Annotated in this window: 43 protein-coding genes and 1 pseudogene (1 of these 44 running past the window's edge); 18 read left to right on the top strand and 26 right to left on the bottom strand. The window is 42.6% G+C overall.

From position 1 onward, the window contains the following. The 4 genes from H5125_RS13985 to phhA all read right to left on the bottom strand — a co-directional run. Window positions 1-142, bottom strand: the beginning of a protein-coding gene (locus H5125_RS13985) for a fumarylacetoacetate hydrolase family protein (protein ID WP_182744535.1). Its footprint begins 845 nt before the window's first position; only the first 142 of its 987 coding nucleotides appear in the window; the start codon lies at window positions 140-142; the stop codon falls past the left edge of the window. Window positions 143-379: 237 nt separating this feature from the next. Further along, a complete protein-coding gene (gene tyrR / locus H5125_RS13980) occupies window positions 380-1,918 on the bottom strand; it encodes a transcriptional regulator TyrR (RefSeq protein WP_101086681.1) in 1,539 nt (512 codons plus the stop codon). 164 nt (window positions 1,919-2,082) lie between these two features. Further along, the gene (locus H5125_RS13975) at window positions 2,083-2,421 is read right to left on the bottom strand and encodes a 4a-hydroxytetrahydrobiopterin dehydratase (protein ID WP_059747329.1); all 339 of its coding nucleotides are present in this window, start codon (window positions 2,419-2,421) and stop codon (window positions 2,083-2,085) included. A gap of 82 nt (window positions 2,422-2,503) precedes the next feature. Then, window positions 2,504-3,301, bottom strand: coding sequence for a phenylalanine 4-monooxygenase (gene phhA, locus H5125_RS13970; protein WP_101086680.1), 798 nt, complete (start codon window positions 3,299-3,301; stop codon window positions 2,504-2,506). A 353-nt stretch (window positions 3,302-3,654) separates the two neighbouring features. Here phhA and galE point away from each other — a divergent pair, with 353 nt between their 5' ends. The 3 genes from galE (at window position 3,655) to H5125_RS13955 (ending at window position 6,078) form a co-directional block, all read left to right on the top strand. Further along, window positions 3,655-4,680 (top strand): UDP-glucose 4-epimerase GalE, encoded by a 1,026-nt coding sequence (gene galE, locus H5125_RS13965; RefSeq protein ID WP_182744534.1) that lies wholly within the window; start codon window positions 3,655-3,657, stop codon window positions 4,678-4,680. 441 nt (window positions 4,681-5,121) lie between these two features. Then, window positions 5,122-5,607, top strand: a complete 486-nt coding sequence (napF, locus tag H5125_RS13960) for a ferredoxin-type protein NapF (RefSeq protein ID WP_182744533.1) — start codon at window positions 5,122-5,124, stop codon at window positions 5,605-5,607. 111 nt (window positions 5,608-5,718) lie between these two features. After that, window positions 5,719-6,078: a polymer-forming cytoskeletal protein gene (locus H5125_RS13955; RefSeq protein ID WP_182744532.1), complete on the top strand. Its 360-nt coding sequence runs from the start codon at window positions 5,719-5,721 to the stop codon at window positions 6,076-6,078. On the opposite strand, the gene H5125_RS13950 is transcribed toward H5125_RS13955, so the two are convergent. The 8 genes from H5125_RS13950 to fucP all read right to left on the bottom strand — a co-directional run bounded on the left by H5125_RS13950 (window position 6,075) and on the right by fucP (window position 15,547). After that, window positions 6,075-6,488: a GFA family protein gene (locus H5125_RS13950; protein ID WP_182744531.1), complete on the bottom strand. Its 414-nt coding sequence runs from the start codon at window positions 6,486-6,488 to the stop codon at window positions 6,075-6,077. The genes H5125_RS13955 and H5125_RS13950 overlap by 4 nt on opposite strands. Window positions 6,489-6,519: 31 nt before the next feature. Next, window positions 6,520-7,227: a DUF2982 domain-containing protein gene (locus H5125_RS13945; protein WP_162023471.1), complete on the bottom strand. Its 708-nt coding sequence runs from the start codon at window positions 7,225-7,227 to the stop codon at window positions 6,520-6,522. 70 nt (window positions 7,228-7,297) lie between these two features. Then, window positions 7,298-8,056, bottom strand: a complete 759-nt coding sequence (locus H5125_RS13940) for an ElyC/SanA/YdcF family protein (protein ID WP_162023472.1) — start codon at window positions 8,054-8,056, stop codon at window positions 7,298-7,300. Window positions 8,057-8,198: 142 nt separating this feature from the next. Continuing rightward, window positions 8,199-9,104: a fructokinase gene (mak, locus tag H5125_RS13935; RefSeq protein WP_101086673.1), complete on the bottom strand. Its 906-nt coding sequence runs from the start codon at window positions 9,102-9,104 to the stop codon at window positions 8,199-8,201. Between the two features lie 73 nt (window positions 9,105-9,177). After that, window positions 9,178-9,978, bottom strand: coding sequence for a 3'(2'),5'-bisphosphate nucleotidase CysQ (gene cysQ / locus H5125_RS13930; protein ID WP_182744530.1), 801 nt, complete (start codon window positions 9,976-9,978; stop codon window positions 9,178-9,180). Window positions 9,979-10,359: 381 nt separating this feature from the next. Continuing rightward, window positions 10,360-11,451 (bottom strand): family 16 glycosylhydrolase, encoded by a 1,092-nt coding sequence (locus H5125_RS13925; RefSeq protein ID WP_101086671.1) that lies wholly within the window; start codon window positions 11,449-11,451, stop codon window positions 10,360-10,362. A gap of 136 nt (window positions 11,452-11,587) precedes the next feature. After that, on the bottom strand, window positions 11,588-14,230 hold the full coding sequence (locus H5125_RS13920; protein ID WP_182744529.1) for an exo 1,3/1,4-beta-D-glucan glucohydrolase: 2,643 nt from the start codon (window positions 14,228-14,230) through the stop codon (window positions 11,588-11,590). A gap of 9 nt (window positions 14,231-14,239) precedes the next feature. Next, a complete protein-coding gene (gene fucP, locus H5125_RS13915) occupies window positions 14,240-15,547 on the bottom strand; it encodes an L-fucose:H+ symporter permease (RefSeq protein ID WP_101086669.1) in 1,308 nt (435 codons plus the stop codon). A gap of 382 nt (window positions 15,548-15,929) precedes the next feature. On the opposite strand from fucP, the gene H5125_RS13910 reads away from it, so the two are divergent. The 10 genes from H5125_RS13910 (at window position 15,930) to H5125_RS13865 (ending at window position 32,295) form a co-directional block, all read left to right on the top strand. Continuing rightward, window positions 15,930-17,261 carry a GH1 family beta-glucosidase gene (locus H5125_RS13910; protein ID WP_182744528.1) on the top strand — a complete coding sequence of 444 codons (1,332 nt, stop codon included), beginning with the start codon at window positions 15,930-15,932 and terminating at the stop codon, window positions 17,259-17,261. A 91-nt stretch (window positions 17,262-17,352) separates the two neighbouring features. After that, on the top strand, window positions 17,353-18,681 hold the full coding sequence (locus H5125_RS13905) for a glycoside-pentoside-hexuronide (GPH):cation symporter (RefSeq protein WP_162023476.1): 1,329 nt from the start codon (window positions 17,353-17,355) through the stop codon (window positions 18,679-18,681). Window positions 18,682-18,736: 55 nt separating this feature from the next. Further along, window positions 18,737-19,750: a LacI family DNA-binding transcriptional regulator gene (locus H5125_RS13900; RefSeq protein ID WP_101086666.1), complete on the top strand. Its 1,014-nt coding sequence runs from the start codon at window positions 18,737-18,739 to the stop codon at window positions 19,748-19,750. An 874-nt stretch (window positions 19,751-20,624) separates the two neighbouring features. Further along, entirely contained in the window at window positions 20,625-23,561 is a 2,937-nt protein-coding gene (locus H5125_RS13895) for a TonB-dependent receptor (RefSeq protein WP_182744527.1), read from the top strand. A gap of 318 nt (window positions 23,562-23,879) precedes the next feature. Further along, on the top strand, window positions 23,880-25,454 hold the full coding sequence (locus H5125_RS13890; protein WP_409085823.1) for a tryptophan halogenase family protein: 1,575 nt from the start codon (window positions 23,880-23,882) through the stop codon (window positions 25,452-25,454). Window positions 25,455-25,564: 110 nt separating this feature from the next. Next, window positions 25,565-26,287: a SapC family protein gene (locus tag H5125_RS13885; protein WP_101086663.1), complete on the top strand. Its 723-nt coding sequence runs from the start codon at window positions 25,565-25,567 to the stop codon at window positions 26,285-26,287. A 5-nt stretch (window positions 26,288-26,292) separates the two neighbouring features. Then, a complete protein-coding gene (locus H5125_RS13880) occupies window positions 26,293-27,315 on the top strand; it encodes a cupin-like domain-containing protein (RefSeq protein ID WP_182744525.1) in 1,023 nt (340 codons plus the stop codon). 42 nt (window positions 27,316-27,357) lie between these two features. After that, window positions 27,358-28,845: a tryptophan halogenase family protein gene (locus tag H5125_RS13875; protein WP_182744524.1), complete on the top strand. Its 1,488-nt coding sequence runs from the start codon at window positions 27,358-27,360 to the stop codon at window positions 28,843-28,845. Between the two features lie 9 nt (window positions 28,846-28,854). Next, window positions 28,855-29,616 carry a DUF6445 family protein gene (locus tag H5125_RS13870; RefSeq protein ID WP_182744523.1) on the top strand — a complete coding sequence of 254 codons (762 nt, stop codon included), beginning with the start codon at window positions 28,855-28,857 and terminating at the stop codon, window positions 29,614-29,616. 15 nt (window positions 29,617-29,631) lie between these two features. Continuing rightward, window positions 29,632-32,295 carry a glycoside hydrolase family 3 C-terminal domain-containing protein gene (locus H5125_RS13865; RefSeq protein WP_182744522.1) on the top strand — a complete coding sequence of 888 codons (2,664 nt, stop codon included), beginning with the start codon at window positions 29,632-29,634 and terminating at the stop codon, window positions 32,293-32,295. 75 nt (window positions 32,296-32,370) lie between these two features. Here H5125_RS13865 and H5125_RS13860 read toward each other — a convergent pair whose 3' ends face one another. Next, window positions 32,371-32,841, bottom strand: a complete 471-nt coding sequence (locus H5125_RS13860) for a tRNA-uridine aminocarboxypropyltransferase (protein WP_182744521.1) — start codon at window positions 32,839-32,841, stop codon at window positions 32,371-32,373. 244 nt (window positions 32,842-33,085) lie between these two features. On the opposite strand from H5125_RS13860, the gene H5125_RS13855 reads away from it, so the two are divergent. Both H5125_RS13855 and H5125_RS13850 read left to right on the top strand, forming a co-directional pair. Further along, on the top strand, window positions 33,086-33,700 hold the full coding sequence (locus H5125_RS13855) for a LysE family translocator (RefSeq protein ID WP_123776995.1): 615 nt from the start codon (window positions 33,086-33,088) through the stop codon (window positions 33,698-33,700). 9 nt (window positions 33,701-33,709) lie between these two features. Next, a complete protein-coding gene (locus tag H5125_RS13850) occupies window positions 33,710-34,714 on the top strand; it encodes an NADH:flavin oxidoreductase (protein ID WP_182744520.1) in 1,005 nt (334 codons plus the stop codon). A gap of 150 nt (window positions 34,715-34,864) precedes the next feature. Here the strand turns inward: H5125_RS13850 and mdoH are convergent, their stop codons facing one another. The 11 genes from mdoH to H5125_RS13795 form a co-directional block, all read right to left on the bottom strand. After that, window positions 34,865-36,985, bottom strand: coding sequence for a glucans biosynthesis glucosyltransferase MdoH (mdoH, locus tag H5125_RS13845; protein WP_182744519.1), 2,121 nt, complete (start codon window positions 36,983-36,985; stop codon window positions 34,865-34,867). Continuing rightward, window positions 36,982-38,529, bottom strand: a complete 1,548-nt coding sequence (locus H5125_RS13840) for a glucan biosynthesis protein G (RefSeq protein WP_409085824.1) — start codon at window positions 38,527-38,529, stop codon at window positions 36,982-36,984. Before H5125_RS13840 ends, mdoH begins: the two co-directional genes overlap by 4 nt. A 795-nt stretch (window positions 38,530-39,324) precedes the next feature. Then, on the bottom strand, window positions 39,325-39,672 hold the full coding sequence (locus H5125_RS13835) for a hypothetical protein (RefSeq protein WP_174839643.1): 348 nt from the start codon (window positions 39,670-39,672) through the stop codon (window positions 39,325-39,327). A 223-nt stretch (window positions 39,673-39,895) separates the two neighbouring features. After that, window positions 39,896-43,108: a DEAD/DEAH box helicase gene (locus H5125_RS13830; protein WP_182744517.1), complete on the bottom strand. Its 3,213-nt coding sequence runs from the start codon at window positions 43,106-43,108 to the stop codon at window positions 39,896-39,898. Window positions 43,109-43,587: 479 nt separating this feature from the next. Next, a complete protein-coding gene (locus H5125_RS13825; protein WP_310734195.1) occupies window positions 43,588-44,712 on the bottom strand; it encodes a HupE/UreJ family protein in 1,125 nt (374 codons plus the stop codon). Window positions 44,713-44,722: 10 nt separating this feature from the next. After that, window positions 44,723-45,889, bottom strand: coding sequence for a lipopolysaccharide assembly protein LapB (locus H5125_RS13820; protein WP_182744516.1), 1,167 nt, complete (start codon window positions 45,887-45,889; stop codon window positions 44,723-44,725). A 144-nt stretch (window positions 45,890-46,033) separates the two neighbouring features. Then, on the bottom strand, window positions 46,034-46,576 hold the full coding sequence (locus tag H5125_RS13815) for an Ig-like domain-containing protein (protein ID WP_182744515.1): 543 nt from the start codon (window positions 46,574-46,576) through the stop codon (window positions 46,034-46,036). Window positions 46,577-46,586: 10 nt separating this feature from the next. Then, window positions 46,587-48,173, bottom strand: coding sequence for a DUF4331 domain-containing protein (locus tag H5125_RS13810; protein WP_011636770.1), 1,587 nt, complete (start codon window positions 48,171-48,173; stop codon window positions 46,587-46,589). Between the two features lie 419 nt (window positions 48,174-48,592). After that, entirely contained in the window at window positions 48,593-49,306 is a 714-nt protein-coding gene (locus H5125_RS13805; protein ID WP_101086650.1) for an anti-sigma factor domain-containing protein, read from the bottom strand. Continuing rightward, window positions 49,303-49,839 carry a sigma-70 family RNA polymerase sigma factor gene (locus tag H5125_RS13800; RefSeq protein WP_011636768.1) on the bottom strand — a complete coding sequence of 179 codons (537 nt, stop codon included), beginning with the start codon at window positions 49,837-49,839 and terminating at the stop codon, window positions 49,303-49,305. The genes H5125_RS13805 and H5125_RS13800 overlap by 4 nt, the downstream gene beginning before the upstream one ends. A gap of 188 nt (window positions 49,840-50,027) precedes the next feature. Beyond that, on the bottom strand, window positions 50,028-51,980 hold the full coding sequence (locus tag H5125_RS13795) for a monovalent cation:proton antiporter family protein (RefSeq protein WP_101086649.1): 1,953 nt from the start codon (window positions 51,978-51,980) through the stop codon (window positions 50,028-50,030). 162 nt (window positions 51,981-52,142) lie between these two features. On the opposite strand from H5125_RS13795, the gene H5125_RS13790 reads away from it, so the two are divergent. Continuing rightward, window positions 52,143-53,024, top strand: a complete 882-nt coding sequence (locus tag H5125_RS13790; protein WP_101086648.1) for a GGDEF domain-containing protein — start codon at window positions 52,143-52,145, stop codon at window positions 53,022-53,024. A gap of 86 nt (window positions 53,025-53,110) precedes the next feature. Here H5125_RS13790 and H5125_RS13785 read toward each other — a convergent pair whose 3' ends face one another. Then, window positions 53,111-54,562: a RimK family protein gene (locus tag H5125_RS13785; RefSeq protein ID WP_101086647.1), complete on the bottom strand. Its 1,452-nt coding sequence runs from the start codon at window positions 54,560-54,562 to the stop codon at window positions 53,111-53,113. Between the two features lie 75 nt (window positions 54,563-54,637). Between H5125_RS13785 and H5125_RS13780 the strand changes: the two genes are divergently transcribed. Continuing rightward, entirely contained in the window at window positions 54,638-55,732 is a 1,095-nt protein-coding gene (locus H5125_RS13780) for a GNAT family N-acetyltransferase/peptidase C39 family protein (protein WP_182744514.1), read from the top strand. 453 nt (window positions 55,733-56,185) lie between these two features. Here H5125_RS13780 and H5125_RS13775 read toward each other — a convergent pair whose 3' ends face one another. Further along, the gene (locus H5125_RS13775) at window positions 56,186-57,049 is read right to left on the bottom strand and encodes a cell division protein (RefSeq protein WP_259395465.1); all 864 of its coding nucleotides are present in this window, start codon (window positions 57,047-57,049) and stop codon (window positions 56,186-56,188) included. Between the two features lie 192 nt (window positions 57,050-57,241). Here H5125_RS13775 and H5125_RS13770 point away from each other — a divergent pair. Beyond that, a pseudogene (locus H5125_RS13770) lies at window positions 57,242-57,547 on the top strand (transposase); the annotation flags it as partial. Window positions 57,548-57,671: the final 124 nt, after the last annotated feature.

The following is a 57,671-nucleotide window of genomic DNA, read 5'->3' as shown; positions in this document are numbered from 1 at the left end:
GTGGATATAGCAAATCCCAAGCATCTAATAATTGCTGCATAGTATGGGCAATAGCGGGTACCGCGACTGTTTTGGTCAAATCTTTACTGACTAACATCAATTGGCCGTCGCGACGTCCATTGTGATAACTTGCAAGTTTCATTACTGCTCCTAAATTCTGGGTGAGATCTGCGTCCTACTCGATACAAGACTCTCAATCTAACCATAGAAATAACCGATCGTGACGGAAAATCCTATAGTAGGTACTAAATCACATTTTTGCGGTGCTAATCGTGATTTGTAAATTATTCGTTACAAAACATAAAAGGCCACGTCAACACTGATTGTTAGCGTTAAAATGACCAAAATGCCAGCACTTGGCTGGCATTAAATCGTTACATTACTTTTTCTTACTAATACTGTAATCACGCAACTTGTTAGCAATAGCGGTATGAGACACACCTAACTTTTTGGCTAATTGGCGTGTACTTGGGTACGCGGGATATAACCGACGTAATAAACTGGCTTCATATTCTTTCATCGCCTCGTCTAACGTGCCTTCGAACTCTTCATCGAAGTAGCCAAAGCCTTCAGCATATGAAGGTAATTTAAGTTGTTCAACGGTCAATTCTGTTGAGCCATCCCACATTGATACCGCTCTAAAAATCGCATTTTTCAATTGGCGCACATTACCCGGCCATGCGTAGGTAAATAGGTAATCGCGACAACTTGCCGATATACGTCTTAAGGGACTCGATAACTGCTGACTATAATGCTCTAAAAACATCTCAGTTAATGGAATCACATCTACACGACGCTCCCGTAGTGATGGCATGTGATAACTTAAGACATGGATTCGATAGTACAAATCTTCTCTAAACTCACCGGATTGGCAAAGTTCAGCCAAATGTTTTTGGGTTGAACAAATAATCCGCACATCGGCGCGTACTTCTTCATCGCCACCAATCCGTCTAAAAGTTCCGTCTTGTAATAAACGCAATAATTTAACTTGTGCGGTTTTAGACATCTCGGCAATTTCATCAAGAAACACCGTACCGCCTTTTGCTTCTTCAAATAGACCGCGTTTAACGACGGTGCCATTACTAACAAAGCCAAACAACTCTTCCTCTGCGACACTATCGGGCAAAGCCGCACAGTTTATCGCGATAAAAGGATGTTCACGGCGCATGCTGGCATCATGACTCGCACGGGCCATCAACTCTTTACCCGTTCCCGTTTCACCGGTGATAAGTAACGGTGCATCAAGTTGTGCCATACGCTTGGCTTGCTTGAGTATGTCTTTCATTTTGTCGCTGATAGCCAATACATTATCAAAACCAGTGGTTTGATTTTGCAGAGCATTAAACTGTTTACCCACTCTAGCGGGTGATTTCAGCGAGATAACCGCACCCGCCAAAATAGTTTTTTCATCGTCATCGGGTAAGTAAATTGGCAGCATTTCAGCCAAATACTCGCTCGAGTTAATTTGAACTCGTGTGGCTTGCGCCAACACCGGTATTTCACTCATCCAACGAGCAAAGTTAAACCCTTGTACCCAATGATTAAGTGACTCGCCCACCACTTCATGTTCAGCCATACCAAGCGTCAATAATGCCGACTCATTGGCTATGCGGATCCGCCCTTTCGCGTCTGTTGAAAACACCGAATCGGGTAAGGTTTTAAGTAAGGTTTTTAGGGCGTAATGTTCTTGCTCTGACGGCATAAAAGATACGGTACGGACATCATGCACACTTTCGACTTTACGAATTTGTGGCATTAGCTCACGCAGGGTTTCGAAACTGATTTCTGCAAACTGCAAAAACAGGAAACCTTTATTACTGGCATCAATGGCAATTAAGTTAATACCATGTTTTTCAAGCACGACGAGGATGTCTTTCGCTAAACCCACGCGATCGATACAACTGACTTCCAAACGCATAATGTAACGATTCCCTATTTATTAATGTTTTATTGCGGAAATTTGGCATAACGTTAGAGGGATATGGCTTCAGTGGCAAGTGAAGTTTACAGCAGAATTGTAACAGAGAAACTATTTCAGCTCATTACGTTAACGTAACATGCTGAAATGGATGACGATAGTAACTAGTCTAACAACTGGTCTGTCTTGGCAGCCATAATGAAATCGTTTTTGTGTAAGCCTTTAATTGAGTGTGACCACCACGTCACTGTGACTTTGCCCCATTCGGTTAAGATACCTGGGTGATGGAACTCTGCTTCAGCTAAATCGGCCAACTTATTGGTAAAGGCCATCGCTAACTTAAAGTTTTTAAATTTATATACCCGCTCTAACTGCATAATGCCGTCACGAACTTCAACGCCCCAATCAGGGATCATACCGACAAGCTCTGCTAACTCTGCATCCGTTACTTTTGGTGCATCTGCTTGGCATGCTTCACATTTCATCTCGGTTAATGCGTTCATTTGTACTCCTTGGCTTAATTAAATAGTGTCTCACTTGCAGATTGTTGAGCTATCTTATTGGTTGCTCTGCTGCAATAAATCGTTAACTGGCTTTGACTTTTAGAGCAAATTTAGGCTCAAACATGCCTAAATGACGTGCTTTTGTCACCATGCTCATAATGTCCATACGAGCAATTTCATCTAAATAGTCAATATGATCGATAACATAATAAATAGGTTGCATGATATCAATACGATACGGTGTGCGCAGTACGTCGAGTAAATCAAACGGCTTACGTTCAGGGCTGTCACTTAATGCATACATGGTTTCACCCGGTGAACTTAAAATGCCGCCGCCGTATATTTGCAGTGATTCATTTTTCGCCTGAACCAAACCGAACTCAATAGTAAACCAATATAATCGCGCCAGAAACACGCGCTCTTCTTTTGATGCCGCCAGCCCTAACTGGCCATACATATGTGAAAAATGCCCAAATGATGGATTGGTTAATAACGGACAATGGCCAAATATCTCATGAAAAATGTCAGGTTCTTGCAGGTAATCAAACTCTTCTTTGCTGCGAATAAACGTCGCGACTGGAAACTCTTTATTGGCCAGTAACTCAAAGAAACGCCCAAATGAAATCAGTGCAGGCACTGCAGCAGTTTTCCAACCCGTTGCATCAAGTAACACTTTATCGATTTCAGGCAATTGTGGAATGCGATCAACTGACATGCCTAATGCATCTAAGCCTTGTAAATAGGCTTGGCATGCGCGGCCCGGCATATTCGTCACTTGGCGCTGATACAATTGTTGCCATAATTGATTCTCATGCTCTGAGTAATCAATGTAACCTTGGGCATCAGGTTGGTGTGCAATATACTTTGTTGCTGTACTCATAGGTTCCACTTTACGTCAACTTCACTCCCTACATAGTGTGCTAAGGGTGATGTTTTGTTAACTCCTTCACAGTTTATTGTCTTGCCATAATGTAGTGCTAATCGTAAACAAATAAATACAACTACTGATTTAGCTCTCACTCAGCGCCCATTTTTATAACTACTATTGACTCACTTTATAGGAAAGCTGACCGGTATTAATTTGAACGTGCCATCAATAATTTAAATGGCAATTGAACTGTGATAATTTACAATACATGAGAGGCTATTTATCTAACTGATCGGATAAAAGTTGATCGCCAAAAATCAACCAGCCCTATAACTTGACTCATTAATTCACAGGACGATTAAACTATGACAATTTTGGTAACCGGCGGCGCAGGCTATATTGGTACACATACCGTAGTAGAGCTATTAAAGGCCGGACAGAAAGTGGTCATCGTAGACAATCTATCAAACTCAAGTGTTGAAGCGTTGGCTCGAGTTAGAACCATTACCGGTAAAGATGTCACATTTTATCAAGGCGACATTCTAAACAAAGCCTTACTGCAAAAAGTTTTTGCAGATCACAGCATCGAATCCGTCATTCATTTTGCAGGATTAAAAGCGGTCGGTGAATCGGTCGAAAAACCATTGAAATATTACGAAAACAACGTCACCGGTTCCATCATTTTATGCCAAGTCATGGCTGAAAATAACGTCAAAAACTTAGTTTTTAGCTCATCTGCCACGGTTTACGGCGATCCCGCTAGCTTACCCATTAAAGAAGATTTTCCTACGGGCGCAACCAACCCTTATGGCCAGTCAAAATTGATGGTTGAGAATATTTTAGCTGACTTGCATAACTCGGATAACAGCTGGAATATAGCTCGTTTACGTTACTTTAATCCAGTCGGCGCTCACGAAAGTGGCTTGATTGGCGAAGACCCTAACGATATTCCTAATAACTTGATGCCATTTATTGCCCAAGTTGCTGTTGGTAAACGCCAACAATTAAGCGTTTTTGGTGATGATTACAACACACCAGATGGCACAGGCGTACGTGATTATATTCATGTTGTTGATTTAGCTATGGGTCACTTGCAAGCACTTAAAAAGCTGCAAACTAAACCTGGGCTGGTGACTTATAACCTCGGTACGGGCATAGGCTACAGCGTATTAGACATGGTCAAGGCATTTGAAAAAGCTTGTGGCAAAACCATTGCTTATCAAATTAGTCCTCGCCGCCCTGGTGATATTGCAGCCTGTTATTCCGACCCAAGCTTTGCCGCTACAGAATTGGATTGGCGTGCAACCCATACCGTTGAAGATATGGCAAATAGCAGTTGGAAATGGCAATCAAATAATCCTGATGGTTACAATACCAACGCCATTAATTAGGTGATCTATCAGAGTCACTCAGGTTTTTCAGTTTGAGGCGCATTGTTGAAAGAATGGTTATTCCCTTATGAAACAATGCAACAAAAAATGGAAAGCCTGAGTGGCTCCCGCAGGACGAGTTTATGCATCTACTATGCTGCTTAATAGTATTTTGACGTACGACTGCATGGTCTATTTTTTTCTATAAAAATAAGACATTGCCACCATCCATGGCGGCAAGATGCACGAGATGGAGCAACGTAGGAGCTGTTGCCGAGAGCAACTATGCCTACAATCCTATTGCTTGCCTAGAAGAATTACTTGCCTAGAAGATGCCTATTCTCTTGAATGACCAGATAATTATTGGAATTGGTATGAATTGCCAAGCGCTTAACAATTTTGTGCTGCAGTTAATGCTAATATTGATTGCAGCAAATATATTTAAGCTCTATTGGAACCGAAATGAACCAAGGTATTAATCAAAGTCGCCGTAATCTATTTAGTCGCAGAAAATCCAATGTTACCCGCCCGCCGTGGAGCAAAACGGATCAAGAGTTTACTGACAATTGCACACGCTGTGACAAGTGTATTACCGCCTGCGAAACCCAAATAATTAAACGCGGTGAAGGTGGTTTTCCTGAAATAGATTTTACTAAAGACGAATGTACCTTCTGTAAGCAATGCGTTGATGTGTGCCCAGAGCCTGTATTTGATCGCGACCAATCCTTACCTTGGTCAATTACAGCAGCGATAAAAGACAACTGTTTAACCCATGAAGGTGTTTGGTGTCAGAGCTGCAAAGATGCCTGCGACCCTCGCGCAATTAGCTTTATTATGGCAATAGGACAAGTGCCTAAACCCATGATAGATACTGAGGCCTGTACTGGTTGTGGTGCTTGTGTGTCTCCTTGCCCCGCGGATGCGATACTCATTGGCAATTCAAACTGATTTATCCTCCAAAATGTAGAAAGATGTTATAAATACAGTCAGCGATTTTAGTGTTGTTTATCAACCTATCACGTTATATTACCGACATAATACCAACTTAAGAGCACTAAGATGTTTCGTCAAAAGCAACCGGCTAATCCACTCAGTTTTATCGCCCAAGAATGCCATTTAACCGGTAAACTCATTTTTAGTGGTGATGTCCTAATTGCAGGTCATGTGAGTGGTGACATCAAAGCGCAGGGCAATGTAACCATTGAAACTAGTGGCACTGTCGATGGTGATGTTTTATGTCGCGAGTTAATGATTGCTGGCCAATTAGCAGGTAAAGCGCGTTGTAAAAAAATCACCCTCCATGAGCAAGGGATTTTTGAAGGCGATGCTTATTGTGAAAATATTGAAATTTTAGATGGTGGCCAGTTTTTAGGTTATCGTCACAGAGAGCCTCTTACGAGTACTTCCTCAGAAAGTTAATCTGGTTTTTTAGCTGCTGTTTTACCTGCCTTATAGCGCGGGCAAGAATCATCTATCTTTAACCAACTAACCTGCTCGTCAGTGTGTATATGATAAGTCGGTGGTACTAGGTTTGGTTGGTCTAAAGAGGCTATCGACAATGAAGTGTATTGTGGATAATCTAAATGTCGGTAAGTCAATGAACAGCCACAGCGCTGACAAAAACCACGTCGAATGTTATCTGAAGAGGCAAATTCAGTCACCTGTCCTTGTAACCACTGCACTTTGTCTGTATGAAAATCCATCCAGCTCATGACTACCGCACCAACGCTTTTACGACATTGATTACAATGGCAATGATCGGCTTCAAATGGCATACCGATAACTTGATAACGTATCGCCCCACATAAACAACCGCCTTGTAATGCCATTTGAACACCTGCTACATGATTGTTAGTCGTGTCATTCGATATCTGTCGCAGATGTTGTGTGCTGCTGAGTTTGTAGTTGGGCTTGCTGTTGCCATTGACGCAACAAAGTCACAAACTCTTTCGGTTCTCGATCTAAATTATCAATCGATAAATACACATGGTAACCCAATTGTTCGTTTAACGTTTGACAGCGATGACCAAACATTGCCAATACCCCACGGTAACGTTCACCATTGACCACTAGCGGCGTAAACTCAGCCCCCAAATAACCTTCTAAACTTTGTAAATCTTCATCTTGGGTGGCCGCAGTCATGAGTAATGGCCGCTGTTCGGTCAGTAAACCAGTGGCAAGACGGGGTGAAATACAGTCTAAAATGGGATTAATCTGTTTAAGCTTAACGCCAATATAAGGTAGCTCAATCAACTGCAAGTTTTGATTTACTCGGGCACAATCGACTCGTTGAATATTATGCCATTCAATAAACACTTGGCCGCGGCGATGAAAAAATGCCACACCTGCAGCAGTTAGCTTAAAACTAACCGCCGGCTGATGCACTTTAGCGACACCTAAAATGAGTGCCACTGAGCCTAATGCAAAGCACAACATTCCTACGGCAAAAAAACCGTTAAGGCCGATAAAAATAATCAAGCTAGCCGTTAAACTGATGGCACCAACCACCGTTAAGGTTATGCCATTTCGTTTGGCAAAAGGGCTAATTAGTAACTCATCATTGACCACGGTTTGTCCTTTAAACTAAATATAATAAATAAGGTTTTTAATATCGCTTTACGTCTTTTAGCTAATACATTTAATCAGCAGTCATACCTTTAATATTAAGCCACAGCATGCCAACATATTCATGGATAGATTTTTGCGAAGCTAGCAGTTGATCTGCATCTAAACGCCACCAGAAACCTTGATGTGCAATAAAATCACTCGGTGCAGGCTGGGGTTGCATCCCTAATGAGGTGAATATCATCATCGCCCGCGGCATATGAGTTGCTGAAGTGACTAATCGAAATGGCTGCTGACCAATTCGCTGTTGTAAAGCATAGGCCTCTTCAATGGTGTCTTTGGGTTCATTAAAAGCCACAATACTGGCTTTGGGGATCCCTAACTCTTCTGCAGCTTGAGCCATAATGGTCGCATGAGCTGTCTTCAGATATCCGCCACTCCAACCACTCACAATTAAAGTGCATTGCTGTCCCAACCTAAACTGACGAACGCCTTCGGTTAAACGAGCCAGTGCTGTTGATGATAGTTGCTGCACTGCAGTATGGCCTTGTTGCTCACGATTGCCTGAACCTAATACCATCACAACACAAGAACCAGTAATCGGTTGATGATTAACGTTATGCTGTGATTCTAATGAATCTGCTAAAAAATAGCTCACTTGCGATTGGCTTGTTAATGTTAGCACCACGATAGCGGTAACCAAGAGCACTCGGCCAAATTGCAGTAACGTTACACGATTCGTTCGCCATAAAATGGCAGCCAGAACGAACAACATTATGCTAAAAGGAATTGGCATCACCAATTGTGACAACAGTTTTTTAAGCCAAAACATTAATTATTCACTTCGTTTATCATTATTGCGGCTAGTTTATCGTTATCGAGCACTAAAACAAACTCAAAACAAAAACGGCACCTTTAAGTGCCGTTTAATCTACTGTAATACTTAATGTATTTGCATATCGCGTAAGAAGTGATTACTTCTCGTCTTTGCCCCACAACCATGCTGCACCGCGAACACCAGATGATGCACCAAACTTATTTTTAACCACTTGGGTACCACATTCACGGCCAACAACATATTTCGGTAACACTTTAGGTAATTCAGTATAAATAGCTTCAATATTAGAGACGCCGCCGCCAAGTACAATCATGTCTGGGTCCATCATATTAATCACGTGTGCGAGTGAACGCGCTAAGCGATCGATATAACGTTCAAATGCGGCTGTGGCTAACGGATCGCCTTGTTGCATCATCTCAGAAATTTGAATACCGCTAGTGGCATCACCACCCGCTTCACGAAAATCACGAACAAAGCCTGTGCCAGAAATAAAGGTTTCAATACAGTCACGATTACCACAAAAACAAGTAGTGGTATTAAACTCATCTGCTGTCATCCACGGTAATGGGTTATGTCCCCACTCTCCGCCAATGCCATTACCGCCGCCATGGACACGACCGTTAATCGCAACACCTGCACCACAACCGGTACCAATAATGCCGCCAAATACAACCCCTTTACCAGCAGCTGCGCCATCAACGGCTTCTGATACTGCAAAACAGTTCGCATCATTAGCTACACGTACTTCACGGCTTAATACTTCACTTAAATCTTTATCCAGCGGATGACCGTTAATCCAGGTTGAATTAGAGTTTTTTACCAAGCCAGTAAACGGTGACACAACACCTGGAATGCCAACCCCAACAGAGCCGGTTTGGCCCGTTGCTGATTCTGCATCAGCCACTAAGCTGACAATGGCTTCAATGGTACCAGGATAGTTTTTTGGCGTTGGAATGCGCTTTCTGAAAATTTCAGATCCATCATCGGCTAAAGCCACTATTTCAATTTTTGTACCACCGAGATCGACGCCCATGCGCATCATAACTTGTCACTCCATTTGCTTATTATTAATTGGGGTTCCATATTGGGCTTGCAAGAGCTGATAACGATTAGCGCTATTTGCGTGCAAACCATGCCGATGAAGCAGCAATAAAATACGGATTTAAAATATTTTCTTTTTGGTTGTATTGCAGCGGTGTAAGCGCTGGATATTCAACCACCTGACCACCAGCACTTTCTAATACTGCTTGCGCTGCGGCGGTATCCCATTCACTGGTTAGGCCTAATCTTGGATACACATCTGCTTGCCCTTCGGCCACCATACAAAATTTTAATGAACTACCGACGCTTAACATTTGGTGTTCGCCAATAGTCTGTAAATAAGCGGCAACATCAGGGCTAACGTGAGAGCGGCTTCCGACTACAATAGGTGGCGATTGCAATGCTCTGTCACGAATATCTAATAACGATATTTGTCCGTTATATTCAAGCCATGCCCCTTGATCAACAATGCCGCTATAACATTTGTCTAATACTGGTGCATATACCACACCGGCAATGGCTTTGCCTTGGTGAATAAGGGCGATGTTGACGGTAAATTCGCCATTGCGTTTAATAAATTCTTTGGTGCCATCTAGCGGATCGATCAACCAATACGTTTGCCACGTTTGTCGCTCTGCCCAGCTGATATCAGCCGCTTCTTCACTCATTACAGCAATATCAGCAAAATGCTGTTTAAGGCCAGCGACAATCACATTATGGCTGGCAATATCGGCTGCAGTAACAGGGCTATCGTCTTGTTTAACCTCAATCTGCAAATCAGTTTGAGCATAAACCTGCATAATCGCAGTACCTGCATCTTTAGCAATGGCGACTACCTGTTCTAGCTCAGCTAGAGAAAATGTAATGTTCGACAAATCAATTCCTTAAAATCTATAACGGCTTCAATACCATTAAGGTGCATTTGCTCCATTATGCCATTGTTGACATCATAAATTTATATAATCATTTGATCGCACTTAAACCAAAACACTCTGATCATGCCATTACATGCTTACAACATACTGACAACACCTCTAAACTTGCTCGATACTAAGCTAAACCACTCACCTCTAAACTTGCTCGATACTAAGCTAAACCACTCACCACTCAAAGCAAACAGTGCATCTTTGCATTCGTATTCAGTTAAAAATCAACATCATAAAATGACACTATTTAGCTGGGATATCACAGTAAAAAACCATCGTCACTCACAGTGCTAGTTGATGATTATTGACTACATAAAACAAAATCCACTGTTAAAGCGCTGAGTCTAGTGACATAATTTCTGGTGCTATTTTGCCTAAGGTAACGTCAACACTGCCATCAATTGTTTCGCATCCGGCACCTGTTTTAGGTGATTTAGCACATTCATATACACGCACGTAATCCACTAACATCGACTGCGGAAAAATCGACTCATCGATACCGGTTTTATTCACATTCGCGGCCCATGCGCCACCCACAGCAAGATTAAGTAACATGTGAAATGGCTGATTAAACGGTGCATCATCAGGTGCGTTGACCACATCACCATTATCATCGACATACTGGCTAAACCAACCCGATGCTCGTTGAGTGGCAAAATGAACATCATCGACATACCAACGGATTTCACCTTGTTGCCATTCAACAGCATAAACATGGAAGTCGTCTGCAGGATTGAGGTCATGTGGTAAACGATATTCTGTGCCCGTATAAACATTGTTGGGCCATTGTTTACCGTAATGTAATGTGCCATGTACTGCAGACTCTGGCGCCTTATCGTCGGTAACAACCTTAAGGTTTACGGCCTCCATAATGTCTATTTCACCTGATCCAGCCCAAGGACCGTATACCCAATCTGTCGGTAACATCCATATCGCCGGCCAAGTCCCCTGACCTTGCGGTAATTTGGCCCGAATTTCAAAACGGCCGTATTTCCAATCACCTTTGTTTTTCGATACTAAACGAGCAGAGGTGTAATCTAATGTTTTCGATGTATCGTTTACGTCATAGCTTGGATCAGAATCATTTACTGCAGGCCCGGAAAAGGTTTCTCTTAATGCCGTAATCGCTAACAAACCATCACTAACTGCAGTATTTTCAGGCCGTGCGGTATAACACTGAGCCTCATCATTGCCACCACCATAACAATCAACGGCAAAGCTCCACCTAGCAGTGTCTATTTGGTTACCCTCAAACTCATCTTGCCAAACCAGTTGCCAACCTGATCCTGCGGTATTGGGTATCACTGTATCTGTTGCTTGTTCTGTTACATCATCAGCATTACAGCCAGACAGAAATATGACCGACAAAGTTAACGCAGTTAAGCAGGATACAAATGAATGATGCTTATTGAGCTTGTTCATTTTTGGCCTTATCCATTTATCGTTCTCTGTTTGCCGCACGCAGTAGTAAAACAACAAGCGTCGCCAACCATTACTATTTAAAATTGAGTTTAACTAGCCCTATCTAATGACTCAGATAGGGCTAATTCGCTTTTAATTAGTTACATTGTATGGTGTTTTCTGCTGATGCAGCTTGAATGACCACATCACTGAAACGAATTTCCACTGCCGCGTCGGTGGCAAGGTAAAATGGCATCACAATTTTAGCAAAATCCATTGGTTCATCAGCAAAACATGCCAATGAAAAGCTTAAACGTTGCCATTCACTTAATTGAGTATTCACCTGCTTGGCAATATCGATTTGCTTACGACAATCACCTTCACATGCCATACCTAGCCATAACGGCTTTTGCAGTGCTTGTGTTGCATTAATACTCACTGATAACGTGGCATCACTATTACTGTAAGCCCTTAAATCACGAGGGAAATTACTAATTAACCCTACAGTGCCCAGCTCATTACCATTAAAAGATACTAAGCGCGCATCTTCTTGAACCACACGATCCATAGTACGAATGGTTAATGCGCTATTTTGCGCTACGCTACTGGTTAACCCTTGGCGCTCAGAAGCGTTAGCGATGAACATTGACCAAGGCGATTTTACTGCGCGCTCAAATAAAGGTAAATCTTCTAGTGTTTGAGTTGCAGCTAAATTGTCTTCCGACAAATTGTCTAACACAACCGCATCACTGGCAGTAGATTGGTAAGTTAAGCCATAGCCATAAGGTATAAGCGGCTGATAATCAGCTTGTGCTTGTTTAGTGTTGTATTGGGCTAATGGCACATTAATCTGAGTTTGCTGAGGTGTCGCAGGCCATGAGAATGACAATTTACCGACAAAATCATGAGCAACTTTGCCATCAGCCTGAGTAAATAACACATCTGCAACGCCTTGCCCTTCAGAACCCGGTAACCAGGCTGCGACAAATGCATCAGAGCTGTTGAACTCAGCATTAACCCACATAGGACGGCCACTAATAAACACAGATACCACTGGAATACCTTGCGCTGTTAACTTCTGCAATAAAGCAAGATCACGCTTGTCTCCACGTTGATATTCTAAGTTATCAATGTCGCCGTTACCTTCTGCATACGGCTCTTCACCAAACACAACAATCGCAACATCTGGCTTTTGCTGTGGTTCAAATTCACCCGCAACACTTAATGTTGTTGTACCACCAGCTTGAGTGACTAATTTATCAATACCAGCGTAAATTGACGTAGCACCAGGAAAATCACTATTTTGGTTATCAGTACCCTGCCACGTAATGGTCCAGCCACCCGATTGTTTACCGATATTATCCGCAGCATCACCTGCAACCAACACCTTTGAATTAGGCGCTAAAGGCAATAAACCTTGATTGTTTTTAAGCAGTACTAAAGATTCACGAACGGCTTGACGTGCCACCTCACGGTGACTTGCTTGGCCAATTAATTCAGTTTTACCCGATAACGGCCGATTGGCAGGGCTAGGTTTGTCAAACAAACCTGCACGGAACTTAACCCGTAAAATACGTTTAACCGCATCATCAATACGCGCTTGGCTTATTTCACCATTATTCACCTGTGCAATGGTGTTTTCATATAACGGTTTCCAAGCGGCAGTTGGCACCATAAAGATATCTAAACCGGCATTGACGGCTTGCGCACACGACTCATTAGTACAATTTTCGATTTGTCCGTGACCGTTCCAATCACCTACAACAAAACCATCGAAATTTAATTTATCTTTAAGTACATCGGTTAACAGATATTTATTGCCATGATTTTTAACCCCATGCCAGCTATTAAATGATGCCATAACACTTTGTGCCCCAGCATTGAGTCCCCCCACATAGCCTTGTGCATGTATGTCATATAAGTCTTGTTCGCTGGCAATATTATCGCCTTGATCGATGCCATTTTCAGTGCCGCCATCGCCTAAAAAGTGCTTAACGGTTGAAATCACATGTTGATCAGATAAAAAGTCACCATTAACTGAGCCTTGTAGACCTTCAACGATGGCGTAAGAATAGGCTTTGACGATTTGTGGGTCTTCTGAATAACCTTCATAAGTTCGACCCCAGCGATCGTCTCTCACTACGGCAACTGTGGGTGCAAATACCCAATCGATACCGGTCACCATCACTTCTTTTGCAGTTATAGCGGCTATCTTTTCAATTAACTTAGGGTTATTAGCCGCCCCTAAACCAATGTTATGCGGGAACAAAGTCGCGCCGATAACATTGTTATGACCGTGTACGGCATCGGTGCCCCACATGGTTGGAATATTAATCCCATCAACACTGTCATCGACCGATGCTTGATACAAAGATTCCGCCAGTGCAATCCAATCTGCAGGCGTAGCATGTTTGTCATTGTTAGGGTATGCACCACCACCATTGAGATACGAGCCAAAACCATATTTACGCATATCTTCAACGCTAATATCGCGAATTTCAGGTTGGATCATTTGCGCGACTTTTTGATCTATAGTCATTTTAGCCACTAACGCATCAATTTTGGCTTCTAAAGCATCATCTTTGGCGATAGCAGGCTTAAGATCCGGCCAAATGGCTAATGACGACTTAGCTGCTGTATCACCAACCATGACAGGGGTAACTGCTGTTTTTTTATCTTGTTGAGTGGCGTTATTGTTCTCGCCGCACCCACTTAAGCCGAGCAGTACGCCTAAGGCTATCAAGCTTGTTTTTGTCGGTGTGCTGACTTTATGCATGCACTGTAATTGAGTTAATCTCATGGTCTTCCCTTATACCTTATCTGCGAATACTGGACGTTTTGCAGCACATCCAATCAAACCGTAATAACCAATAAATACATAACATAACAAAGGTAGAATAAAGGCTAATTGAATGCCTAAACTGTCAGCTAACATGCCTTGTAATAATGGTAAAACAGCACCTCCGACAATGGCTAAGCATAAAATACCCGAACCTTGACTGGTGTGCTGTTTTAAATCTTGTAGCGCTAAACTGAAAATGGTTGGGAACATGATTGAATTACACAAGCCGACTAGCAACAATGCCCACATGGCAACGGTACCGGCACTCAACATGGCTGCTGCCACTAAAACACACGCACACAGCGCATTAAACGCGAGTACTTTGCCTGCGTTAATTTTTTGCATGACTGCAGCACCAATAAAGCGCCCAACCATCGCGCCACCAAAGTAGTAAGCAATGTAATGCGCAGCCTCCGATTCAGACACCCCGCCAATATCATCTTGAGTTAAAAAACTAATTAAAAAGCTGCCAATCCCGACTTCAGCGCCCACATAAACAAAAATACCCACGGCACCCAGCACCAAATGTGGGTATTGCCATGCGCTACCTTTTACAGCGGCATTAGACTGAGTGTCTCGTTTGCCCAGTAAAGGCAGTTTTAACAACATAAAAATGAATGCTAATACAAACAACGCACCCGCTAAAATAAGGTAAGGAGTTTGTACTGCAGAGGCTTGTTGCTGAATCGATAGCTGGCCAATCACTTCGCCAACCTCAGTGACTTTGCTGTCATGTTCAACGGTCGATAAAATTAACCAACTACCAAAAAATGGCGCCACCGTGGTGCCTAATGAATTAAATGCTTGGGTTAAGGTTAAACGAGACGATGCGGTTTCGGCTGGGCCTAATACGCTCACATATGGATTTGCTGATACTTGCAAGATGGTAATGCCCGAAGCCAGTACAAAAAAAGCAAATAAAAACATATTGTAAGAGCCATAACTGGCCGATGGATAGAACAGTAAACACCCTACACAAGCAATAACCAATCCGGTAATAATACCTTTTTGATAACCAATTTTACCGACTAGGGCTCCTGCCGGAATAGACACAATAAAATAGGCTCCGAAAAAGCAGAACTGTACCAGCATTGCTTGGGTGTAATTAAGGTCGAACATGTTTTTTAAATAAGGGATTAAAATATCATTTAAACAGGTTAAAAAGCCCCACATAAAAAATAACGAGGTTAACGCTATCAAAGCAAAACGAAAGTTGCCTTGCTGGTGAGTCGAATCGGCATTTGCCAACTCAGGTTGAAGCGGTGAAGTCGCCATGACATTCCCTTATTGTTGTTAATAGTTATCTTGGGTTGCAGTACATAACGCCATTGAATGGATACCAATAATCTCACGCCAAGAGTTAATTCCCCGTAAACCCTAGACATTTGACTGGTGATCATTTCCACACTTGAGCAAGCAGATAAGCATTCAATAATTAACCAAATCAATTATTGACCTTTGGATAATTAATCACTAATCTCAATGTAAGCGCTTTCATTTTTAACATATCGATAACTGATGTCAACGATTTTTAAACGCGAGAGCTTATTTTTTACTGCGTATCTATCACGGCGCAAGGCCTTTTATCAGGGTATTTCAACGTAATAAGTTAGTCATAAAAATAGACACAATTAAATAATACTAAGTGAATTTAAATATGAAAATTATGTTACCAGCCGATTCTAAAATGCATTCAAAAGCGTTCACCTTTGGTGTGGCGACTGCTTCTTTTCAAATTGAAGGCGCAGTGGATTCTCGTCTTCCTTGTATATGGGATACCTTTTGTGCGACTCCAGGCAAAATTCGTGATGGTTCTGACGGTTCGCAAGCATGCGAGCATGTAAAGTTATGGCGTGAAGATGTCGATCTAATTGAATCGCTAGGCGTTGACGCCTACCGTTTATCGATTTCATGGCCACGCGTAATGCATAAAGATGGCAGCCTCAATCCGCAAGGTGTGACGTTTTATACCGACTTACTCGATGAATTAAATCGTCGTGGTATTAAAACCTTTGTGACCTTATACCATTGGGATTTACCACAACATATTGAAGATAATGGTGGTTGGTTAAATCGCGAAACGGCCTATTTATTTGCAGACTACGCCGACAAAATCACTCAGGCATTCGGTGACAGAGTCTATTCATATGCAACCTTTAACGAACCATTTTGCAGTTCTTACTTAGGTTACGAAATTGGCGTTCATGCGCCTGGATTAGCAACCAAAGCGTTCGGTCGTCAATCTGCACACCATTTATTATTGGCTCATGGTTTAGCCATGAAAGTATTGCAAAAAAACAGTCCTAATAGCCAAAATGGTATCGTACTTAACTTCACGCCTTGCTATAGCGCGACAGACTCTGCAGCAGATGTTAACGCCGCAAGTAAAGCCGATCAGTACTTTAATCAATGGTACATCAAACCACTGTTTGACCGTTGCTACCCTGACATTATTAATGACTTCGCCGCTGAAGATAAGCCCGTTATTGAACAAGGCGACTTTGATATTATTGCTCAACCTATCGACTTCTTAGGCATTAACTTTTACACCCGTGCGGTCTATAAAGCAGACCCAGTAAATGGCTTTAGCCAAATCGATATGGTCGACAAACCTAAAACAGATATAGGCTGGGAAATATACCCACAATCCTTCACCGACTTATTAACCTCTTTGCATGCACTTTATCCTTTACCGCCGATCTACATTACCGAAAACGGTGCGGCAATGGATGATAAATTGCAAGACGGTAAAGTGGATGATCAAGACAGACTCGAATACTATAACGCTCACTTAAATGCAGTAAATAATGCCATTGAACAAGGCGTTAATGTTGTAGGATATTTTGCGTGGAGTTTAATGGATAATTTTGAATGGGCTGAAGGCTATTTAAAACGTTTTGGGATTGTTTATGTTGATTATACAACTCAACAACGCACCCTGAAAGCCAGCGCCTATGCGTATCGAGAATTTATAAACTTAAGAAAATAATATGTTAACCAGATAAAGCCGTTGTATAAAACGGCTTTGTTCTATTCAAACAGTTGCATCATTTTAACAAATAACAACAATTGAGGCATGTATGATAAGCACCAGAGAAAAAATAGCTTACGGGCTCGGGGACACTGCCAGTAATATTGTTTTCCAAACTGTTATGCTGTTTTTAACCTTTTTCTATACCGACATTTTCGGTATTTCGCCAGCATTTGTCGGCACCATGTTTCTAGCTGTACGCTTAATTGATGCGGTCACCGACCCATTGATGGGCGCGTTGGCAGATAGAACCAATACCCGTTGGGGTAAGTTTAGACCCTACCTATTATGGTTTGCCCTACCCTTTGGTTTTATCAGTGTTTTAGCCTTTACTACTCCTGATTTAACTGAAGACGGCAAAATGATTTATGCCTTCGTTACTTATACCGCACTCATGATGGTCTACACCGCCATTAATATCCCATATTGTGCATTAGGCGGCGTATTAACAGCCGACCCAAAAGAGCGAGTGTCAGTACAATCTTACCGTTTTGTATTTGCAATGCTCGGTGGTTTATTGGTGTCAGGTTTAACCTTACCCCTAGTCGAATTTTTAGGTGAAGGCGATCAAGCCAAAGGTTACCAGCTGACTATTGCCGCCATGAGCGTTTTGGGTGTTGCGATGTTTCTTGCCTGTTTTTGGGGTACTAAAGAGCGTTTACACCCGCCAGCGGATCAACAGTCTAGCTTTAAGAAAGACTTTACCGATATGCTCAAAAATGACCAATGGCGTGTGTTAGCTATTGCGGCAGTGTGTTTATTATCAGGTATGGTGTTACGCACTAGCTTAGCGATTTACTACGTTAAATATTTCCTTAACATGCCGGACTCCATCACCCTATTTATCACTCTGGGTATGGTTGGTAATATATTTGGTTGTATTTTAGCTGAGCCTTTGGCTAAACGCTTTTGTAAGGTCAAAGCTTATATCACTTTGCAACTGCTTGCGGCAGCGATGTGTGTAGTGAGCTACTTTGTACCTAGCGATCAAGTCGTACTCGCCTTTGGAATGTTTATTATCTGGGGCTTTACGTTCAACATGGCCACCCCATTACTTTGGGCAAAAATGGCTGATGTTGTCGATTATGGCCAATATAAAAATGGCGTACGCATTACCGGGATGATTTATTCTTCAGTGATTTTCTTTATCAAACTGGGTGTTGCCATTGGTGGTGCTTCTGCGGGGTGGTTATTAGCAGGTTATGGTTATCAGCCTGATACCATGCAAACGGAGCATACTCAGCAAGGTATATTATTATCATTCACTATTTACCCTGCGATTGGATCTTTAGTCGTGGCTTTTGTAATGCGCTGGTACACTTTAGATAATCAAAAAGTGGACCAAATTCACTTAGAATTAAATAGAGAAGCAAAATAAAAGCATGTTAATCTTGGAGCCATGTGCTCCAAGACGGCTTTTTAATACTCATTATATGGCAACTATTTACGATGTATCAGTGATGGCTGGTGTGTCTCTGGCGACTGTGTCCCGAGTCATGAACAACAACACCAAAGTAAGCGATAAAACCAAACAAAAAGTACTCGATGCAATGAAAGCGTTAGGTTACCGGCCTAATACGATTGCACAGTCACTCGCCTCGAACTGTTCAAACAGTGTCGGGGTTTTGGTGTCTCAGCTTGACGGTCCTTTTTACGGTCCCATGATGACCGAAATTGAAACAGCCCTTAGAACAGCTAACAAGCACGTGATTATTGCTGCTGGTCATAGTGACGAGAAACAAGAGAAAGAAGGGGTTGAGTTTTTAATGAGTCGCGGCTGTGATGCCCTTATTTTGGATATTGAGGCTGTATCAGACGATTACCTAATCGAGCTCAGTAAAGGTTCAACGCCGGTGGTATTTATTAACCGCTATATCGACGCTATCAAAGAACGCTGTGTTTATCTTGAAAATGAACAAGGTGGCTTCATGGCTACCGAGCACATTTTATCACTTGGCCATAAAGATATCGCATACATTTCAGGGCCATTGTTTAAGCTCGATGTGAGAGATCGCCTAAAAGGACATAAACGAGCATTGCAACAATACAATATCGATTTTGATGACACCCTTTGCGTTGAAAGTGACTTTAAAGAAGCTGGCGGTTGTGAAGCGATGGAACGTTTATTGTCGATGAACAAACCGATCACAGCTGTAGTGTGTGCTAATGATCAGATGGCCTCAGGCGCTATTGCAGTGTGTTTGGAGCATGGATTGCGTGTTCCGGAAGATATTTCATTTATCGGTTACGATAATATCCCTTTCCCACAATATATTTCACCTAAATTATCTACCGTCAGTAACCCCATTAACGAGATGGGTAAAATGGCCGCTCGCTGGGTACTTCGACAAGTTTATAACAATAAAGACGTGGTAATTGAACGCTCATTTCAGCCAGAATTATTTATTCGTGATTCAGCCAAAGCGGTTAACCTAAAAAGTCAATAACCTGAATTTACAAGACAGATAACATGAGCATATATCATTAATTGTTCATGTTATTTAGCAACGGTATTGGCTCATAATGCAGTAGCTATTAGCTAATACAGCAACTATCAACGAGTGTAATAACTATTAACATTTGATTTTTGATACGACCCACTAATAACAAGTAAGCCTCTCACATATTCACCGCTAACATAACACTTAGTATTTAAGTGAAACTCCAATTCCTGCTCACGACTGACATTATTACGATTACCTGAGCTAGGTGATTACTGGCATGTTCAAGTCACTTATCAGCTCCCCTTTTCACCAGACAATATAATAGTTCAACGTATCTAACATTCAATGTAACACCTTCACCACCATTGTTGCTTTAATAAGGTATCTATATTGAACGAGCCAGCGCTGATGATAGTAATAGGATGAAGTTAAAGGCGTGAGTGTTAACCCTATTGATTGACAACCATGCCACCCAAATACATGACTACATCTTAGCTTATGCCTCTGAGCACACCTTATTCGAGCCCAATAATAAGATAAGTCATAAATATAATTGGTAACAATCTAACCCACAAAAGAAAGCGCTTACATTTTAGTGCGGAAATAAACATTAAATTAAAAATGTTTAAAAACAATGGATAACAATATTTAGTATAAAAAAATCTACATCTGAGTTAATGAAATGTAATAATTCGAACTTGTTTTTGTTGACTGCGGTCACATTTTACACTAGTTTTATGTAAGCGCTTACATTAGATGTTTTATAACCCTACAATTATAAATAATGATTACTGCGTGGATAGAGAATTAAAAAAACGATTTGCGCCTAACCCGCAATATTGAGAGAAGTAAAATCTAGTCAATGGGGATTTCCTAGATGAAAACAACAAAATTTACAAAAACTAAGCTTGCGACCAGTTTATCGCTAGTGCTTGGTGTGAGCAGTATGTTACCAGCCTATGCTGCTGATGAAGCAAGTGAAGAAAATATCGAAGTAATATCGGTTACTGGTATTCGTGGCAGTTTAATTAAATCAATGGATGTGAAACGTTCATCAAGTGGAGTCGTTGACTCTATTTCAGCTGAAGACATTGGTAAGTTTCCTGATACCAACCTAGCGGAATCGTTACAGCGTATTACTGGTGTATCGATTGACCGTTCTAACGGTGAAGGCAGTAAAGTATCCGTGCGTGGTTTTGGTCCAGACTACAACTTGATCACCCTCAATGGTCGTCAAATGCCTGTGACTACAGGTTCGCGCTCATTTGATTTTGCTAACATCGCTTCTGAAAGTATCAGTGGTGTTGAAGTACACAAAACTAGCCAAGCTTCAGATTCAACCGGTGGTATTGGTTCTACTATTGATATTTTAACGCATAAGCCATTCAGCTCTCCGGGCTTAAAAGCCACATTTGGTGTAAAAGCAGTTGATGATCAATCAACCGATAATGGCTCAGTTACCCCTGAGTTATCTGGTTTATACTCAAACACGTTTGCTGATGATAAATTTGGTATTTCACTCTCGGCCAGTTATCAAGAGCGTGAAAGTGGCAACCAACAAGCACAGGTCGGCACCGGCTGGCGTAGCTTCCCAGGTTCTGCTGACAACAGTGATTGGGGCGGCGTTGCTAAAGACAGCACCCAAGTTAATCGTCCTGGTGATAGCGATATTTATTCAGTTCCGCAAACCACTGTTTATCGTTTTGAAGAACAACAACGTACCCGTACTAACGGCCAGTTAGTATTGCAGTACAGCCCGGTTGATAGCGTAGTCGCAAGCTTAGATTATACCTACATGCGTAACGATATCGACACTCAATCGAATGACGTATCAGCATGGTTTAACTTCGTTCCGTCTGAAAACGTATGGTCTGATGGCCCTATCGCCTCACCACTTATTTACTCTGAAACTTATGATTCACCTGCTGATTTATCTATGGCTGCTGGTGACTATGGCGTACGTAACGAAAGTGGTTCTTTAGGTTTTAACCTTGAGTGGCAAGCAACAGATAACTTAAAGCTGACATTTGATGCGCACAACTCGGTTGCGGAAAACAAACCAAACAACCTTTATGGTTCAAACAACAATTTAAGTACTGCAGCGTTTGTGCGTACCAGCGCGGCAACTGACTTTAGCGGTGACTTACCAGTGCTTGCTGTTGGTGGTGGTAATGCAGTGACACCTGCAGACATGATGCTTACCGGTTCTGTTTTTGGTAACGCACGTAATAAGTCTGAAATTGATCAATACCAATTTGACGGTGAATACTTATTTGAAGATGCTGGCAGCATTGACTTTGGTGTTGCGTTAACGAACGTAAACAATCACTCACAAAGCGTCAACGTTCAGCGTAACGATTGGGGTGGAGTAGGCTCTGCAGGTGACTTTGAAGACGCATGGTTCCCAGCTGACACCATTCATGACAAATTTGACGCCAATGGCGGTGACTTCTCACTTTCAGACGGTAACTTCGATGTTTTAGATACCATTTTCATGTGGGACTTTGCGTCAGTACGTGATTTTGCAGCAGCAAACTATGCTTCTGCAGTAAGCGGTGATTGTGGTAATGGCTTCTGCCCTTCAACAAACTATGCCGCTGAAACAGACCGTTACACTGAAGAAGAATCACAAGCCGTTTATGTACAGTACAACTACGATAATGAAATTGCCGGCATGCCATATGACGTGCATTTTGGACTTCGTTATGAGCAAACTGATGTCACCTCGACCGCAGCCGTTGCTGGTTATGATGGCGCAAATTGGATTGCTGAAACTGAAATTGCATTAGTGGGTACTGGTGAGCAAGTTTTTGAAACCAAAACCGGTGATTACGACTATTTACTTCCAAGCTTCAACTTTAATATTGAAGTGGTAGAAGATGTCATGCTTCGTGCAGCATACAGCGAAACTATTGGTCGTCCTAGCTACACAGATATTCAAGGCGGTACGGTATTAGCGACCCTTGCCAATCGTAGTAATGGTGGTGGTTCTGCTGGTAACCCTACATTATTGCCGCTCGAGTCTGAAAATATCGACTTCTCGGCAGAGTGGTATTACGCGCCATCGAGCTACGTGTCGGTAGGATACTTCCGTAAAGACACTAAGAACTTTATCAGTTCTGAAACAGTTAAAACCACTAACGGCATTTATAACCCAGCATCTGGGGATTTATATAAAGCTGCTGTGGCCGCAACGGGGACAACTGAAGCTGGCGCTGTTCGTGATTATATTTTCGCAAATTATGCTGATAATGCTGCTGTAGATGCCACCAATCAAATTATTAGCGGCAGTGCAGCTAATAATGATGAATTGTTGAACTTTAATATTTCAACGCCATCAAATAGCTCTAATAACTCAGTCATTGATGGTTGGGAGTTTGCGGCTCAACACTTCTTCGGCGAAAGCGGATTTGGTGTAATAGCCAACTACACCTTGGTTGATAGTGATCAGGCTTACGACAACTTCTCATTTGATGCACAGTCAGCATTAATCGGTATCAGTGACACTGCTAATGCGGTATTGGTGTACGAGAATTATGGTTTCCAAGCTCGTATCGCATACAACTGGCGTGATGAGTTCTTAAACTCTACAGGTCAAGGTACTGGCGCTAACCCACAGTACACAGAAGCTTACTCGCAAATCGATTTGTCTGTTAGTTATGATGTCGAATCTGTTGAAGGCTTAACCGTGTTTTTCGAAGGACTTAACATTACTGAAGAGTACATCCGTGTTCACGGTCGTGCAGAAGAGCAAGTGTTAAACCTAACCGAAACCGGCGCTCGTTATAGTTTAGGTGCTCGCTACACTTTCTAGCCTATAGCGTAATGCAATAGTCATTGAGTGATATTTCGGCTAATACCCCAGTGTTAGACGGAATTCACTCAAGTTCCCTTTCAGGTCGTTGAGGTGCCAGCATTTGTCACCTCCTTTTATTGCAACATATTGAGTAACAAGGACGTTACTATTTTTTACGCCTAGTTGTTTGAAACCATACACGCAAAACATAAAAAAACTATTACTTGAATGTGCTGACATTTTATTGAATGCTAGTTAATGTGTTCTTTAAGCAATCAGATTTTTAGATTCATCAGAATAAAAATAATAATCACGCCAAAAGCGTAGGTAAAGATGATGCAAAAACCAATAACCGAAATAGTCATCGTTGGAGGCGGTACCGCTGGTTGGATAACTGCCGGTTTGTTGGCCGCTGAACATAATGTTGATAACGGTGTTTTAGCTCACTCTCCCAAACTCAATATTACTTTAATCGAATCACCAGATGTGGCCACTATTGGCGTAGGTGAAGGCACTTGGCCTTCAATGCGCTCAACCCTGAGCAAAATTGGTATCGATGAGAACGACTTTATTCGCCAATGTGATGCTAGCTTTAAACAGGGCTCTCGGTTTATCAATTGGTGTGCAGACCCACAAAGCAAGGTCACTGACAGCTATTTACATCCATTTAGTTTGCCCCACGGTCACCAAGAACTCGACTTATGCCAATATTGGCTGCCTCATGCCGAACAAGTCAGCTTTGCCGAAGCCGTTTGTAGCCAGCAAGTATTAACTCAGCTTGGTTTAGCCCCTAAAAGCATTGCCACTGCTCAGTATCATTTTCAAAATAACTACGGCTACCACCTTAATGCCGCTAAGTTTAGTCAGTTACTCACAGAGCATTGCACTCAAAAACTCGGCGTCACCCATATTCGCGACCATGTCAGTCAAATTATTAATAACGATCATGGCGACATCGACAAGCTGATCACTAAACAACATGGCGAAATCAGTGGCCAGTTATTTATCGACTGCACCGGCGCAAAATCTCTACTGTTAGGTGAACACTTGCAAGTGCCTTTTTTATGTCAAAAATCGGTGCTTTTTAATGATCGCGCACTAGCGATACAAGTCCCCCACACTGATGCAAATAGCCCTATTGCGTCTTGCACCCACTCAACTGCACAGTCAAACGGTTGGATTTGGGATATAGGCCTACCAACGCGTAAAGGTGTCGGCTATGTTTATTCATCAAGCCACACCAATGATGCTGATGCACAGCAAACGCTGTTTAATTATCTCGGTGTTGATGGCGCTGCAGCTGACAAATTGGAACCGAGACAACTGACGATTAACCCTGGGTATCGTGCTAAATGCTGGCAAAATAACTGTATTGCTATCGGGATGGCAGCAGGCTTTATCGAACCACTAGAAGCGTCGGCTTTGGCATTAATCGAATGGACTGCATCGACCTTAGCCCAACAATTACCACCCAATCGTATGGTGATGGACACGATTGCTACGCGTGTTAACGAGCGCTATCAACTACACTGGCAACAAATTATCGACTTTTTAAAGCTGCATTATGTGATAAGCCGACGTGAAGCTGATGGTTATTGGCGTGACCATCGTGAGTCAAACTCAATCCCCGACAGCTTACAAGCCATGCTCGAATTATGGCGTTATCAAACACCGAGCCAACAAGATATTAGTTATAAAGAAGCCTTATTTCCGGCAGCCAGTTTTCAATATGTACTTTATGGCATGGGCTATAACACCCAATTGCCCAATCATGTGAAACCGTCAATGCAACAATTGGCACAGCGACTGTTTAATGACAATCAACAGCGCACCCAAGCGCTTGCTAAAAACCTGCCGAGTAATCGCGAGTTACTCGATAAAGTTGCGCAATATGGTTTCCCTAAGCTTTAAGACATGACATAAATAATCACGATAATAACGCAAATAAGATTACAGACAAAATTCACGTACAATAATCATAAAAATACGACGTATTTGAACGAACAAGATAGGACATCAAAATGAGCCAACATGTATTACTAAACAGCATTGAACATAAAGACGTAAAAGTGATGACTCATCGCTCTGCTGCACTAGGCGATAACCTTTGGTATAGCGTGACATTTCCGCAAGAGTTTCGCAGCGTGCAAGCCCACTACCCGATCTTTTTTCATAAAGATACTGCCACAGGCCAGTTTTACGCGGTGGCACTATTTGGTTTTCAGCAAAATGATAACGTGTTTTTAAGTGAACAAGGCTGGAGCGCATCATACGTGCCGCTTACTGTGCGTCGCCAACCTTTTTTAATCGGTCAACAAACCGTACTTGAAGACGGTGTAGAACGTCAGCAACGCGTTATTCATGTGGACTTAGACCACCCTAGAGTCAGCGAGACCGAAGGTGAAGCTTTATTTTTACCTTACGGCGGTAACACGCCATTACTCGATGAAGTCGGCGAAATTCTTGAGGTCATACATCATGGTTTACAAGATGGTCAACGCTTTGTCGATGCCTTGATTGAACATCAATTGCTGGAATCATTCACTTTAGATATTGAGTTAGACAACGGTCAAAAAAATCAGATGATCGGTTTTTATACCATCAATGAAGAAACCTTAGCCGGATTGTCTGCTGACGCATTAGCAAAGCTGCACCAGCAAGGTTACTTGCAAGCTATTTACATGACATTAGCCTCGCAAAGCAATGTAAGAGACTTACTTAACCTCAAGAATGCGCAAGGTTAATAGTGATGACAACGGTCAAGACACTGCAGCAAGTCGAACGTATCAATGAATGTACATTAGAGAACGTCATAGACTTAATCCGCGATGCCGACAAACCCATGGTATTTAAAGGGCTGTGTCGCCATTGGCCGTTGGTCCAGGCAGGATTAGAGTCGGCACAAAGTGCGATGACTTACCTGCGCCAGTTTTATCAAGGCATGCCAGTAACAGCGTATTATTTACCGCCAGAGCAACAAGGTAGAGTGTTTTACAATGAAAAACTTGATGGTTTTAATTATCAAGCCGGCCGATTGGACTTTAATCAGCTGCTAGACCGATTAAGCCAAGAAATAATTAAAGACATGCCTGCGGGAATGTACATGGGCTCGACCGATATCCACCAATGTTTACCCGGTTTAGGGGCTCAAAACAGTTTAGATTTAGCGCCCATGCAACCGTTAACCAGCATCTGGCTGGGTAACCAAACCAAGGTGGCTGCTCATTATGACTTTCCGCTAAATCTGGCGTGTAACGTGGTTGGTAAGCGTACCTTTACCCTATTCCCACCCGAGCAAATTAGTAATTTGTATGTTGGTCCCATGGAACTGGCTCCCGGTGGCCAAGACATCAGTCTCGTTGATATGGCGAACCCCGACTTTGAACGTTTCCCGCGTTTTCAGCAGGCATTAGACGCCAGCCTAACAGCAGAGCTAAGCCCTGGTGATGTGTTATTTATTCCCAGCATGTGGTGGCACCATGTTCGTGGCGTCGATGACTTTAACGTACTCATTACCCACTGGTGGCGCGATACTCCTGGCTTTTTAGGCCGCCCTAACAATGCCTTATTGCACAGTATATTAAGCTTACGCTCTCTGCCTAAAGCTCAGCGCCAAGCATGGAAATCGATATTCGAACACTACATTTTCGATCATGACGATGTTGATGACAGTCATATTCCCGACAATGTGAAAGGCATGCAAACTAAGCCATTAGACGAATTAACGGCCCGCAAAATACGTGCAGACTTAATCAATAAATTAAAACGATAATGCTGAACACAGCAAGATATCAAGCCAAACAGGATGCCCAAGATGAATAAATCAATCAAAAAAGTTGTCATTGCCGGTGGTGGAACCGCAGGTTGGATGGCCGCAGCCGCCTTTAGCAAACTGTTGGGCAAAAATCTTGAAATTGTATTAGTAGAATCTGACGAAATTGGTACTGTTGGTGTCGGTGAAGCCACTATTCCAACCTTGCATATTTTCCATCGTTTACTTGGGTTAAAAGAGCAAGACGTTATGGCAGCCACTAATGCCACCTTCAAACTCGGTATCCAGTTTGAAAACTGGCATGACGTCAACAAAGACTACCTGCATTCATTTGGCTTTTTAGGTAAAGACTGCTGGGCTTGTGGCTTTCAGCACTTTTGGCTTAAGGGCAAGCAACAAGGCCTGGTTAGTGACATTGGCGACTATTGCACCGAGCATTTAGCTGCTCGCCAAGGCCGATTTGCCGTATTACCCAATCAAGACTACAACCATGCTTACCATATGGATGCGAGCCTTTACGCTAAATTTTTACGTAAATTTGCCGAACACCATGGCATGACCCGCATCGAAGGTAAAATCGCCGACGTATTACAACACGACGACACGGGTAATATCCGCGCGTTAAAGCTTGAAAATGGTGAGTTAATTGAAGGCGATTTATTTATCGACTGCACCGGATTTAAAGCGTTGCTTATTGAGCAAACCTTAAACACTGGCTTTGAAGATTGGAGCCACTGGTTACCGTGTGACAGTGCGATAGCAGTACAAACTGAAGCGGTTCAAAAACCAATTCCATATACTCGCTCGATTGCCCGAGAGTCTGGTTGGCAATGGCGTATTCCGTTGCAAACCCGCACCGGCAATGGTTTAGTGTTTTGCAGTAAATACATTTCTGATGCTGATGCGACTGAATTATTGCTTAATAACATTGAAGGCGCGCCGATCAATCAACCTCGGGTGATTAAGTTTAAAACGGGTACTCGTCGTCAACATTGGAACAAAAACTGTGTAGCAATAGGGTTAGCTGCCGGCTTTTTAGAGCCATTAGAGTCCACCAGCATTCATATGATCCAACGCAGCATAGTGCGCCTATTACAGCTGTTCCCATCACAAGGCATTATAGATACCGATATTGCTGAATTCAATCAACAAACGAAAGTTGAAATGGATAACATTCGCGACTTTATTATTTTGCATTACAAGGTCACTGATCGCGAAGACAGTCGCTTTTGGCGTTACTGTAAAAACATGCCAATTCCAGCCTCATTACAACATCGTATCGACATGTTCAGCCAATCAGGCAAAGTCTATAAATACGGCAATGAATTGTTTGGTGAAAGCTCGTGGATCCAAGTGATGATGGGCCAAGGCTTAATGCCGAAAGAATATCATCCTATTGTCGACATGATGGACGAAGCGGAATTAACCAGCTTTTTAAACAGCATTAAAGCAACGGTAAAACGTAAAGTTGATACCTTGCCAGCGCACCATGATTTTGTGCAGCATTACTGTAAATCAGCCAGCATGTAAGGTTGTAACATGACAACCGACTCATCGAACAACCAAACGATATCAAGCAAGAATACTCTATCAAGCAAGAGTATTATCAAGGTGGGGCCATTTACGCCCCACATTGAGTTTATTGGCCTACAGCAAACGCCGGTGATTATCATTGATGACTTTGGCGCTGATCTGTCGCCGCTAATCGATATTGCGATAGATGATAGTCAATTTAATCAAGACCAAGGTTCATACTATCCAGGGCAGCGCGCACCGCTGCCCAAGCAATATGTAATCGACGTGATTAATGCGGTATACCAGTTAATATATGATACCTACAAGGTGTCACACTCGTTACGCATAAAGCCCCAACAATGCGTGTTTTCGGTTATCGACAAGCCTGCAAAACGTTTATTGCCGCTGCAATGCATGCCACACTTTGACACCCCAGACCCCCACTATTTTGCGATTCTGCACTATCTCAATGATGGTGCTCATGGGGATACTGGATTTTTTCGCCATAACGCCACGCAATATGAACAGATAACACCACACAACATTGGCCATTACTTTAATCAGGCACAGCCGGTTGTCGATGCACAACAAGCGCTGACGCCTGATTATGTGGTCGATAGTAATGATCACTACACCCTTTATCATCAGGTTCAATATCGGCCAAATCGTTTAGTCATATATCCCGGCAACCTACTCCACTCGACGTTAGTAAACCCAGCTACCGACATCGATAGCAGCCCTAAAACAGGACGATTAACCGCGAATATCTTTATCAATTTCAAATAACACAGGGACCTCGTTATGGCTAAGCCACAGCACGGCAACATCTCGTCAAATCATAAAAAGAAAGCGCTTACAGCATGTGTTTCATCACTTATATGCTTAGGTGTCAGCCATGCTGCATTAGCAGCACACCCAACGATTACCCCACAAACCTTACATGCATTAACGGTGTTACCAGATAATGAAAAACTGCGTATTGGCGAGCGTATCAGCCAAGTCGAAGATGACATTAACCGCTTATTGCCTCAGTTAACCTTAGAGGAAAAAGTGTCTTTAGTGCATGCTGCGGGCAAGTTTCACATACCTGCTATTGAGCGCTTAGGCATACATGAAATGTGGATGTCAGACGGCCCACACGGTGTGCGCTATGAGATCGATCGCAACTCATGGGCACCCGCAGGATGGACTAACGATTACTCAACTTATTTACCGCCATTAACTGCCATCGCCGCCAGTTGGGATCTCAACATGGCCACGCTGCACGGCAATGTGCTTGGCGCCGAAGCACGTCATCGCAATAAAGATCTTATTTTGGGCCCTGGTGTAAACCTCGCGCGCCTACCGTTATATGGGCGTAACTTTGAATACATGGGTGAAGACCCATTTTTAGCAGCTAGCTTAGTAGTGCCCGAAATTAAAGCGATTCAGGCCAATGATGTCGGCGCCACCGTAAAGCATTATGCCCTTAATACCCAAGAGCTAAACCGCACAAAAGTAAATGCCACACCTGATGAGCGCACCTTGCGTGAAGTGTATTTACCAGCGTTTGAAGCGGCGGTAAAACAAGCCAACGTACATGCCATTATGGGCGCCTATAACGAATTTAGAGGCACTAACGCCAATCAGAGCGAGCACTTAGTCAATACTATCTTAAAAGGCGAATGGGGCTTTCAAGGGGTGCTACTTACCGACTGGAACGTCGACATCAACACTTATGATGCCGCCATGAACGGCCTTGATATCGAAATGGGCACAGATGTCGCTAATTTTGACGATTACTTTATGGCAAAACCGCTACTCGAAATGCTTAACGCTGGCAAAGTACCAGTATCGGTACTTGATGATAAAGTCCGCCGTATTTTACGGGTGCAACTCAGCATCGGCATGATGGATAAACACCGTTTATCCGGCGAGCGTAACACTCAAGCTCACCGTGATGATGCTCGCACACTTGCCGCCAATGGCATTGTATTACTTAAAAACGATAACAAGGTATTACCGCTTCACGCTGACAAACTTAAACATGTCTTGGTACTTGGTCCCAATGCCGATAAACGCCATGGATTTGGTGGCGGCTCATCAGAAGTTAAAGCACTCTACGAAATCAGCCCATTAGCCGGTTTAACAGCCAAACTGGGTGACAAGGTCGACATTCAACTAATGCGTCCAGCCAGCAGCCAGTTTATGCCGATACCCAATGACTATCTCACCACACGTCATTGGACAGGCACGCCATCGTGGCAAATTAATTATTACAATGACAACAAAATGACCCAGCTCGCCAGTGAATCATGGATAGCCGATCCGCAATTTAATGCCAAAGGCCAAAAACAGTTTGTCGATATTAAAGCCAACATCAAACCTATCGAAACTGGCAGTCACAGTTTTAACATAAAAGCTGACGGCCAAGTGGCATTGTACATTAACGATAAACAACTGATCGCCAGCACCCAAGCAAACCAAGGACATGTTATCAGTAAAGCCATGACCTTAACTGCTGGTGAAACTTACGCGGTGAGCTTACGTTACCAAGGCGACAAGCAAGCAACCTTAGGCTGGGAAACACCCAACAGTTTGTACAATACCGAACAAGAGTATTTAGCGGCAGCTAAAAAAGCCGATGCGGTGATCTACTTTGGCGGCTTAAGTCATGCTGATGACCGCGAGTCTATCGACAGACCTGACATGGTATTGCCTGGCCAACAAGATGAGGTCATCGCCAAACTGCTCAAAGTGAATCCAAATACTGTGGTGTTTATGATTGGCGGTTCTGCGGTAGAAATGCCGTGGGCAGATAACGCTAAAGCGGTTGTGTGGGGCTGGTATGGCGGTATGGAAGCCGGTAATGCTTACGCGGATATGTTATTGGGCAATCAAAACCCTAGCGGTAAAATGCCAATTACCTTACCGAAAAAGCTCACCGACACTGCGCCAATAGCGTTAAACGATTACAACGCCACTGAATCACTTTATAGCGAAGGGGTATTTATTGGTTATCGCTGGTTTGAACAGCAAAATATTGCGCCGTTATTTGCCTTTGGCCATGGCTTGTCTTACAGCCAATTTGATTACAGCAACATCCGTCTTTCAAGCGCTGACATTGCAAATAATGACATGACAAATGATGACATTGCAGGCAATGACACTATCACCGTTACTGTCGATGTCACTAACACCAGTAAAGTCGATGGTGCCGAGGTAGTGCAATTGTATTTGCACGACGTTAAAGCCAGCGTACCGCGTCCCGCAAAAGAGCTAAAAGGCTTTGATAAGTTATGGTTAAAAGCAGGTGAAAGCAAAACAGCTAGCTTTACGCTAACCCAACGCGACTTATCGTTTTGGGACGTTAACACTAATAATTGGTTAGCCGAATCAGGCCAGTTTGAAGTGATGATTGGCGCATCGGTTGCCGACATTCGTTTGCGTAAACGCTTTGACTATCAACATAAAGCCAAACCTTAGCGGTTCAACTTAGTCTCTTATAACCCAACAACTGCCTGCGTCACATTATTCTGTTGGCGCAGGCAGCTCCAAACGTTAACGCTCAATAAATGTCATCAGTTGCTCGGTTAACCTTGTCGATAATGCGCTTTCACCCGCATGATTAAGCAGTAATGCCACACATTCTGCTGTGCATAAACCACCTTCAATTTGATTGCGCCTAAGTGGGTATATCGATTTAGGTGGATTCACTAAAGACACTTTAGGCAATTCCTTTAGATAAGGGCTCTGATTAAACATTTTGCGCGCTTCTTGCCAAGTGGCATCGATAATCACTAAATATTCAGGCGACGCTAATGACATACCAGCCTCTTGCGTAGTGTCATCACTTGGAAACACTAAGCCTACTTTACCCGCGTCAATCGCAGCCAATAATTCAGCATCGGGCTGTTTGCGGTGCCACTCAACCACCCGCGCGCTATCGCCTAAAACGTGTTTGACTAATTGGCCGGTATTATTAGCACGATCCATTTCTCGTGAATGCGTTAGTAAAATAATTTTCAACATAATTTTAAAAATAACACCTATAAAATGAACCGCTTAACGCCGTAATGACATACCGCAATACCAAAGTAATAAAAACATAACGTCGATAAAACAGTATTCAACCAACGGAAACGACTGCTTACGATAGACCGATACATTAACGCTATGAAAATACGATATACTCTCGAAAAAATCGATTTAGTGTCGCGACCTAATCGATTATAACCACCGTATTCTACCCATAAATCCAAGTTCAGGTTATTTAATGATACTACAGCAAGTTATTGCATTATTTTTCACTATGTTAATTTTGGCGATACTGCCGGGACCGGCAGTGTTTGCCGTGGTATCAAGAGCATTTTCAAATGGGTTCAAGCATGGCGCTTTTATTACCCTTGGCGTGCTGATGGGCGACTTTGTTTACATCCTATTAGCCTTGTTTGGTTTGGCTGCCATTGCCAATGCGATGGGGCCAGCGTTTGAAATAATAAAGTACGCCAGTGCGCTTTATTTATGCTGGTTAGGTTTCAGTATGTTGCGTGCAACCGCCAAAGGCGTTCAATTAGCAACCATACCGAAAGTGAGCCAATTTAAAAATTTAATCACAGGCCTGCTTATTGCCCTTGGCAACCCTAAAGCATTGATATTTTACGTCAGCTTTTTTCCTGCTTTTGTGCCTATGGTCCATGTTGACCTTATCGATGTGATGATTATACTCGCCACTGCAACCTTGGCTTTTGGTTCAGTTAACCTCACTTATGCATATTTGGCATCAAGTGCAAAACAGGTATTTACCTCCCCTAAAGCGGCAACGATAATGAATCGTACTGCAGGCAGTATTATGTTGATTGCTGGCATATTGATAGCCATAAATATATAGGATGTTGCAATGACCGCGTTACGCTTTACCCCACTCACACTCACAAACGGACTGACCTTTAAAAACCGTTTAGTGGTGCCGCCAATGGCGTCACAAACCGCAGACCTAAATGGCTTAGCAACTGAAACGACCATCAATCATTACCATCATTTAGCCCAGTCGGGTGCAGGGTTGGTGATGGTAGAATACAGCCATATCAACTTAGCAGGACGAAGTGAGTCTCATCAGCTTGGGGCGCATGATGATGCTTGCTTACCCGGTTTAAGCCAAATTGCCGCGACGTTACATAATGCAGGGGTAAAAACAGGCTTACAAATTACCCATTGCGGCGGCAAAGACAGTGCAGGTATTAGCGCTGATATTATGGGGCCGTCAGGCATTACCGTGCCAGCATATGATCGTGTATTACCAACCCCTAGAGCCATGACATTGGATGATATCAATCAATGGCAGCAGGATTTTGTTAGTGCTGCCATTCGTGCTGACAAAGCCGGATTTGATTTAGTCGAGCTGCACTGCGCCCACGGTTACGGCATTAATCAATGGTTATCTCCACTGACGAATCAACGCCAAGACCAATACGGTGGCAGCCTTGAAAATCACGCCAGAATATTGATCGAAATAGTCAGTAAAATAAAACAAGCGGCGCCAAGATTAGCAGTAATGACCCGCATTCCTGGGCAAGACGGTTACCCTGGTGGTTTGTCTCATGACGATATGGGCCACGTTAGCCAATGGCTAGTTGATGCTGGGGTTGAAATACTTAATGTTTCATCAGGCATTGGGGGCTGGAATCGCCCTAAAGACAAACGCGGCGAGGGCTTTTTAGTTGAAGATGCAGCGCCGCTGACAGGTACAACGAAAGCGGCCGTGATTGGTGTTGGCGGTATTGAAAGCATTGATTACATCGAAACCATTTTAGCGACTAAGCAAGTCGATTTAGTGGCAGTAGGCCGGGCTATTTTGGCGGGACCAAGTGATTTTGCAACCCGAGTGATGGCTCAACATAAATAATGCTCTAACGTCAGCAATGGCTCAGCCTAAATAATGATCTAGAGCCTAAATCTAATCTTAATTGCTGAGTATTAAGTACTAAAAAAGCCGCTCAATAACGCGTTATTGAGCGGCTTTTTTAGTACTTGTTACAAAGACCAGTGATAGAAATTAGTTACCGATTGTTTTCAATTTATGTAGATAATCCGCATTGCTTAATAATGCTATCACCTCTGCGGGTTCCAACCATGATTCTAATTGCGATAAGCTTTCAGCATGGTTTAATTTCCATTCCGCAATAATTCTCGGGGCATAAAACGTCGGTTTTTGTTCACCTACGTCTGGTAACTGAGCAAGGTGCCATTTGAGTAATAAAGGATTATTAACCAACCGACTGAACGGATGCATGTGTCGTAGATGGGGCAAATTAGCCTCGTTTTCCTTCACTTTAACCAAAATGTTAATTGGTTTTTTTTCTTCAGGCGCTCGCAATAATCCGACGGTTTTAATCCATTTAGTTCGCCTCGCGCCGCCGCTTAACCAGGACAAAGGGATCGATAGCATCAACCCTATTGTAATCGGTAATAACCAGTAAAAGAGTTCTGTACTGAGCGATAGTGCGGTCAAAGCAAGCGCAACCCCAAACACGGTATGGCCAAGATGAGCACGCATCACTGACATCCAGCTCAATGCACCATCGTCTCGAGATTGCGGCATCCAACCACTGTCTTTGCCTCGAAATATAGACAACACCACGCCAAACTGCGACACCATCAGAATGGGTGCATACAGAGCAGACATGATCATTTCCAACAAGGTACTCAAGGTTAACAATATTGGCCCGCCAAATCGTAAACACCGCGGAATATTAATCAAGGCAGCAAACCAGCCAAATGCTTTAGGTGCCAGCACAATGGCCATTGACACCACAAACAGGCTTAATGCGCGCTCAGAATCAAACACTGGCCAGGTTGGAAACAGCGATGGATTGGCAAAGTACTCTGGACGTATAAATGCCGCCTGAACCGCAATCGCAAGCCCGACCATAATCAGGGCTAACCAAAAAATGGCGCTCAGGTAAGACATCACCCCAGACAAAAGATGCAACCGCGTCGGCAATGAGAAACCGCGAGCAAACATAAATGCTGAATGCTGTAAATTACCCTGACACCAGCGTCGGTCACGGATCATCACATCAATTAACGACGGTGGAGCTTCTTCAAATGAAGCCTCAATATCGGTATCAAAACGTACTCCCCAACCTGCACGACGCAGCAACGCCGCTTCGATAAAGTCATGACTTAATACATGGCCGCCAAAAGGTGCTTTACCGGACAGAATAGGCAGATGACATGACTCAGCAAATGCTTTAGTGCGAATAATGGCATTGTGGCCCCAAAAATTTGAGGACAAACCATGCCAAGCCGACAAACCCTCGGCATAAATAGGACCGAAGCATTGATTGGCAAACTGTTGCAAACGGCTGTAAAGCGTATTGGCAAACACCAGTGTCGGTAAGGTTTGAATAAGACCGACGCCAGGTGCGCCAGCTAAACGACGTGATAATGTCACCATCGATTTTGCGCTCATGATACTGTCAGCATCAAGCACTATCATTGCCTCATAATCACCGCCCCAACGCTGAACCCAGTCGCCGATATTACCGGCTTTACGTTCACTGTTTTGGTGACGACGACGGTAATAAACCGGACACTGTGGTTGGCTGTTATTGATAAGATCCACAAAAGTCTGTTCCTCAGCAATCCATGCATCAGCTCGATTAGTGTCACTGAGAATAAAGAAAGCATATTTACCCGGTGCGGTAGCGATTAAATCTGCACTCATCGCCTCTATTGTGGCCCGAATACGCAGCGGATCTTCATTATAAATAGGCAGCAATACCGCCGTTTTGAACTCTGGTTCTGTCTCATTCTCTTTAATTAGGCGCGGTTTGAGATGCAACAGAAAACCCAATAGTGCCTGTGAAAAAGCAAAAGTAACCCACAGAAAGTTAATGCTAAACAACACCAAAAAAACCATTTGCAAACTGGTAATGGCATTGGTGTTAAGCACCAAATACATTTCTCTTATGCCATAAGTCGATAAGCCTGCTGTAACCATAAACACAAATAACTGTGCAACAAATGTGCGCAGCGTAAACCACACGGTTTGTTGACTCGGAGTTAATCTATGACCTGGTTCAGAAACCTCATGACGAGACATCAGCAGTGACGATTCCTCTGGCAACGCACGTGCATCATGATCAGTAATTTTAGCATCATTTGCTATCATAAAGGCCAGTCCTCTGCAGTAAAGCGATACAGCCATGTCATACCAAGCGGTTTATCTTTGTTACTTAGCTGTACACGTAACTCTGCAACCTCAGCATCTTGCGGATCGAACGTGATAAAAACTCTGGCACCATCAACACTGGGATTAGACTCAATACGTGATTCTAAAATAGCGCCACTGCTGATACTGGCATCGACACGAATATGACTGACATCGTTGGCATTAATGTGACTGTAATCGATAACAATCTCATTTTTATCCGTCGATAACTTGCGACCACCAGCAGTTCGAACCACTTTTACTTTGCCTTCGGTTTTAGGGATCTGATCCACCCAGGTCAATTGATATGAATAGGCGAATGGCTGGCCTTTTTTCAAACCTTGTTCTGGCTTCCAATAGGCAACAATATTGTCATTGGCTTCAGAATCAGATGGAATTTCAACCAGTTCAACTCTACCTTTACCCCAATCACCCGTTGGTTCAACCCACGCCGATGGACGAAGATGATAATTTGCTTCAAGGTCCTGATAATAATCTAATTTTCGATGTGGCTGGATCAAACCAAATCCTTTAGGATTCTCATCCATAAAAGAACTCACCTGTAATCCACGAGGATTATTCAGCGGACGCCAGATTTTCTCATTATTACCTTTTTCCATTAGCAGGCCTTCAGAGTCATGCACCGCAGGACGGTAATCAGCAGTATCAGCGCGATCGATGCCGCCATGCATAAACATTGACGTTAACGGAGCCAGACCCACATTCTTAACATCCTGCCTTGGGAAAAGCTTAACATCGACACCCATTCGGGTCGGATCGCCAGGGTAAATAGCAAAACGATAGGCTCCTGTTACACTCACACTGTCTAGTAACGCATGGACCACAATCGCCTCTTGATGGCTGGATGGACGTTCGATCCAAAACTTTTTAAATAAAGGATATTCTTCACCTTTAGGATCGGCAACATTGATGGCAAGTCCGCGGGTAGATAAGCCATACGCTTGCCCTTTAGAGACCCCACGAAAATAACTGGCGCCCTGAAACACAAGGAATTCATCTTTATAATCATCGCGATTGATCGGGTAATGCAAACGAAACCCTGCATATTTACCGACTTGCTCCAGTAATTTGCCAATTGATTCATCTGGCACTCTGAAGGATGATTCAGATACTGCTACCGGAAATGATTTACCATTCTCAACCACGTCGATATCAATCAACTGTTTATAGATATACCCAGGAGCAAATAGTTGTATCGAGAAAGGCGTGGGCGCATTGCCCCAAATAGCAGCATGTTGTTGGAAATTAATTTGACGATAGGTTGAGTAATCTATTTTAGTCAGCGCTTCGGGGGCTTGTTTGGGTTCAACAAAAGGGGTCTGGGACAGTTTTTGAGCAACTTCTACGACTGTGTCATGGGAGAATGGCTTGCCATCAGTTTTGGATACTGGCGTTTCTGCATAAGCAATACTTACCGATGAAACTAAAAAAAGTGATATCACAAGATGAACCCAAGCTTGCACAGAAAAGCGCTCATCAAGCATATTTTTTAGCGGTGAATCGTAAAACATATTAACAGTCCTTAACATATTGAAACTCCTTATTGAAAATTCACAAAATAGCTCCACAACATCGTACTCACTAACGGTTCTGCCCCTGTGCTGTTAATCGAGGCTGGTATTAATCGAGGTTGGTATTAATCGAGGCTGGTGTTGACCGAAGATAATTTTAGTCAAAGATCATTTAAACGACCTCGTTTAGATAATATTGATCACTATCAGCATAGCTTCAATTATTTAAAAAAATGAACCCCAATCATCTTGAGCATTACGACTTAACTAGTATTACCATTAAACGTAAACATTTTGAGTATTTTATCCACAATATGAATATTGTTTAACGCTCAATCCTATTTCGCTGAAATATATGGCCAATATCTAACCCAATAATGACTATTAGTAATAAATGCGACTAAATAAGGGCAAATAAATAAGGGCGAATAAGCAAGGCGTGCCATTTGGTGAATTAATCTAACGACCATTTGAGATAACCACGGTATTGGAGGGAACCACTACAAGCGGTCAAAGGACTCAAGCTAAAAGATAAATGACAATAAGGTTATGGCCGAATATAGGTAATCGGTTTAGGTATTGAGTGGCAGCAACATGATTGTTGTTTAATTTGGCGCAGTACACAATATCGATATTGATGATGGCCAAGTGAATGGGAATAGCGCAAAACGGTTTGGCATATCCACTTGTGGAACGTCTGACGGTTAGCGTGATTGAACGCCCATAACGATGAGTGCTTATATTTGATAAGGCACTCACTGAATGAGATTACACAGCATCTGAATCTATTGAAATTATGCCTTTAAATATCAGCGGGTAGCGTCTTACCCGTTGGCCAATATCATCACTCATCACTTGCCTATATAGCAGTTCAATGTCGTTATCGTCTTCAAACACCAACAGTAACCGATCAATTGCCGTGTGCAGGCCTTTTTTCAAATAAGGTTGAGCTTGGAACTCAGCAATATTACGTCTAACAATGGCAATTTTCTCAGGATGAAGCCGAAGAACGGTAAACACCTGTTCAAAATAAGCTGTGTGCTCAGCAGGCGTCGCACGAGACGAACGCCGTTGTCTTGGCGCTGATGAACCACGTTTAAAGTACATTGCAACCAAGGCTTATCTCCATTTTCGAGTTAATCTTTATCGAGTCAACGTGTATCGAGCCAAAGCTTATTGAGCCAAAATGTGTCGAGTCAACGTTTTTAAGCCAATGTTATCGAGTTCATCTAGGGTAATTGATAACCGCTAAATCACTTGAGTTTCGCGAATCTACACGCTAGTTCAAGTGATTTTCGTGTTATTAACTCAACTATTAACTCAACGATTAACTCAACTGTTAACTCAATAATGCTAATAAATCGTTCGCACTGCCCTCCCATGGACCTTGAGTACCATCGGATAAAATACTGTCTGCCAAACCTTGTTTGTGCTGCTGCATTTCTTGAATTTTCTCTTCAACGGTGCCCTGGGCAATGAGTTTATAAACAAACACTGGATTTAACTGGCCAATACGATGAGCGCGATCGGTCGCTTGGCGCTCCGCGGCAGGGTTCCACCACGGGTCAAAATGAATAACCGTGTCCGCAGCAGTAAGGTTAAGTCCGGTTCCACCGGCTTTTAAACTGATCAAAAACACCGAGTTATCACCCTCTTGAAACGAATCAATTTGGGTCTGGCGGTCACGAGTTTGGCCTGTCAACTTACTATAACTGATAGCTAAGCGTTTCAGTTCATCTTCAATGAGTGCCAGCATGCCGGTAAATTGGCTGAAGATAAGGATCTTACGACCTTCTTCAATCATTTCAGGCAGGTTTTGGATTAACCAAGTCATTTTAGCGTTGTCTTTTACCTGTTGAGCTTGTTCAAGCTTAACTAAACGCGGGTCGCAACAGGCTTGACGCAACTTCAACAATGCATCTAAAAACTCAATATGACTACTCGATACTCCTTTCTTGGCAAACAGTTCACGCAATTTTTTCTCCATCACTAAACGGATAGACTCGTACAAATTACGTTGATCTCTTTCAAGTTCCAGAGTTTGAATAATCACGGTTTTTTCAGGTAATTCTGATACCACTTCTTTTTTAGTGCGGCGCAGCATAAAAGGAGCAATACGCTGACTCAGTAACTGCGACTTTTCAACATCAGCTTGCTTCTCAATCGGACCACGGAACTGTTTATTAAAGTAAGTATGCTGACCTAATAAACCTGGCAAGCAAAAATCCATCAATGATTTTAATTCGCCTAAATGGTTTTCAAGCGGCGTACCCGATAAACATAAGCGAAATCTACCTCTAAGGGTTTTAATCACTTGGGTGACTTTTGCTTGGGCATTTTTAATCTGTTGTGCTTCATCCAAAATAATATGCTCAAACACATATTCACAATAAATGGCTTCATCACGTAACATTAATGGATAGGTTGTTACGACCACATCAAACTGGTTAATTTGATCTAATAACGGCTGGCGTTTATTACCGTGGATCACCACTACATTCAGCGACGGAGCAAACTTATTGGCTTCTTTTAACCAGTTACCCACTAAGCTAGTGGGACAAACAATTAAACTGGTACGACGCTCGGTAGCGTCTTGCTTGGCTTTGAGTAAAAATGCCAATGCTTGAACGGTTTTACCCAGGCCCATGTCATCGGCTAAAATACCACCTAGTTGATATTCTTTAAGAAAACACAACCAGTCAAAACCTTGTTTTTGATAATCACGTAATGTCGCATTTAAGCCATCGGGTAACTCAACCGGAACCACCCCTTTAAACTCTGCGAGTTTGGTGGCTAAATTGCGCACACGTTCGCCATTGAGTAAACGCACGTCACTGGCAGATAAATCATTCAAAATATGCGCACGGTTGCGTGGTATCGAAATGACATCGCCAGAATGACGATTAAATAATTCTTGGATAATACTAATCAGCGGCTTAATGGTTTTGGCTTTGATTTTAATAAAACCACCGTTAGGGCCAGGTAATAGCAATTCATCATCGTCTGCTGGTTCACCATTTTGTTGTAACCAACGGGCAACTAAGGCTAATAACGGTACACTTTGACCATCGATGTCGGCACTGAGCGATAACGAAAACCAGCCAGACTCATCATCGTCAACTAAGTCGACATCTAACTGTGCATCGGTAATTTGTAAGTCGAAGTCATCATCAAAATGAATATCCATACCCAGCGCAGTTAACGCATCAAGACCATTGTCGGTCAATTCAGACCATTCAAAAATCGACTCGGGTAATAAGCCGACACTGACATAGTAGGGTTGTTGTGAACTGGCCAGCGTAGCGTCTGGCTCAAGCGTCACTAAGCCTATATCCGCTAATGACTGTAATGCCGCGAGTTCTTGCTCGACATGTCTATGCACTTGATACTGAACTTGATTTTTTTTGACTAAGCTTATGCGTTCGGGTTTAGTCGATGCATTAAAGGTAATTTCACCGTAACAATGATCAACTCGAATAACCGGTTGCAGAATCGGGTTGTTGGCAATGAGCTCACGCGTAAAAGTTAAGCGTGTTAACAGTGAGTCTGTTATCTCGCAAAAATCAATTTCACTCGGCACAGGCACCGTTTTAGGCGAAAAATGCTGGAGCATTTTATGACTAATGGCATCTACTTGAGCCAAGGGCACTGGCGGCATATGTTGCAATAAACTTAACTTTTTAACTGGCAAGTCAGTATCTATTCTACCTAAATGCAAATAGTCTAATTCAACATACAAAGGTGGCTCGGTAGCAATAAACTCCCAATTATCCAGCCCAGGCATGCGCATTTGCATTTGGGTATGTTTTTTATCAATTTCACACCAGACAAACTCAGGCACAACAGATTTAGCCCATGTTAGGGGGATGCGATTTTCTTCCCAAAAACACACTTCGGCGGTGAGCATTTTAGTCAGCGCTAAAAATGAAATTTCACCTTCGATATAAATTTTAGAGCCATGATTATTTGATGACAATAATAAGCTGATAATCTGTTTATCTTCAGGGTCAATCCACCATGGCATGCTATAGCGAATATCGGCTAATGCTAGCTTGCTGCCTTTATTGTATTGACCTTTTTTATTAAATTTACTGCGTTTAAATTCGACAAAAATGCCATGAGGATCGTTAGATAACACATAAATAATGCGGTCTTTTTCTTCGTCCTCTTCTTCAAACTCGGCAACCGTTTTTTGCTCGTCAAGTTGGCGTAACCATTGGTGGATACGCTGCTCTTCAACCGGCTTTTTATCGACCAGTGCCAGCATTGCTGCGGCAACGTGCTTACAATTTGTTCTAACAGGGCAAGTACAATGTGAACGCATCACAATTTTGTGATTCACATTAACTAGGGTGATTTCTTGACGATAGGGTTCAGCAGCAGATCCTTCAACATAGGCCTCAATATCATGATTATTACTGCTGGCAGTAACTTCTAGAACTCGACCTTGGATCAAATAGTTTTGCGCTTTTTGAATTTGGGTGGCCGAAAACAGTTTCGCAATCATCTCTAATGAAAGCTTAATGGGGAGATTAAACAGTTTCGCCGACATCAATATACCTAATAAAACCGCAGCAAAATAAACAATGGCTGCTGATAAAAAAGTTAACTTGCCATTCTATGGAAGAAAGCAGGCAATATCTAGGCTTTGCTGATCTTTCGAACAAAAAACTCGTTCAAACACGCTATATTATTGCGATTACACATATTGGGTGGTCGCTAAAGCTCAGATACAGCAATAATCTGTATCATCATACGAATTAACATACACAAAAGTTTGCTTACCACTAAAGCCAATTTTAACCTTGAGTCGTTGGGAGATATTACCAAGAGGAATTTAAGGTGGGCGAATGTCTGACTAATGGCTACTGACGTCGGTTATTTGTACCCGTCTCAAATATAAATAGAACATATGCCAAATGTAAGCCGAGCATAAGTTAGCGACGGTCGAATACAAGGTTACTTAAGCAATACAATCTCAATGAATAACTAGCCACTATCCAAAGCTGACTAGTTATTCATTGGCAAACACTAAAAACGTTCTACAGACCACTGAATCGCCATGAGCCCAATCGCAATTGAACCGAGCTGCATGCCCCAATGTCGATACCAAAGTGTATGGCGTAGAAACATCAATACAGGCAGCACTAGCGCTAAAATCGCCAGCTGGCCGATTTCAACGCCAACATTAAACGCAAGAATCGCTAATAGTTTTTGATTTTCAGGCAAGCCAAGCTCGCCTAATACTCCAGCAAATCCCATGCCGTGTAACAGGCCAAACGCAAACGTAATCCAGCCTAAGCGTAATACAATCGGCCAGACATTATTAAGCGCCGCAAACAACACCGACAATGCAATCCCCAGTTCAACCCAGTGACTACTAAAATTAATCAGTCCCAATGCGGTGGCAGTTAACGTTACCGAATGCGCTAATGTAAATGCAGTAATAATCCATGCTGTGTCTTTAAATATTTGCTTAGGCTTATCTATCGGGTGCCATTTTTGTTGTTCACGCACCAACACACAGGTTAATAACAACGCCAATAAAAATAAGATATGATCAGTGCCCTTCCAAATATGAATAATCCCTTGATAAACATATTCTGCAAATGTATCGCTGAGCTGACTTTCAGCTAAGTTAATCAATATTATCGGGTTATCGTTACTGATCACTCGAGCGTATTGATGATCGGGCGTTGCAATGGTGGTAATCACTTTATGATCAGTGTCTATATTGAAGAAAGCTTGATAATTAATGGTCAACACTCCAGGGCTATCACATTCAGCCTGAAATGAACTGACTAGATAACCTTCACTAAAGTGTTGGTCAACTTGCTGCGTTGGGTTAAAACTCAGTGGGCAATCTTGCTCTCGGCTGATTGCCAAAGATGAACGTAAATAATCTACTATCGCAATTTGATGAGCTTGCAACTCTCCCCAAGTAAGCTCACCATCTTGGTTATCATCAATAGGGACAACTTGGTTTATGTCAAAAAAACGCACTTGCCAATCACCTTGAATTTGCCCGTGCTTATCGAGGTGAACAGACAAATAACTGGTGCTCATTTGATGGGCTAAACTGCTCTGACTAAACAGTAACATTAGCAGTAATAATCCACCTTTCATCACCGAAAAAAAACGTGTAAATGCCTTCACTGGTTTATCCTTAACTTGCTACATGATCGACAACGAGGTTCTGACTGACTTGTACTGACTTTTTATCATTTTTAGTCTTCCTCAACAATGCTTTAGCCTGTTCTAAAAGTATCCGATCATTGTCTTGACGTGCTACCTGCCAGTTGATTTTGGCCCAGTAAAGTGCTTTTTGGGGCTGAATATCAATATTTAAATAATATTTTGCCAGATCGGATGCATGCAAGCTGTCTTGTCTTTGCTCGCGCAGTTTAACTCTTTGGGCAAAAGTCCATTGCCATTTAACAGTATTGCCAAGGGATTTTTCCGCTATTGCTAAGCGCAATAATAGTGCGTCGTCTTGAACAGCGTTATTATTGACGACACTGGAGAGCATATCGTACACCTGTTGATGTTGATTTAATGCCAACTCAATATCAGACCATAGCGCTAATAAACTAACCGGAGCATTGTCCATATCTAACTGATTTAAATAACTCAATGCTTCTTCTGACATACCTTGCTTAAATGCCATGTCAGCAAGAATTTGCACTATCCAACGTTTTTCTGGTTCATTATTAGGTTGATACAACTGGTACAACCGAGCTAACTCTTGATAACTTTCGGCCAGTTTGCCATTTTGACTAGTCACTTCTAAAGCACAGGTAGAAATCAACAAAATATCGGCTTTTCCTATTAGGGTTAAACACGCTTGCCTTGCACCGACAATATCCCCCTGTACCAGATGAATATTGGCTTTTAATAACCAACTATTTATCGCAGTCGGTTTTAATTCAATGGAGCGCTCTAACGCCTTTATCGCCCGGTCAAATTGGTGTTGATGCTGTAATACTCGAGCATATAAATAATAGGTCTGCGCATCGGGGCTGGCATTGGCCATTTTGGCTTGTAACCAAGCTTTTGCACGACCGTAGCGATAATCAGCTTCACCGGGATATTGTCCTTGTTCAATAAAATCACTGATGTCGTCTAAGCTCATCTGCTTGTCGGTATCATTAAACACTTTCCAGGTCGCAATAACTTCACTGGTATCTTTTGGTGTATATGGCGCCGCAGTACTGTTGCCTACCATCAACAAACATGCACTGACAACCATTACAATATTGATGTAAAATTGAATGTTGAGGCTAAATTGAGGGTACTTAATCATTGGTGTTAATCGCCCTGATATCGCTTGCATAACGCCTCCTTAATGCCATCCTTGGCTATGAATATCGATCTAATTAATCATTACTTCTCAGCTGAGATAATCATTCATTGGATGAATAAGATAGATATTTGGTCCTGTGTTATAAACTTAAGCTAGCGAATAGAACTCGCACTATTAATCCAGTAATAAGTCGTCGTAAAAATCAGCCGTTGAAACATCGTTCTCAACCATGCGGCCATTAACACGTAAAGGTGCAGCTTGGCTTGGTTGTAAAAATGCCTGACGACTTAAGCTTGAAAACATCACTTGCTGTGCATCAATGGTAATGTTCACCATCGCTACCACAGGGTCGTTTACGCCATCACTCACAGCAACAGTAAAACTGTCCATGCCAGTCACTTCATTGGCAGGAGTATAAGTAAACTCGCCATTTGGCATTAAACTAACCGTACCAAGCGTGGGTTCACTCATTACAGTAAACGTTAATGCATCACCATCTTTATCGGTGGCTATCACTTGATCTGTCACTGGTGTTTCAGTCACGGTGAAGATCATGACACTGCTCACCATTGGCGCACTGTTTTTAACCATGGTCATCGCATCATCATCTGAGTTACAACCAGCTAAAAAACCGCCACTGAGCACACTGATTAATACCACTGGTTTAGCGAGATTATTAAGCGCTTGACGCGTCGCATATCGAATAGAAATATTCATCTTATGTTCCTTATTTTGAGCCCGAAAGCGGCGTCGCTAAGTAAGGGAAGTGATCCATCATCATGGTCGCGTCAACGGGTGCCCCATCAGTAAATGGCACGTTACCAACGCTGGCATCATCACTGGTACAAAGGCCTAAATCTGTGTCAGTACCATTGACTGGGATGGGGTAACATAAACGTCCCATTACCACGCGCAGTGCAATATCAACCACATCATCACCCGGACGACGACCATTTGGGAAACCGGCTAAATCATCACCAGCCACACCAAAAGCTGACTGCATATCACGTGATTTTGCCGGAATGCCGGTATTAAGACGCAACATTTCTGAAGGCGTCACCATCTCAAGTTGGTTAACACCAGCAAAACCAGTGAGAAATGCAGTAACAAGATCGGTACGAGGGAAGTTAGTTGGCGCTAACGTTTCAATGTTTGTTCCCAACGTTTGATTAACCGCGTCTTTGAACAGAATGTTAAGCAACTCTGGTAAGCTCGGGTGCGTCACATAGTCAGCAAACTGAGTGTCATCTTTAGGATGTGAAGTCGAAAAGGTGTCTTTATCCTTTAAGCCAATCACTAACTCGTTAACCAGTGGATTACCCAGACGAGATACCTGAGTTAATGCGCCGCCGTTGACTTCAGTTTTACCCACTTTGGCATTTGGATTTAAAATACGCGCTTGCGGTAAACTGGCGGTAGTCCATGCACCAATGGTGCCGTTGCCTTGAGTCGTTAAACAAGACTTTGGCACTTCAATTGAAATGGCTGTGACATTTTTATCCATCAAATCATCATTATCAACAGATTGAGTGATGCCACCTGGAAATCCACCTTGGTCGCCAGCGCCCGGTGCACTATCACCTTCTACAGGCACATAGTTGACCAAATCAAAGGTTTTGCCTAAGTTAACCACGAAAGGGTCTTTACGTTGGCCAACAAACACTTTGCCAGGACTTGCACAACCATCGAGATTAAATTCGTAGATGAATTGACCCGCATAACTTGCATACGCGCTGCTATCACCGAAACTCTTATTACCAATGTAATCCAGTGGCTTATGGAACATCGCCCCTGAAGTATTGGTTAACGCTGTTGCGCTACCACTATTTTGTGGTCCTTTAACAAGTGTTAACTCATACGACTCGCTAAAGTTTGCCGCACTTTGATCCGCAGCAGTAATGCCACCAATATTTTTAAGCGGTACTGACACACTACGTTGATTGTCAGCAGGACCAACCGTTAGCGCAATACCTTGATTATTATTGGCAAGCTCATTGGTAAAGTTAAATTGGAAGGTTAAATCTTCTATAGCATCACCATCATTATCGATATGAATGCTGTATACCGCAGCAGGATCCATCGCATAATAGTTAGGTCCGCCGTAGGCATCTTGCAGTGGAATATAGTTGGCGATAAGAGTGACGTAATCTTCACGTCCAGCTTCGTAGCTATTAAAAGCGTAGAAGTCGGTAGAGTCTAATGTTGGAAAACGAGTGATATTGGGTGCTTCTCGGTGACTTGACGCAAATGCATTAGCGCCTAATAAAGTGCTGCATACGATACTGGCGATTAGGGATATTTTTAGTACTTTCATGACCATTTCCTTGTTATGTAGTAGAGTCATATCAGTAAACGGCTCAGGTTCCATTTTGGATGCAGGTTTTAGCAATTATTGTTGAAATAAATTAAATAGAAAATTAACACACTGAATTTAAATGAATTTATAAAAAAACTATTTTTACTAATTTAATGAAAATGTTAATTTTCGCATGATGAACTATCAATATGGTCCTTTCAATACAGCCCCCCTCTATACAATTTCTTCAATACAATCCTTTAGTATGTGAATGCTCAGAAATGAGTCGTTAACAATTTCCCGTTAACCGGTGATTCATCGATCGCCAATAGATAGTTGCAACCATAAAAAAGCGGCCAATAGTCTCACTATTGGCCGCTTAAATGTTAGCGTGGTAACACATCAATGCTTTGAAGCATCACCCTATCATCAAGGCTTTATAAAATTGCTAGCTCTGCGGTATACAATACCTCTGTTGGTAAGCCATTTGGTGAGCCGTTCAAAGGCTCTAAACTCACCGCCAGAGCCACAATATCCATGTCATCAAATTGACTGTTTTTCACCAATGTTAACTTGCCTGACTTAGGCAGTAAGCCTAATGAAATTGGATTTTCGACACCTTTAGCCACCATCCATAACTCATAGTCTTTATTCGCCAGTGGCTTAAGGTTACTAGTAGAGCGCACTTCAATCGTATTGGAGGTGACTTCAATCAGCCATAATGCTTTAGATTGTGCACTTTGCACTACCGCAACTTGCTGCGATGTAGCAACTGGTACAGGCTGATTATTCACAACTAAAACAGCCATAACAATGGCTGCTGCGCTTGCCATTGAAGCCAATCCCTTCCATAAACGGTTACGTGTTGCCATAGGCACCACATTTGAGGTTTCTGGCGATGGTGCTTGGGCCACATTATCAACAAACCCTAGCGACATACTGATTTGTTGCCAAACCCGTTCATCTGGAGTTATCGGCGTTAACAATTGATTCATGCCATGTAAATGTTGCTCCCATAACCAAGTGCTTTCACGCAGACTGGGAATTTGCATCATTAATTTTTGAAACCGACGTCTAGCTTGGCCACGCAATGTACCCAGCACATATTCTGCTGCTAATGCGTCTTTTAATTGAGGATCACGATAATTCATAACGATAAACACCTCTGTAATTGTTGTAAACCACGACGGATCCAACTCTTAATAGTGCCTAATGGTAAATCTAAGTGCCCCACAACTTCGTGATGCGATAAACCATTATAGTAAGCGAGATGAATTGCTTGTTTCTGCTGAGGCTCGAGTTCTCCCATACACTGGTCGAGTTTATTTTTATGAACTTGAGGCCCGTCATCATTGATATGCTCTTCAAAAATGGCTTCTTGGCCATCTTCAAGTGGATCTTCCTTTCTGACCTTTTGATAACGCAACATGTCTAAGGCTCGGTAACGAACAATACTGATCATCCACGTGAGAACCGATCCTTTTCCGTGTTGATATTCTGTCGCGTTATGCCAAATTTTTACGTAGGCTTCTTGTAATACCTCTTCGGCTAACTCACGTCGACCGAGCATTTTTAAGCTAACTGCGAATAACTGGCCACTGGTAGATTGGTATAAATCAGCAAATGCTTGTTTATCTCCATCTGCACTAGCACTTAATAAGTTAAGTAAGGTGTCTTGATCCATAATCTGCCACGTTTCCCTATGATGGTTCGATATAGTTGATACAGGCTAATTGCGCATATGTTAATAAAAAAGCCCCAATAGTTTGTATACGAACCAAAGTTAATATTGGATGCAAAATAAATAAAATAAAATAAAAAAGCACCATCACTTTCAGCATGGTGCTTGGTAGCAATAATATGAAGCTATATTTAACCTTGCAGTAAATACTCTTCAGCTTTCTCAATACTGCGCGGTTTACCCACCAGCATTAAAATATCGTTACGCCTTAATATCCACTCAGGGGGTGGTGGATCGATCTCCTCGCCTTTACGCCGCACCGCTCTAAGCTCAACATCCAAAGCTTGCCATGGAATATCTGCAACGGTTTTACCCACCGCACTAGCACCTGAAGCCAGTGACACAGCATGGAGTAAATCTAAGGTAAAATCAGTTTCGGTGCCGGAAAAGAAACCGTGTAAATATTGATAATGATTACGCCGTTCAGATTCCAAGCGTTTAATAATCCGCGCTAAGGGGACGCCACATTTAAACAACACTTGCGACACCAGCATTAAGCTGCCCTCAAGTGATTCAGGGATAACTTGAGTCGCCCCTGCTTCTTTAAGCTCATGTAAATTCGCATCATCGCGAGTGCGCACCAATATTTTCACATCGGGAGCCAGTTTACGCGCCACGGCTAAACACTCTTCAGATTGCCTTGGTTCGCAAAATGTCACCACCACTAAGCTCGCTTGACGAATGCCCATCTTCTTCAATAGCGCCATTCTGCAAGCATCACCAAAATGAATATTTTCGCCTGCGGCTCTCGCTTCTGTCACTCTGGTGGGATCTAAATCAAGCACCATATAAGGCACCGCTTCTGTTTTCAAAAAACGTGCAATCGTTTGCCCTACGCGGCCGTAACCTAAAATCAGTACCACATCACTTTCGTCAGAATGAGGCAATACAATTTCTATCGGTTCATTTTTAGGTGGCAGCTTATTGCCGCTAACCTTTTTGGCAATATCAACACTGTGACGGATCAGCCAAGGCGCCATTGACATAGATATCACCGCCACGGCGACTAACACAGTGCTTACTTCGGTATCGAGTAATTGATAATTTACTGCTAATGCCAGTAACACAAAACTAAACTCACCGACTTGACCTAAACTGATTGCGGTACTGAGTGATACTTTAGTATTTTCACCCACAAGTTTGAGCAAACCGTGCACGATTAATATTTTGGTGAGCACCACACCTGCCAAAATCAATAACACTTGCCACCAATATTGCATCACTAAATCGAAATTCAGTAGCATGCCGATGGAAATAAAAAACAAACCCATTAATAAATCACGAAATGGCCTTATGTCAGCCTCTAACTGGCGTCGATACTGGCTTTCGCCAAGTAACATCCCAGCAATAAATGCCCCTAACGCCATCGATAATCCAAGCCATTGAGTAAACGCGCCCGTCACTAAAGCGACAACTAAGGTAGATAATACAAATAATTCATTTGAACGTGAGCGAGCTACTTCGTCAAAAATACGTGGCAATATCCATTTACCAAATGACATTAATCCTAAAAAGGCCAAAATACCGGTGAGTAATCCCCACGCGATACTATTGAAGCTCATTTCAGCACCGCCTTTGGCTAATAGCGGCATTAAAATCAATAGCGGCACCACCGCTAAATCTTGAAATAACAATACACTGACCGACAGCTCGCCGTGTCTGCGCCTTAACCAGTTTTGTTCATTAAGCAGCTTTAACACTATGGCCGTTGACGACAGCGCAATAGCCGAACCGATCACCACCGCAGCCACTAAGTTTTGCCCAACCAACATAGCAATGCCGCCAGCCACAAAGGCTGTTACCAACATTTGGGCGCTACCCAGACCAAAAACAGTTCGGCGCATTGCCCACAACCTCGGTACCGAAAACTCAAGTCCTAAGGTAAACATCAGTAGCACAACGCCTAACTCAGCCACAGATTGCATTTGTAATTGGGTAAACCAATGAAAACCGCTGGGGCCGCTAACAACCCCGGTGAGTAAATAAGCTAAAATGGCCGGTAAGCCGAGTCGACGTAACAATGCAATCGCCACAATAGCAATCACAAGCATCAACAAAATATGGATAAAAATACTGTGTTCCATTGTGGCTTTGGCTCCTTGTCAAAAAACTGTCGAAAGGGAAATAAAACGTTTTGTTAGCACTACAGTAAAACAACAACCAATTAATAACTATAGAAAATTTTTCATAGGCACGATTATTGCTAACAATATGGTAATTAGTTGTAACGTACTGGAACCAATATTATGGATTTTTCAATAGCGACAGAATTATATCCTGAAGATTACTGGTACCGTTCAGACGCTTACTTGAATATGGAACCCGAACTGGACCTTATTCAAGTGATTCAACAACTACATGGAAGTTTAGATCCTCGGACAGTTTTTGCCTGCTTCGGCAAGATCCTAGGACAACATTTGCCGATTAAAGGACTACAATTGAACCTAGACAAACAAAAGTTTGTTTGGGGACGTCACTACGGTATTGAACTGCAACGTACTATTAACGATAACCAAGATACGTTTATCATAACCTATCAGTTGTCTGTAGCACTTAGTTCGGCGCAAAAACACACTTTAGAGCAACTTGAAGGCATATTAATTCAACCGTTGAATAATGCGTTGAAGTATCAAAATATGTCTAATCAAGCCATGTTTGATGCACTAACCCAATTAGGTAATCGTTATTATTACCGCCAGGCAATCGACATCGCATTAGCACGAGCTAATCGCCAGCAAGGCCAAGTGTCTTTAATTGTATTAGATTTAGATAAATTTAAACAACTTAACGATGCGCATGGCCATAAAGTCGGTGATTTTGTATTAGTAGGCTTTGCCGCATTAATTAATGAAGCCATTCGTAATACAGACCAAGCCTTTAGAATTGGCGGTGATGAGTTTGTGATCGTTACCCAAGGGGATGCCCAGGCCGCTGCAATAGTATGCCAACGTATCATTGATATGATGCCAAAACATTCAGAGCTTACCGAATATAACATTCAGTGCAGTTTAGGTATTGCGGAGTCCAAACCGCAGCAACAAGCAGAAAATATATATGAGCGTGCCGATAAAGCCATGTATTCCGCGAAAGCTGCTGGACGTAACTGCTACCGAATTTGCGCTAATTAGCACAACCTTATACTTATGTAGTAACAACTAATTAATAAAAAAGACCTTAACAGGTCTTTTTTTATTGGTTGATTATTGTATGGTAATTACATACCGCGAAGCTGAATACGCCTTAAAAACTCAGTCATCACTCGGTCATAGACTAAATCACCTAAAAACAAATCCTCAACGCCATGGTCGATACTCGGATTGTCATTGACTTCAATCACATAAGCCTTACCGTCGATTTCTTTTAAGTCGACGCCATACAAGCCAGCACCAATTAAATTAGACGCTTTAACCGCTGCATCGACAATATTTTGTGGCACCATCTTCAAATCGATACAGTCAAAATCACCACTGCTAACACGACCACTTTGATGATGTTGGTAAATCTGCCAATGACCACGACTCATAAAGTAACGACAGGCATAAATAGGTTGGCGATTTAGCACGCCGATACGCCAGTCATAATCGGTTGGCATAAACGCCTGCGCTAAAATTAACGCACTGTGCTCAAAGATTATCGCTGCTTGTTCAAGTAAAGTTTCACGGTCTTTAACTTTAACCACCCCGAGCGAAAATGCGCCGTCGGGTACTTTAAGTACAATTGGTAACCCTATGGTGTTAATCACATTATCGGCCCAGTTTTTATCTGAGGCTTTAAAGATTAAACTCTTGGGTACGGGCACTTTATGCTTGTTTAATAGTTCGGTTAAAAACACCTTATTAGTGCACTTCATAATGGATTCAGGATCATCCATTACCACTAGCCCAAGTTGCTCAGCCGCTTTAGCAAACCGATAAGTAAAGTTGCTGATATTAGTGGTTGAGCGAATAAACAAACCATCAAATTCACTTAACCGAGCCAGATCATGAGAACCAATTTGGACTAAATCCATGCCAATACGATTAGCCGACTTAGTAAATAACTTTAACGCGGCTTTATCTGATGGCGGCATTTTCTCATGCTCATCCACCAGCATGGCAATTTCGTAACGATAACGTTTCGACGGTTTCGGTAAACGCCATACTTTTTGTGAAAACACTTCAAGATACTTGGCAAATAAATCTTGTTCAGGCTCGGTTAAATCTTGAAACGCAGCAGGCTCAATGGTGTTAACTTGCCATTTACCTGACATTTTTAACAAATTCACCTGCAATACAGGCACAGTAAAGCGTTCAAATATTTTACGCGCAAGCTTGTCTAGCAACGGATTATCACAATAGCCAAAATACAGCTTCATGCTGATTTCATTCACCGTCTCTGGCAGCTTATCTAAGCCTGATTGCGGCAAACTAAAAAAACGGTCCTGAGATAAATCATTAATGGTCATTACCCGAGGGATCACGCGATGCCCACGGGCTTCCGCCATTAACGAGCAGTAATAACCTGTGCTTAAATAGTCATAACTACGACACAAGTTAATCACTTGCATGGCGCTTTGATCTGCAAATGCACCCATTTCTAAATAATCATGAACCGTGACCATATGGTCACTGGGCAAATAGGGACGCCAATCATTAACATCGTCGGTGACAATTAAAAAATGAGCCATAAATATCTGTTGCCTCTTGTGCGGTTTAGCGCGTAAATTAAGCCACTATCATGTTTTGCCAACTCGAGCCGACTCATGCTTATTCGTCAAGCGACCCCCAGCGATTTGCCCCAACTAAACCACATCGAAAACAATGCATTTAGTGGCGATAAAATCAGTTCTCGGCAGATGAAACGCTTTCTCAATTCACCTCTGGACAGCTTATTAGTGGCCGAAATAGACGGCACACTTGCAGGCTATGCTCTGGTGCTATTTCATCGAGGCACTCGGCTAGCCAGGCTGTACTCTATTGCCGTTGCAAGCGAATTTAGAGGTCGCAACATTGCCTTCGAACTGGTCACACAATGTGAGCACACAGTAGTCGAGCGTGGTTTCATTACATTACGCCTAGAAGTGCGAAACGACAATATCGCTGCCAAAAATCTTTATTTAAAAATGGGTTATAAAGTCCTAAAAACCTTAGTGCATTATTATGACGACTTGGCTGATGGCGTGCGCATGCACAAACGCCTAGACCCACCAGGGCCAAGCAAAGTCATCAAGATGCCTTTGTATGTACAAACCACCCCATTTACCTGTGGCGCAGCCTGCTTAATGATGGCCATGAGTGCGGTAAAGCCGCAATATAATCCAAGTCGAGTTGATGAGCTGAGCATTTGGCGCGAAGCCACCACTATTTTTATGACCAGCGGCCACGGCGGTTGCAGTGTTCATGGCTTAGCCTTAGCAGCGATTAAGCGCGGCTTACAAATTGAAATGTACAGTCAATCAACCTCGGTTCCTTTTATTGATAGCGTCCGTGATAGCAATAAAAAAGCCGTCATCACGATTGTGCATGACGACTTTTGCCAACAATTGATTTCGCAAGGTGTTGAGATACACAACGCGGCACCTACACTGGTTCAAATTAAACATTGGATTGACAGCGGTTATGCCGTTTTGCTGATGATAAGTACTTATCGCTTTAATGGCGAGAAAGGCCCACATTGGGTGGTATTAAGCGGTTACAACGAGCAGTTCATGTTTATTCACGACCCATTTGTTGAAGCACAAAAAGATGCGATTAACGCGGCGTATGTACCGATTAGTCAGTCTGAGCTGGCGCAAGTGATGCAGTATGGGAGGCAGAAACAGGTTTCTTGTTTAGTGGTTAAGTCATCTTTGGCTTAAGATGGTTAAGTTTTTTTATGGCCTGCAACCACAACTGGCTTTTCAAACTGCGTTTGAATTGAGATCGCAAGGTTGCACCCTGCACGGGCCAAAAGGGGATCAACAGCAATCCCCTCTTGGATCACCCCTGCCGTTCCGGCAACATTTTCGCTTTTTAACCAAACAACAGCAGCGAAAAAATTGCGACGGAAATTGATCTAGCGTTTAACTGCATTTATAGCCTGCTTCGGCCTTATTCGAAAATGCTAACGCTTCCGATGGGGCGTCCCTTCCCCTCGAAAGCTAGCTCGCCATCCTTGGCTAGCTCACGTCATTTTCTTCAACGGCCTCAAGTCCAGAGTTGAATTTAGGCATTTGTAAGCAGAGGCTAACACCTTCTTAAGCGAAAGAAGCTGTTTAAAATTATAGGGAGAAGCTGAACGTAGCCAACTGTTTTGTTCCGTTTTAAGCTTGTTAGTGATGTTCTTCAATTAGACTTAATGATTCTTTTTCAAATTTAAGGGCTTCTTTCCTATTTCCTAGATATCTAGGAACACCACCAAGGGCCATAAAGCCACCAATAGGATTCTCGTGATATCCAACAATTAAGCCACCATAACAATTATTTGCATGACAACCACTTAATAAAGTTGAATTATTTGTTATTAAAATATTTGTAGGTCTAACTAATATTTCAACACCATTTTTCAAGAATCGGCCGCGACTAATTACAATGTTACTAGGTGGTTGAAATTCTATTTCTAATAGAATTTTTCGGTGAGCCTCTCGAACTGTTAAAGTAGTTCCAACTAACTGGATATCCCATGTTGAAGTTGAGTAATAAAGCTGGTTATTTTTGATATGTAAAATGGGCTGATTAAACTCATCGAAAATAACGATATTCAATAATAAGTGACCATCAGCTAAAATAATGCCTATTAATGGAGTTCCATCGACACTGATAGGCACCATTGCTGTTCCATACCCTTTATCGAAACAAGTAAAACTATTTCCTCCAATTTCAACTTTGGCTTCTTTACCTGAAAAGTGTAAATTATACGGTTTAGAAACGCCCTCTCTCAAGTTATATGGATTTAAGTTCGCTTGACTTACAATTTCCTTTGGAAGTAAGCCTCCAGTTTTTTCTCTATGGTGCTGATCGCAAAGTAGTGTTATTTCATCTGCTTGATGACGTTTTACTTTAGCCCATTCTGCCATGTGTTCGTATTCATAAAGGGGCATTCCACAAATAACACACCCAAAACCACATCTTTGGCGTACTTCTCGTTGAATTGGTAGTGGAATGTTACGGCTATTACATTCTTGTTCTATTTCCAAGTGAAGCTCCAACTGACGAATACTGCTAACGCCTCAAACACCGGCTTGGTGAAGTTGGCCGTTTTTGGGGAACAAAATAGGTTACAGCGTTACAAAGTACGAGTGCTCTAACTTGATACTCATTGAGCCCCCTCCCTAGCAAGCCGCATCAGCGGTATGCTTAAGGTGACTAAACCAACAGGAGAAAACTCAATGAGATTTTATAATAACTCACATCCATACTACTGTGGTATCGATTTACATGCACGTTTACTTTATGTCTGTATCATTGATTCTAAAGGGGAAGTTGTAGCTCATAAAAAGATAGGTGCCAGTAAAGATGACTTATTACTCATTCTAGAACCCTATATCGGCAATGTGATTGTCGGGGTTGAGTGCATGCATTGCTGGTATTGGGTGTCCGACTGGTGTGCTGAACTTGGGATTGATTTTATCTTAGGTCATGCGCTTTATATGAAGGCGATTCACGGTGGTAAAACCAAAAATGATAAAGTCGATTGGTAATCCCCCCTAAAAATAGTAGATTTCAAAAGTAGAATTTTCTCGTAATATATACGCAGGGAGATTCTGCATGAAAACATCAAAATTTAGCGACAGCCAAATCCTAGCAATCCTTAAACAA

It is taken from the genome of Shewanella sp. SR44-4, from assembly GCF_014163715.1.
In the GTDB taxonomy this organism is placed as follows: domain Bacteria; phylum Pseudomonadota; class Gammaproteobacteria; order Enterobacterales; family Shewanellaceae; genus Shewanella.
The sequence above is the reverse complement of the archived record's forward strand: the minus strand, read 5'-3'. Positions and strand labels throughout refer to the sequence as shown.

Excerpts from the sequence above, each read along its gene's own strand:
- fucP (WP_101086669.1), bottom strand. The coding sequence starts at position 15,547 with ATGGCGACTTCACCGCTTCAACCTGAGTTGGCAAATGCCGATTCGACT.
- H5125_RS13800 (WP_011636768.1), bottom strand. The coding sequence starts at position 49,839 with ATGGATCAAGACACCTTACTTAACTTATTAAGTGCTAGTGCAGATGGA.
- H5125_RS13865 (WP_182744522.1), top strand. The coding sequence starts at position 29,632 with ATGGCTAAGCCACAGCACGGCAACATCTCGTCAAATCATAAAAAGAAA.
- mdoH (WP_182744519.1), bottom strand. The coding sequence starts at position 36,985 with ATGATAGCAAATGATGCTAAAATTACTGATCATGATGCACGTGCGTTG.
- H5125_RS13895 (WP_182744527.1), top strand. The coding sequence starts at position 20,625 with ATGAAAACAACAAAATTTACAAAAACTAAGCTTGCGACCAGTTTATCG.
- H5125_RS13805 (WP_101086650.1), bottom strand. The coding sequence starts at position 49,306 with ATGAATTATCGTGATCCTCAATTAAAAGACGCATTAGCAGCAGAATAT.
- H5125_RS13955 (WP_182744532.1), top strand. The coding sequence starts at position 5,719 with ATGTTTCGTCAAAAGCAACCGGCTAATCCACTCAGTTTTATCGCCCAA.
- mak (WP_101086673.1), bottom strand. The coding sequence starts at position 9,104 with ATGATGCGCATGGGCGTCGATCTCGGTGGTACAAAAATTGAAATAGTG.
- H5125_RS13950 (WP_182744531.1), bottom strand. The coding sequence starts at position 6,488 with ATGGCATTACAAGGCGGTTGTTTATGTGGGGCGATACGTTATCAAGTT.
- H5125_RS13870 (WP_182744523.1), top strand. The coding sequence starts at position 28,855 with ATGACAACCGACTCATCGAACAACCAAACGATATCAAGCAAGAATACT.
- H5125_RS13860 (WP_182744521.1), bottom strand. The coding sequence starts at position 32,841 with ATGTTGAAAATTATTTTACTAACGCATTCACGAGAAATGGATCGTGCT.
- H5125_RS13885 (WP_101086663.1), top strand. The coding sequence starts at position 25,565 with ATGAGCCAACATGTATTACTAAACAGCATTGAACATAAAGACGTAAAA.
- napF (WP_182744533.1), top strand. The coding sequence starts at position 5,122 with ATGAACCAAGGTATTAATCAAAGTCGCCGTAATCTATTTAGTCGCAGA.
- H5125_RS13925 (WP_101086671.1), bottom strand. The coding sequence starts at position 11,451 with ATGAACAAGCTCAATAAGCATCATTCATTTGTATCCTGCTTAACTGCG.
- H5125_RS13785 (WP_101086647.1), bottom strand. The coding sequence starts at position 54,562 with ATGGCTCATTTTTTAATTGTCACCGACGATGTTAATGATTGGCGTCCC.
- H5125_RS13840 (WP_409085824.1), bottom strand. The coding sequence starts at position 38,529 with ATGCTTGATGAGCGCTTTTCTGTGCAAGCTTGGGTTCATCTTGTGATA.
- H5125_RS13900 (WP_101086666.1), top strand. The coding sequence starts at position 18,737 with ATGGCAACTATTTACGATGTATCAGTGATGGCTGGTGTGTCTCTGGCG.
- H5125_RS13910 (WP_182744528.1), top strand. The coding sequence starts at position 15,930 with ATGAAAATTATGTTACCAGCCGATTCTAAAATGCATTCAAAAGCGTTC.
- H5125_RS13920 (WP_182744529.1), bottom strand. The coding sequence starts at position 14,230 with ATGAGATTAACTCAATTACAGTGCATGCATAAAGTCAGCACACCGACA.
- H5125_RS13780 (WP_182744514.1), top strand. The coding sequence starts at position 54,638 with ATGCTTATTCGTCAAGCGACCCCCAGCGATTTGCCCCAACTAAACCAC.
- H5125_RS13875 (WP_182744524.1), top strand. The coding sequence starts at position 27,358 with ATGAATAAATCAATCAAAAAAGTTGTCATTGCCGGTGGTGGAACCGCA.
- H5125_RS13975 (WP_059747329.1), bottom strand. The coding sequence starts at position 2,421 with ATGAACGCATTAACCGAGATGAAATGTGAAGCATGCCAAGCAGATGCA.
- H5125_RS13880 (WP_182744525.1), top strand. The coding sequence starts at position 26,293 with ATGACAACGGTCAAGACACTGCAGCAAGTCGAACGTATCAATGAATGT.
- galE (WP_182744534.1), top strand. The coding sequence starts at position 3,655 with ATGACAATTTTGGTAACCGGCGGCGCAGGCTATATTGGTACACATACC.
- H5125_RS13905 (WP_162023476.1), top strand. The coding sequence starts at position 17,353 with ATGATAAGCACCAGAGAAAAAATAGCTTACGGGCTCGGGGACACTGCC.
- H5125_RS13890 (WP_409085823.1), top strand. The coding sequence starts at position 23,880 with ATGCAAAAACCAATAACCGAAATAGTCATCGTTGGAGGCGGTACCGCT.
- H5125_RS13855 (WP_123776995.1), top strand. The coding sequence starts at position 33,086 with ATGATACTACAGCAAGTTATTGCATTATTTTTCACTATGTTAATTTTG.
- H5125_RS13940 (WP_162023472.1), bottom strand. The coding sequence starts at position 8,056 with ATGTTTTGGCTTAAAAAACTGTTGTCACAATTGGTGATGCCAATTCCT.
- tyrR (WP_101086681.1), bottom strand. The coding sequence starts at position 1,918 with ATGCGTTTGGAAGTCAGTTGTATCGATCGCGTGGGTTTAGCGAAAGAC.
- phhA (WP_101086680.1), bottom strand. The coding sequence starts at position 3,301 with ATGAGTACAGCAACAAAGTATATTGCACACCAACCTGATGCCCAAGGT.
- H5125_RS13815 (WP_182744515.1), bottom strand. The coding sequence starts at position 46,576 with ATGAATATTTCTATTCGATATGCGACGCGTCAAGCGCTTAATAATCTC.
- H5125_RS13820 (WP_182744516.1), bottom strand. The coding sequence starts at position 45,889 with ATGCAAGCGATATCAGGGCGATTAACACCAATGATTAAGTACCCTCAA.
- H5125_RS13795 (WP_101086649.1), bottom strand. The coding sequence starts at position 51,980 with ATGGAACACAGTATTTTTATCCATATTTTGTTGATGCTTGTGATTGCT.
- H5125_RS13830 (WP_182744517.1), bottom strand. The coding sequence starts at position 43,108 with ATGTCGGCGAAACTGTTTAATCTCCCCATTAAGCTTTCATTAGAGATG.
- H5125_RS13790 (WP_101086648.1), top strand. The coding sequence starts at position 52,143 with ATGGATTTTTCAATAGCGACAGAATTATATCCTGAAGATTACTGGTAC.
- H5125_RS13810 (WP_011636770.1), bottom strand. The coding sequence starts at position 48,173 with ATGAAAGTACTAAAAATATCCCTAATCGCCAGTATCGTATGCAGCACT.
- H5125_RS13850 (WP_182744520.1), top strand. The coding sequence starts at position 33,710 with ATGACCGCGTTACGCTTTACCCCACTCACACTCACAAACGGACTGACC.